Source organism: Lysinibacillus sp. NPDC093190 (genome assembly GCF_050280425.1).
Lineage (GTDB): Bacteria > Bacillota > Bacilli > Bacillales_A > Planococcaceae > Lysinibacillus.
In genome coordinates this window covers 1-57,671 of sequence record NZ_JBNNVG010000017.1, presented here as the reverse complement: position 1 = coordinate 57,671, position 57,671 = coordinate 1, and the positions used below count along the sequence as shown (strand labels likewise).

54 protein-coding genes, 1 tRNA gene, 1 riboswitch and 1 other annotated feature (1 of these 57 running past the window's edge) are annotated in these 57,671 nt (G+C 38.4%); of the genes, 42 read left to right on the top strand and 13 right to left on the bottom strand.

Translation table 11 applies throughout. From position 1 onward, the window contains the following. Nucleotides 1-29, bottom strand: the start of a protein-coding gene (locus tag ACQKOF_RS14475) for a hypothetical protein (protein ID WP_427558233.1). Its footprint begins 610 nt before the window's first position; only the first 29 of its 639 coding nucleotides appear in the window; it begins with the start codon at nucleotides 27-29; the stop codon falls past the left edge of the window. Next, complete coding sequence (locus tag ACQKOF_RS14470) at nucleotides 26-661, bottom strand: hypothetical protein (protein ID WP_427558231.1); 636 nt, start codon at nucleotides 659-661, stop codon at nucleotides 26-28. The genes ACQKOF_RS14475 and ACQKOF_RS14470 overlap by 4 nt, the downstream gene beginning before the upstream one ends. A 227-nt stretch (nucleotides 662-888) precedes the next feature. Between ACQKOF_RS14470 and ACQKOF_RS14465 the strand changes: the two genes are divergently transcribed. The 5 genes from ACQKOF_RS14465 to ACQKOF_RS14445 are packed head-to-tail and all read left to right on the top strand — an operon-like array spanning nucleotide 889 to nucleotide 5,108. Further along, on the top strand, nucleotides 889-1,518 hold the full coding sequence (locus tag ACQKOF_RS14465; protein WP_427558228.1) for a hypothetical protein: 630 nt from the start codon (nucleotides 889-891) through the stop codon (nucleotides 1,516-1,518). Next, entirely contained in the window at nucleotides 1,518-2,120 is a 603-nt protein-coding gene (locus ACQKOF_RS14460; protein ID WP_427558225.1) for a hypothetical protein, read from the top strand. The genes ACQKOF_RS14465 and ACQKOF_RS14460 overlap by 1 nt, the downstream gene beginning before the upstream one ends. Beyond that, the gene (locus ACQKOF_RS14455) at nucleotides 2,117-3,259 is read left to right on the top strand and encodes an ABC transporter substrate-binding protein (RefSeq protein ID WP_427558222.1); all 1,143 of its coding nucleotides are present in this window, start codon (nucleotides 2,117-2,119) and stop codon (nucleotides 3,257-3,259) included. The genes ACQKOF_RS14460 and ACQKOF_RS14455 overlap by 4 nt, the downstream gene beginning before the upstream one ends. A gap of 14 nt (nucleotides 3,260-3,273) precedes the next feature. Then, the gene (locus ACQKOF_RS14450; RefSeq protein ID WP_427558219.1) at nucleotides 3,274-4,275 is read left to right on the top strand and encodes a FecCD family ABC transporter permease; all 1,002 of its coding nucleotides are present in this window, start codon (nucleotides 3,274-3,276) and stop codon (nucleotides 4,273-4,275) included. Further along, entirely contained in the window at nucleotides 4,272-5,108 is an 837-nt protein-coding gene (locus tag ACQKOF_RS14445; RefSeq protein WP_427558216.1) for an ABC transporter ATP-binding protein, read from the top strand. Before ACQKOF_RS14450 ends, ACQKOF_RS14445 begins: the two co-directional genes overlap by 4 nt. A gap of 54 nt (nucleotides 5,109-5,162) precedes the next feature. Here the strand turns inward: ACQKOF_RS14445 and ACQKOF_RS14440 are convergent, their stop codons facing one another. Continuing rightward, a complete protein-coding gene (locus ACQKOF_RS14440; RefSeq protein WP_427558213.1) occupies nucleotides 5,163-6,542 on the bottom strand; it encodes an FAD-binding oxidoreductase in 1,380 nt (459 codons plus the stop codon). Nucleotides 6,543-6,620: 78 nt separating this feature from the next. Continuing rightward, nucleotides 6,621-6,830: a small acid-soluble spore protein SspI gene (sspI, locus tag ACQKOF_RS14435; RefSeq protein ID WP_132357157.1), complete on the bottom strand. Its 210-nt coding sequence runs from the start codon at nucleotides 6,828-6,830 to the stop codon at nucleotides 6,621-6,623. A 236-nt stretch (nucleotides 6,831-7,066) separates the two neighbouring features. Here sspI and ACQKOF_RS14430 point away from each other — a divergent pair, with 236 nt between their 5' ends. Both ACQKOF_RS14430 and ACQKOF_RS14425 read left to right on the top strand, forming a co-directional pair. Further along, complete coding sequence (locus ACQKOF_RS14430) at nucleotides 7,067-7,588, top strand: sigma-70 family RNA polymerase sigma factor (RefSeq protein ID WP_427558211.1); 522 nt, start codon at nucleotides 7,067-7,069, stop codon at nucleotides 7,586-7,588. 271 nt (nucleotides 7,589-7,859) lie between these two features. Then, entirely contained in the window at nucleotides 7,860-9,947 is a 2,088-nt protein-coding gene (locus ACQKOF_RS14425; RefSeq protein ID WP_427558347.1) for a bifunctional diguanylate cyclase/phosphodiesterase, read from the top strand. A gap of 450 nt (nucleotides 9,948-10,397) precedes the next feature. Here ACQKOF_RS14425 and ACQKOF_RS14420 read toward each other — a convergent pair whose 3' ends face one another. From ACQKOF_RS14420 to ACQKOF_RS14410, 3 genes are all read right to left on the bottom strand, one after another. Beyond that, nucleotides 10,398-10,589 carry an H-type small acid-soluble spore protein gene (locus ACQKOF_RS14420; protein WP_100544861.1) on the bottom strand — a complete coding sequence of 64 codons (192 nt, stop codon included), beginning with the start codon at nucleotides 10,587-10,589 and terminating at the stop codon, nucleotides 10,398-10,400. 12 nt (nucleotides 10,590-10,601) lie between these two features. After that, nucleotides 10,602-10,763 (bottom strand): YfhD family protein, encoded by a 162-nt coding sequence (locus tag ACQKOF_RS14415; RefSeq protein ID WP_427558208.1) that lies wholly within the window; start codon nucleotides 10,761-10,763, stop codon nucleotides 10,602-10,604. Between the two features lie 259 nt (nucleotides 10,764-11,022). Next, nucleotides 11,023-12,438: a LysM peptidoglycan-binding domain-containing protein gene (locus tag ACQKOF_RS14410; RefSeq protein ID WP_427558205.1), complete on the bottom strand. Its 1,416-nt coding sequence runs from the start codon at nucleotides 12,436-12,438 to the stop codon at nucleotides 11,023-11,025. A 168-nt stretch (nucleotides 12,439-12,606) separates the two neighbouring features. On the opposite strand from ACQKOF_RS14410, the gene ACQKOF_RS14405 reads away from it, so the two are divergent. Continuing rightward, on the top strand, nucleotides 12,607-13,956 hold the full coding sequence (locus tag ACQKOF_RS14405; RefSeq protein ID WP_427558203.1) for an FAD-binding oxidoreductase: 1,350 nt from the start codon (nucleotides 12,607-12,609) through the stop codon (nucleotides 13,954-13,956). 498 nt (nucleotides 13,957-14,454) lie between these two features. Here the strand turns inward: ACQKOF_RS14405 and ACQKOF_RS14400 are convergent, their stop codons facing one another. Continuing rightward, complete coding sequence (locus ACQKOF_RS14400; RefSeq protein ID WP_427558201.1) at nucleotides 14,455-14,850, bottom strand: (deoxy)nucleoside triphosphate pyrophosphohydrolase; 396 nt, start codon at nucleotides 14,848-14,850, stop codon at nucleotides 14,455-14,457. Between the two features lie 269 nt (nucleotides 14,851-15,119). Here ACQKOF_RS14400 and ACQKOF_RS14395 point away from each other — a divergent pair, with 269 nt between their 5' ends. From ACQKOF_RS14395 to ACQKOF_RS14380, 4 genes are all read left to right on the top strand, one after another. Beyond that, nucleotides 15,120-15,884 carry a TrmH family RNA methyltransferase gene (locus tag ACQKOF_RS14395; RefSeq protein WP_427558199.1) on the top strand — a complete coding sequence of 255 codons (765 nt, stop codon included), beginning with the start codon at nucleotides 15,120-15,122 and terminating at the stop codon, nucleotides 15,882-15,884. Between the two features lie 781 nt (nucleotides 15,885-16,665). Then, on the top strand, nucleotides 16,666-17,703 hold the full coding sequence (gene pheS, locus ACQKOF_RS14390) for a phenylalanine--tRNA ligase subunit alpha (RefSeq protein ID WP_427558196.1): 1,038 nt from the start codon (nucleotides 16,666-16,668) through the stop codon (nucleotides 17,701-17,703). A gap of 12 nt (nucleotides 17,704-17,715) precedes the next feature. Beyond that, nucleotides 17,716-20,133: a phenylalanine--tRNA ligase subunit beta gene (gene pheT / locus ACQKOF_RS14385; RefSeq protein ID WP_427558194.1), complete on the top strand. Its 2,418-nt coding sequence runs from the start codon at nucleotides 17,716-17,718 to the stop codon at nucleotides 20,131-20,133. A gap of 250 nt (nucleotides 20,134-20,383) precedes the next feature. Next, the gene (locus ACQKOF_RS14380) at nucleotides 20,384-22,351 is read left to right on the top strand and encodes a methyl-accepting chemotaxis protein (RefSeq protein WP_427558192.1); all 1,968 of its coding nucleotides are present in this window, start codon (nucleotides 20,384-20,386) and stop codon (nucleotides 22,349-22,351) included. 128 nt (nucleotides 22,352-22,479) lie between these two features. Here ACQKOF_RS14380 and rnhC read toward each other — a convergent pair whose 3' ends face one another. Next, nucleotides 22,480-23,406, bottom strand: a complete 927-nt coding sequence (gene rnhC, locus ACQKOF_RS14375) for a ribonuclease HIII (RefSeq protein ID WP_427558190.1) — start codon at nucleotides 23,404-23,406, stop codon at nucleotides 22,480-22,482. Nucleotides 23,407-23,539: 133 nt separating this feature from the next. Here rnhC and zapA point away from each other — a divergent pair, with 133 nt between their 5' ends. From zapA to ACQKOF_RS14350, 5 genes are read left to right on the top strand one after another with little or no spacing between them, the layout of a single operon-like run. Then, nucleotides 23,540-23,800 (top strand): cell division protein ZapA, encoded by a 261-nt coding sequence (gene zapA / locus ACQKOF_RS14370; RefSeq protein WP_427558187.1) that lies wholly within the window; start codon nucleotides 23,540-23,542, stop codon nucleotides 23,798-23,800. 5 nt (nucleotides 23,801-23,805) lie between these two features. Beyond that, nucleotides 23,806-24,345 (top strand): CvpA family protein, encoded by a 540-nt coding sequence (locus ACQKOF_RS14365; protein ID WP_370075579.1) that lies wholly within the window; start codon nucleotides 23,806-23,808, stop codon nucleotides 24,343-24,345. Nucleotides 24,346-24,404: 59 nt separating this feature from the next. Further along, nucleotides 24,405-26,114: a DNA polymerase/3'-5' exonuclease PolX gene (polX, locus tag ACQKOF_RS14360; RefSeq protein WP_427558185.1), complete on the top strand. Its 1,710-nt coding sequence runs from the start codon at nucleotides 24,405-24,407 to the stop codon at nucleotides 26,112-26,114. Nucleotides 26,115-26,132: 18 nt separating this feature from the next. Continuing rightward, nucleotides 26,133-28,499: an endonuclease MutS2 gene (locus ACQKOF_RS14355; RefSeq protein ID WP_427558182.1), complete on the top strand. Its 2,367-nt coding sequence runs from the start codon at nucleotides 26,133-26,135 to the stop codon at nucleotides 28,497-28,499. A 21-nt stretch (nucleotides 28,500-28,520) separates the two neighbouring features. Next, a complete protein-coding gene (locus ACQKOF_RS14350; RefSeq protein ID WP_249072865.1) occupies nucleotides 28,521-28,934 on the top strand; it encodes a DUF350 domain-containing protein in 414 nt (137 codons plus the stop codon). 33 nt (nucleotides 28,935-28,967) lie between these two features. On the opposite strand, the gene ACQKOF_RS14345 is transcribed toward ACQKOF_RS14350, so the two are convergent. Beyond that, nucleotides 28,968-30,140 carry a hypothetical protein gene (locus tag ACQKOF_RS14345; RefSeq protein WP_427558180.1) on the bottom strand — a complete coding sequence of 391 codons (1,173 nt, stop codon included), beginning with the start codon at nucleotides 30,138-30,140 and terminating at the stop codon, nucleotides 28,968-28,970. Nucleotides 30,141-30,493: 353 nt separating this feature from the next. Between ACQKOF_RS14345 and ACQKOF_RS14340 the strand changes: the two genes are divergently transcribed. The 11 genes from ACQKOF_RS14340 to ACQKOF_RS14290 all read left to right on the top strand — a co-directional run bounded on the left by ACQKOF_RS14340 (nucleotide 30,494) and on the right by ACQKOF_RS14290 (nucleotide 43,932). After that, complete coding sequence (locus tag ACQKOF_RS14340; RefSeq protein WP_427558177.1) at nucleotides 30,494-32,185, top strand: AMP-binding protein; 1,692 nt, start codon at nucleotides 30,494-30,496, stop codon at nucleotides 32,183-32,185. Between the two features lie 207 nt (nucleotides 32,186-32,392). Continuing rightward, nucleotides 32,393-32,974, top strand: a complete 582-nt coding sequence (locus ACQKOF_RS14335; protein ID WP_049667778.1) for a TetR/AcrR family transcriptional regulator — start codon at nucleotides 32,393-32,395, stop codon at nucleotides 32,972-32,974. A 14-nt stretch (nucleotides 32,975-32,988) separates the two neighbouring features. Next, nucleotides 32,989-33,762 (top strand): enoyl-CoA hydratase, encoded by a 774-nt coding sequence (locus ACQKOF_RS14330; RefSeq protein ID WP_370041575.1) that lies wholly within the window; start codon nucleotides 32,989-32,991, stop codon nucleotides 33,760-33,762. Nucleotides 33,763-33,879: 117 nt separating this feature from the next. Further along, complete coding sequence (locus ACQKOF_RS14325) at nucleotides 33,880-34,653, top strand: electron transfer flavoprotein subunit beta/FixA family protein (RefSeq protein ID WP_427558174.1); 774 nt, start codon at nucleotides 33,880-33,882, stop codon at nucleotides 34,651-34,653. Nucleotides 34,654-34,704: 51 nt separating this feature from the next. Continuing rightward, the gene (locus ACQKOF_RS14320) at nucleotides 34,705-35,682 is read left to right on the top strand and encodes an electron transfer flavoprotein subunit alpha/FixB family protein (RefSeq protein WP_427558171.1); all 978 of its coding nucleotides are present in this window, start codon (nucleotides 34,705-34,707) and stop codon (nucleotides 35,680-35,682) included. Nucleotides 35,683-35,822: 140 nt separating this feature from the next. After that, nucleotides 35,823-36,056 (top strand) — a binding site (T-box leader). Nucleotides 36,057-36,245: 189 nt separating this feature from the next. Then, nucleotides 36,246-37,604 carry an amino acid permease gene (locus ACQKOF_RS14315; RefSeq protein WP_427558168.1) on the top strand — a complete coding sequence of 453 codons (1,359 nt, stop codon included), beginning with the start codon at nucleotides 36,246-36,248 and terminating at the stop codon, nucleotides 37,602-37,604. Nucleotides 37,605-37,728: 124 nt separating this feature from the next. After that, complete coding sequence (gene trxA, locus ACQKOF_RS14310) at nucleotides 37,729-38,040, top strand: thioredoxin (RefSeq protein ID WP_427558165.1); 312 nt, start codon at nucleotides 37,729-37,731, stop codon at nucleotides 38,038-38,040. Between the two features lie 149 nt (nucleotides 38,041-38,189). Beyond that, nucleotides 38,190-39,980, top strand: coding sequence for an excinuclease ABC subunit UvrC (gene uvrC, locus ACQKOF_RS14305; protein ID WP_427558162.1), 1,791 nt, complete (start codon nucleotides 38,190-38,192; stop codon nucleotides 39,978-39,980). Nucleotides 39,981-40,319: 339 nt separating this feature from the next. Continuing rightward, nucleotides 40,320-40,498: riboswitch (Lysine riboswitch) on the top strand. Between the two features lie 232 nt (nucleotides 40,499-40,730). Then, nucleotides 40,731-41,957: an aspartate kinase gene (locus tag ACQKOF_RS14300; RefSeq protein ID WP_427558160.1), complete on the top strand. Its 1,227-nt coding sequence runs from the start codon at nucleotides 40,731-40,733 to the stop codon at nucleotides 41,955-41,957. A gap of 34 nt (nucleotides 41,958-41,991) precedes the next feature. Continuing rightward, a complete protein-coding gene (locus ACQKOF_RS14295; protein ID WP_427558157.1) occupies nucleotides 41,992-42,429 on the top strand; it encodes a hypothetical protein in 438 nt (145 codons plus the stop codon). 243 nt (nucleotides 42,430-42,672) lie between these two features. Beyond that, a complete protein-coding gene (locus ACQKOF_RS14290; protein ID WP_427558154.1) occupies nucleotides 42,673-43,932 on the top strand; it encodes a methyl-accepting chemotaxis protein in 1,260 nt (419 codons plus the stop codon). A gap of 156 nt (nucleotides 43,933-44,088) precedes the next feature. Here the strand turns inward: ACQKOF_RS14290 and ACQKOF_RS14285 are convergent, their stop codons facing one another. Further along, a complete protein-coding gene (locus ACQKOF_RS14285; RefSeq protein WP_427558151.1) occupies nucleotides 44,089-44,523 on the bottom strand; it encodes a YslB family protein in 435 nt (144 codons plus the stop codon). Between the two features lie 271 nt (nucleotides 44,524-44,794). On the opposite strand from ACQKOF_RS14285, the gene ACQKOF_RS14280 reads away from it, so the two are divergent. The 13 genes from ACQKOF_RS14280 to ACQKOF_RS14220 all read left to right on the top strand — a co-directional run bounded on the left by ACQKOF_RS14280 (nucleotide 44,795) and on the right by ACQKOF_RS14220 (nucleotide 55,558). Then, on the top strand, nucleotides 44,795-45,403 hold the full coding sequence (locus ACQKOF_RS14280; protein ID WP_427558148.1) for a succinate dehydrogenase cytochrome b558 subunit: 609 nt from the start codon (nucleotides 44,795-44,797) through the stop codon (nucleotides 45,401-45,403). A 66-nt stretch (nucleotides 45,404-45,469) separates the two neighbouring features. Further along, complete coding sequence (gene sdhA, locus ACQKOF_RS14275) at nucleotides 45,470-47,224, top strand: succinate dehydrogenase flavoprotein subunit (RefSeq protein WP_427558145.1); 1,755 nt, start codon at nucleotides 45,470-45,472, stop codon at nucleotides 47,222-47,224. Between the two features lie 5 nt (nucleotides 47,225-47,229). Continuing rightward, complete coding sequence (gene sdhB, locus ACQKOF_RS14270; protein ID WP_427558142.1) at nucleotides 47,230-48,009, top strand: succinate dehydrogenase iron-sulfur subunit; 780 nt, start codon at nucleotides 47,230-47,232, stop codon at nucleotides 48,007-48,009. 503 nt (nucleotides 48,010-48,512) lie between these two features. Then, nucleotides 48,513-48,971, top strand: a complete 459-nt coding sequence (locus ACQKOF_RS14265) for an acyl-CoA thioesterase (protein ID WP_427558139.1) — start codon at nucleotides 48,513-48,515, stop codon at nucleotides 48,969-48,971. A 256-nt stretch (nucleotides 48,972-49,227) separates the two neighbouring features. Then, nucleotides 49,228-49,449 (top strand): helix-turn-helix domain-containing protein, encoded by a 222-nt coding sequence (locus tag ACQKOF_RS14260; RefSeq protein WP_004226437.1) that lies wholly within the window; start codon nucleotides 49,228-49,230, stop codon nucleotides 49,447-49,449. A gap of 75 nt (nucleotides 49,450-49,524) precedes the next feature. After that, on the top strand, nucleotides 49,525-49,977 hold the full coding sequence (locus tag ACQKOF_RS14255; protein ID WP_323653188.1) for a MarR family winged helix-turn-helix transcriptional regulator: 453 nt from the start codon (nucleotides 49,525-49,527) through the stop codon (nucleotides 49,975-49,977). A 10-nt stretch (nucleotides 49,978-49,987) separates the two neighbouring features. Continuing rightward, the gene (racE, locus tag ACQKOF_RS14250) at nucleotides 49,988-50,785 is read left to right on the top strand and encodes a glutamate racemase (protein WP_427558136.1); all 798 of its coding nucleotides are present in this window, start codon (nucleotides 49,988-49,990) and stop codon (nucleotides 50,783-50,785) included. A 132-nt stretch (nucleotides 50,786-50,917) separates the two neighbouring features. Further along, nucleotides 50,918-51,667 (top strand): ribonuclease PH, encoded by a 750-nt coding sequence (gene rph, locus ACQKOF_RS14245; protein ID WP_427558133.1) that lies wholly within the window; start codon nucleotides 50,918-50,920, stop codon nucleotides 51,665-51,667. Between the two features lies 1 nt (nucleotide 51,668). Beyond that, nucleotides 51,669-52,262: an XTP/dITP diphosphatase gene (locus ACQKOF_RS14240; protein ID WP_427558130.1), complete on the top strand. Its 594-nt coding sequence runs from the start codon at nucleotides 51,669-51,671 to the stop codon at nucleotides 52,260-52,262. Between the two features lie 12 nt (nucleotides 52,263-52,274). After that, nucleotides 52,275-52,778, top strand: a complete 504-nt coding sequence (locus tag ACQKOF_RS14235) for a metallophosphoesterase (RefSeq protein ID WP_427558127.1) — start codon at nucleotides 52,275-52,277, stop codon at nucleotides 52,776-52,778. A 146-nt stretch (nucleotides 52,779-52,924) separates the two neighbouring features. Further along, nucleotides 52,925-54,385 (top strand): protein adenylyltransferase SelO, encoded by a 1,461-nt coding sequence (locus ACQKOF_RS14230; RefSeq protein ID WP_427558124.1) that lies wholly within the window; start codon nucleotides 52,925-52,927, stop codon nucleotides 54,383-54,385. A gap of 236 nt (nucleotides 54,386-54,621) precedes the next feature. Beyond that, nucleotides 54,622-54,795, top strand: coding sequence for a DUF2639 domain-containing protein (locus ACQKOF_RS14225; RefSeq protein WP_328009103.1), 174 nt, complete (start codon nucleotides 54,622-54,624; stop codon nucleotides 54,793-54,795). Between the two features lie 61 nt (nucleotides 54,796-54,856). After that, complete coding sequence (locus ACQKOF_RS14220; protein WP_427558122.1) at nucleotides 54,857-55,558, top strand: YqjF family protein; 702 nt, start codon at nucleotides 54,857-54,859, stop codon at nucleotides 55,556-55,558. A 44-nt stretch (nucleotides 55,559-55,602) separates the two neighbouring features. On the opposite strand, the gene ACQKOF_RS14215 is transcribed toward ACQKOF_RS14220, so the two are convergent. Both ACQKOF_RS14215 and ACQKOF_RS14210 read right to left on the bottom strand, forming a co-directional pair. Further along, nucleotides 55,603-55,896: an SDR family oxidoreductase gene (locus tag ACQKOF_RS14215; protein WP_427558119.1), complete on the bottom strand. Its 294-nt coding sequence runs from the start codon at nucleotides 55,894-55,896 to the stop codon at nucleotides 55,603-55,605. A gap of 64 nt (nucleotides 55,897-55,960) precedes the next feature. Beyond that, on the bottom strand, nucleotides 55,961-56,161 hold the full coding sequence (locus ACQKOF_RS14210) for an SDR family NAD(P)-dependent oxidoreductase (RefSeq protein WP_427558116.1): 201 nt from the start codon (nucleotides 56,159-56,161) through the stop codon (nucleotides 55,961-55,963). A gap of 341 nt (nucleotides 56,162-56,502) precedes the next feature. Between ACQKOF_RS14210 and ACQKOF_RS14205 the strand changes: the two genes are divergently transcribed. Next, a tRNA-Arg gene (locus ACQKOF_RS14205) sits at nucleotides 56,503-56,576 on the top strand. Nucleotides 56,577-57,671: the final 1,095 nt, after the last annotated feature.

Here is a 57,671-nt window from a genome sequence, read left to right as displayed (position 1 = left end):
CCACTATATATAACACCGATTCTTCTCATAGTTCTGTGCTCTCCTTTAATGATTGTACTTCTTCTTCAAGCCATGTTAAAAATTGTGGGCGAATACGGTCAGTTGATTTGTTTTCATTAGCATAGCCTAGTAAATCACGTCCTGCATGGACTAAAATAGTACCTTTTGTTGTTGTACGATCTACATATGTAACGGCTTTACCGTTTGAAAAAGTAAGTAATTTTTCTGCATCGTCTGGTGCATGATGAAAACCACGTGCAAAAAAGCCAGCAACTCCTTTTTTAAATGTCATATCTTCAGTAGTTACATCTTGAAAAATAGCTGAATCTGCAGTTGGAAAAACCTCATAGTCTTTATAATTACGAATAAGCTGTGGCATGAATGGACTACAACCTGGTAGCCATTCACGGAATAGATGGCCACAATACACTACGATTTTCTTCTCTTCCAAAAACGCAGCAATCTTCTCACGTTGACTGTACAAAAATTCTTGATCAATAAAATTAGGTATTAGGATAACATCCACTTCTTCTAGATTTGCGTATGCAAAATCATATTGATCAATTATTTTTGCTTCATTACCTGTATCTTTTTGCATACGACCATTCACACCGAAAGCATGTCCAGGGTCTAGTTTTAGTATCGAAATTGGGACACTCATATTGATTCCTCCAAAAGAAAAGTTAAGTACTAAATTATATTGAAAAAATATTTTATGCTCTTTGAATAATGTTCAATGGTGATATTATTCTACAAATGTCTTGGAAACAAAAGGAAGTACATAAAACTTATTTGACAATGATAATCATTATCAATATACTGTAAGATGTATTTAGATGCAAATGATAATCATTATCAATTAAAACGAAATAGAAAGAAGGGTTCTCTTTGAAACCAATTGCTTATGTTGGTATTGATATACAATTTTCGAGACTGACAGATGAGGATCGAAGGCGAGGATTAACGTTTTTATATTTATATGATTTACCGTATACCGATTTACGTGCCTATGCAGGCTTAATTATTACTAATTTAGTAGAAGAGCAATTTTTATTAGAGCATAAAAATGTTTTGGATCAATATTTGTCTCAGGGTGGCGTTATTTTTTCACTTACAGAGACATCATTACCTTGGTTAGCGGGAGTTCCTAACTGGAAACGTTCTCCGATTCCATTAAAGGATCGTGAAATAATTATAAAAGAGCCTATACATCCATTGTTTGTAGGTATTGATGCATATGACATTAACTACCGTAAAGGAGTTAGAGGATTTTTTTCTCGTGGTTATTTTGAAAAAACTCCATTACATGCTGAGGTACTTGTGACGGATCAAAGTGGTGCAACTATCATTTATGTAGATCGTGATTCGACCAATGGCACAATTTTTGCGGGTGCAGGGACGGATATTTACCGAGTATTTATTAATGAAGAAAATTCCTCGCGTTATTTAAGTTTGCAAATGCTTTCTTGCATCCGAGAAGAGTACGAGCACAATCAATTGAATGGAGTGAAGGAATAATGATTGGAATCGTAACAAATGGATTACCCTTTCAAAAGCGATTTTTTGCAGAGCAGGAATTTCATTATTTATATGACGATATTTTACATATTCGTGAATTACATCGATATAATTTAGAAAATTATGACACTTTGATTTTATCATGTCGTCTAGATATTTCTCATTTGAAGCGTTATCAATCTCAACTTCTCATATTTATTGAATCAGGTAAGCGACTCATTATTTTTGGTGAGATTTTAGATAATTGGTTTCCTACAATCGATTGGGAGGATTCGGAAGTTAATTTTAGCTGGTGGGTACGCGACGGTGGTGATTTACCAATGAGTGAGCAAAATATAACACATCCATTATTTAAATTTATAACGCTTGGTGATATGAAGTGGCATTATCATGGTTCATTTTTACCACCAGCTGGTGCCCAATCATTACTCGATATTCCAGGCGGTCGCTCTCTATTTTATATCGACAATGTAAGTTTTAAAGGCGAATTAGTTGTCACAACGCTTGATCCAATGTTTCATATTGGGCTTGGTTTTATCGATCAGTCGAAGCCCTTTTTACATGGAATAGCAAAATGGTTAAGAGAGGAAGAAAATCAATGAAAAAATATGGTTATTTAGCTACTTTAGCATTAACTGCAATGCTTGCAGCCTGTGGCAATCAAGATGGAGGATCAGCATCTAATCAATCTGCTGAAACTTCAAAATCGGAGGTTCAGACAACAGCGGAGGAAAAAATTGTGACCGATCAGCTTGGGCGTGAAGTAACAGTACCAAGCACAATTGAGCGTGTCGTGACAGGGGGTATTTTACCTTATTTCTCCACATGGTATGTCGCTACGAACTCAACGAAAGAAATTGTTGGAATGCACCCAAATTCGTATAATGCCGCGAAAAATTCAATTTTAGCAAAAATCTCACCAGATGTTTTAAAAGCAGAAACATCCTTTGTACAAAACGGGGAAGTAAATGTAGAAGAATTAATGAAAATAAATCCTCAGCTCTACGTAGAAATTGCAACAGATGAGAATTCAATTAACAAAATCTCTGAAGCTGGAATTCCTGTTGTTGCTGTAAAAGCTATTGATGCAGCAGCAGCTGAGCCTCTAGCAACATTCAATAGTTGGTTGACTTTAACGAGTCAAATAACAGGAACAACTGATCGTGCTGACCGCTTCTTGGATGAAGGTAAAAAAGTACAGTCAGAACTTAATACTAAATTGAAAGATGTTGTCACACAGGACAAGCCACGAGCAATGATTTTACATATGCATAATGATAAATCAATTACTGTCGGTGGTAGAAATTTCTTTGGTAACCAATGGCTTAATGCAACTGGAGCTATAGATGTAGCTGAAAATGATGTGGACGGAAGAAAAGAAGTAAATATGGAGCAAATCTATGCTTGGAATCCAGATATCATTTATATCACCAACTTTACTGAAACGCAGCCAGAGGACTTACTTGAAAACAAGGTGAGTGGACAGGATTGGAGTCAGGTGAAGGCTGTTCAAGAGGGTAAAGTTTATAAAATTCCACTAGGTATTTATCGCTGGTTCCCACCAAGTGGCGATGCGCCATTAATGCTAAAATGGATGGCACAAAAAAATCATCCAACATTATTTGATTATAAAATAGAAGATGAGATTAAAGCGTATTACAAGGACTTCTACGAATTCGATATTTCGGATGATGAAATCCATTCTATCTTAAATCCTTCTTCAGATGCAGCAAAATATTAAGGGTGATTGTAATTATGAAGAAATGGAAAATTGCACTTTTATGGTTGCTACCGATTTTGGTAGCAATCGTTTCTCTTGGGATTGGTCGATTTGAAGTAGGTTTAGAGCAGATCATTAAAATACTGGCTTCTAAAGTAATTACTGTAGAGCAGACATGGACGCAGATGGAAGAAACTGTAGTTCTGAATATTCGTTTGCCAAGAATTTTACTAGCTTTACTAATTGGTGGTGGTTTATCTATTGCAGGTGCGGGATTCCAAGGGATGTTTGGAAACCCATTAGTATCCCCTGATATTTTAGGGGTTTCTGCAGGTGCGGGATTCGGAGCTTCACTAGGGATATTATTATTTGGTCAAAATATTTATGCGCAAATGTTGGCACTTCTCTTTGGATTAGGAGCGATTGGTTTTACGTATTTAATTGCTGGTGCAAAAAAGAATGCCCCTATTTTTATGTTTGTGTTAGCTGGTGTTGTGACTTCCGCACTTTTTAATGCATTAATATCGTTAACAAAATTTGTGGCCGATCCGGAGGAAAAATTACCGGCAATTACTTACTGGTTAATGGGGAGTCTTAGCACGGCAACCTACAAGGATTTATTTATTGGTGGTCCGCTAATTTTAATTGGAATCATATTACTGTATTTACTACGATGGAGGTTAAATATTTTAACATTGCCTGAGGATGAAGCAAAGTCAATGGGAATTCCAGTTACACGTTTAAAATGGTTAGTCATTTTCGGAGCAACTTTAATTACAGCTGCATCCGTAGCTGTTGCTGGTATTGTTGGTTGGGTTGGTTTAATTATTCCACATGTTGCACGTATACTTGTCGGAAATAATAATCAATTTGTATTACCGGTATCTGTGGCAATTGGTAGTGTTTATCTATTAATAATTGATGATTTAGCTCGTTCATTAACAGCAACGGAAATACCTTTATCTATTCTAACAGCAATTATTGGAGCGCCTTTCTTTGCTTATTTATTACGCCGTTCAGGAGGTGGCTGGGCATGAAAATTGAAGTTATAAACGGTAATTATCATTATGAAAGAAGAAGAAAAAAATTACCTGATTTATATGCACAAGACATCAATTTCTCATTGGATCCTGGTGAAATAATGGCGATTCTAGGTCCGAACGGAGCAGGGAAAACGACGTTGTTAAAATGTATAACAGGGTTACTTGAATGGAAAAAAGGAAAGACTTTAATCGACGACAAACCACTTGCAACATTAAATCGTAAAGAACTATGGAAACGTGTTGGTTATGTACCTCAAGCACATAAAATGGTATTTGGATTTTCAGTAGAAGAGCTTGTTGTAATGGGAAGGGCTCCGTATATTAGCACGCTAGCTCAGCCTTCTGCGAAGGATTTGGAAGCTGCTCATCAAGCACTGAAGACGATTGATATTTTACATCTTGCTAAAAAATCATGCAATGAAATTAGCGGTGGTGAGTTGCAGTTAGCTTTAATCGCAAGAACTCTTGTTTCGGAGCCAGAAGTTTTGATTTTAGATGAACCAGAGTCGCATTTGGATATTCAAAAACAAATAGTTATTTTACAAACTATTAAGCGTTTATCAAAGGAACGTGGTATTTCATGTATCATCAATACCCATTACCCAAATCATGCATTTTATCTAGCAGATCGAGTCTTAATGACAGCAAAAGAAAAAGGGGTCGTTTACGGTAACGTCCAGGAAGTAATGACAGAAGCAAGGATGAAGGAATTTTTTAATATTGAATTGAAAAAAATTATCTTTGAAGAAGAAGATTATCTGGTCGAAACGATGATACCACGTGCACTTGGTACGGAGCGTAACAGTCGTTATGATAAACTACAATAATAAACACGGTCTCTCCGTTCATGGTGAGATCGTGTTTATATTTAAGTATCTACATTACATGCTGAAAATTTTCCCTGGATTCATAATGTTATGTGGATCAAGTGCGGCCTTTATGCTCTTCATCACTAATAGAGATGTACCGTGCTCTGTAGACTGATATTTCATTTTTCCAATACCAACACCATGTTCACCAGTACAAGTACCACCACGCAGCAAAGCATATTGGACAATATGTTCATTGAAGCGATCTGCTTTTGCCTGCTCCTCAGCATCGTTTGGATCTAACATTAACAAGGCATGGAAGTTACCGTCTCCAACATGACCTACAATTCCGCCTGCAAGACCAACATCCTCAAGCTGTTCACGAGCATATAAAACGGATTCAGCAAGCATAGATATCGGCACACAAACATCAGTCGACATAAGCTTTTTCCCTGGATAGGCATGGATATATGCATAGGCCAATGAATGACGCGCCTCCCAGAGCTTATTCCGTGCAGCATTATCTTGTTCAAATTCAACAGTATGACAGCCAAAGTCCTCAAAAATTTCTCTAGCAAATTCTATATCAGCATGCATACCTGCTTCATTTCCGTGAAATTCTAAAAATAGTGTTGGTTTTTCATCATAGAATGTTTCATTATAAATATTTGCTTGTTTGATAGAGGCTTCATCGACCAGTTCAACACGGCCAATTGAAATGCCCGCTTGCAACAAAGCGGTTACTGCACCGACAGCATCGCCAACTGTCGCAAAAACTGCACGTCCCGCCGTTACAAATTCGGGTATACCATAGACTTGTAAAGTCAATTCTGTAAAGCAACCTAGCGTACCCTCAGAGCCAATGAAAAGGCCATTCAAGTGATAACCAGAAGAAGATTTTGCTGCTAAGCTACCGGTATGAATGACTGAACCGTCTGCGAGTACAACCTCTAAATCTCGTACTTGATCGCGCATAACACCATAACGCACTGCTGTTGTTCCGCTGGCATTAGTTGCGGCCATTCCACCAAGTGTAGCATCAGCACCAGGGTCAACTGTGAATTGAAGTCCATGTTTTTTTAATACTTTATTCAATTGGGCACGTGTTACACCCGGTTGTACTTTCACAAGCAGATCATCTGGTCGAATTTCTAAAATAGCATTCATTTCAGAGAAATCGATAGAAATGCCATTTGCAATGGGAATTGCATTTCCTTCCAAGCTTGAGCCAACACCAAAAGGTACGACTGGTACACGTTCCGCATGCGCAATTTTCAAGATGGCACTGACATCGGCCGTGGAACGAGGAAAGACAACGATATCTGGTAAGCTCATTGTATGATGAGATTCATCCCTTCCATGTAGCTGTCGCACCGTTTCGTTTGTTGACACCTGTTCTTCAGATAAAACCTTTTTTAGTTGATTTACTATTAATTCTACAGCAACAGTCATTCCAATCCCTCCTAATTTTCTGATAAGTTAAACTTTATCATGCATTTATTGGAAATGGAATGAACCGTCTATAAAAAATTAGTGAGCAAAGGCTTTTTCAAGTTTTTGAACAAATGCATCCTGCTCAGTAGGACTAGATTGCTGCCACCATTTTTCGAAAAACACACCAAGCCCTGGAAGTAAATGCTCTTCACCACGGCTAATTGCATCTTCGACAATATCCTTAAATTCGGCCGCTGATTGACCATGTACGTTTGTCGTAATCGCATCTCTTATTTGAAAATTCATCTATTTCGCCTCCTTAGTAGTAATTTGTCCAACCTTTTAAGAAATATGTATAGAATTACAGTTAAAAGGTATGATTTTTGAAATATCATATTGTTGTTATGTATAAATATTAAAAAGGACTTTTAAAAACTTTCTCATCATATTGACAAAAGGGTTGTTCGACATCCTCGTAGTATAATAACTAAGATAGAGGCACCTAGGAATAATGGATTGTGCACAGTCGATAGGACAATAGGATGACAACACAGCATAATAAACAGTTATCACCTGACCAACCATTTGATGAAGTATTAGAATTAGTCCAGCCGATGATAACGTCGATTTTGTTAAGGTGCCACATTTATAAGGATTTTGAGTATTATCGTCATATAGCATCCATAGCCGTGTGGGAGGCTTGGCGTAAAGCAGATCAATCAAAAGGACTGTTTTCTGCTTATATTTATACAACCGTTAAAGGAGAAATTTTAAAAGAGCTTTCAAAGGAAAAGAGCTTTGAAAATATGAACACACCTATGGATAATGAAATGATAAATTATATTCGAGATCATGAAATAAGTGAAAGAAGTCCAGTTCTTATAGAATGTATTATGTCTCATTTGAAATTTGAAGAAAGAAAAATTTTACTACTTTTTTATGTAGAAGGTTATAGTTATTTGGAAATAGCTAAAGAACTAGGTTTATCTGTGGACGCTGTTAAAAAAAGACGCACACGAATAATGATTAAACTTCGCGAGTTGTTATATTCTACAGACGAATAGAGCGTTAAAGCATTAAAGGTATGCTAATTTCAAAAAAATGAATATTGGCATACTTTTTATATTTGCACACAAATTCCAATAAAAATGCTATGATTTGTAATAAGTCAAAAAAAAATACAATTTTTAATTTTATTTTTCCTTTGGATAGATCATATTGCCTATCTAATTTGATATATATCGGTATGGAGGGTTTCTGTTGGAGAAAAGGTTGAATCAATTAGAGATAGAAAAGAAAGAGATTTGGTATATAGTATTGCCACTATTGCTAGTTATGCCACTATTAGGTTTAAGTAATCAGGTATTTGGATCTTTTAAGGAAGAAAGTTACATTTGTTTGAATTTGATTATACAAGTACTAATTATTGTTTTTACAATGGCAATCGCTATTCAATCTTGGCTCGTTTTTTCACACTTATTATCGAATCAAACATTATACATAGGTAATTTATTTTTTATCATCGCCTTGTTTGAATTCGTGAACTTGGCTATCGCTCAAAATCCAATGGCTGAAACACTATATTTGGAAATATGGTTGGATTTAATAAAGCGTTTATGTTTATCAATCGGTTTTCTTTTTATTATTTTAAAGCCAAAAAAACGCTTAACGATGAATGATCGTAATTATACATATAGCAGTTCCTTATTATTTGTACTACTGAGCCTTTTTCTAGTGTATTTCTCTTCGAAATATTTTTTACTTGAAGAACAATTGTTGCTAAAAGCAAACGCTATTGTTCATTTATTGTCTGCTGTCTTACAAGGTGTAACGATAGTGATTTTAAGTAAATATAAAGAAAAGTTGCCTAAACGAGTTATGTGGCTTATTAGCGCAGCATTTTATTTAATTATTAGTGATGTTTTCTTTGCATTCATCAAAGATTTGAAATCAATTTGGGGCTTTTCAGCATTAATTTATCAATTTTTAGCCTTCTACTTTTTCCTAAAAGCAATCTACTATACAACTGTTGAAAGACCATATCAGCAACTTTTAAAAACAAAGCGAGATCTTGAGCATTCACAGCAGGAGCTTCATTTTCAAGCTTATCATGATGATATTACTAAGCTTCCAAATGAACATTTATTATTGAAAACCTTAAAAGAGGATTTACATGATAACAGTCGTCAAAAAGCAATCATTGCAATAGAGATTGATCGCCTTGCTGGTATCCGCTCATCTATAGGTATTAGCTATTCTAATACAATGATGAAGCTCGTGGCTGCGAGAATTCAAGCCATATTACCTCCTCATTATTTTGCTACAAAGCTTCGTGAGGGGCAGTTTATTATTTATATAAATCATGTGAAGACAAGAGAAGAGTTGCTACAATTTTGCTTGAACTTGAAGAGTGCTATGGAAAAACCATTACAAGTACAACTATTTTCACTCAATGGGAATCTTAATATTGGAATTGCGATGCATGAAGAAGATTGCTCAGGTGAAGAGCTTTTAATGCATGCTCAATTAGCGATGCGGGAAGCGAGTCAAATACCTCAAAGATTTCTTTTTTATAAGCCATATATGTCAAATGGCCTTGCTGATCGTTTATTGATTGAGCAAGAACTCCATAAAGCATTAGCTAATGAAGAATTTTACTTGGATTTTCAGCCTCAAGTAAATTTAAAAACGGGTAAAATTGAATCGGTGGAAGCGCTAGTACGTTGGCGTCATCCAACTCGTGGTTTTGTTTCACCTGAGTTGTTTATCCCAATTGCAGAAGAATCTGGCCTTATTATTCCATTAGGAAAATGGATTTTAGAGACGGCATGCTTTCAAGCGAATGCATGGAAAGAGCAAGGATTGCCACCAATGAAGGTTGCCGTAAATTTGTCACTTGGACAATTATTCCAGCAAGATTTAGTGCAAATGGTGCAAGAGATTTTACAGAGAACAAATTTAGAACCAAAATATTTACAATTAGAAATTACGGAAAGTATGACGATGAATATCGATCAGATGACACAGCTACTTCATGAATTAAAGGCAATTGGAATTCAAATTGCTGTTGATGACTTTGGGACAGGGTATTCGTCGCTTTCATATTTAAAAGATTTTCCGATAGATTGCTTAAAAATTGACCGGGCATTCGTTCGAAATATTCAGCATAACCCAAATGATGAGGCGCTCGTTTCCATGATTTTATCAATGGCGAAGCATTTGAGATTAAAGGTTGTCGCTGAAGGAATAGAAGAAGTGGAGCAGCTTGCTTTCCTTATTAAAGGTGATTGCGATTATATACAGGGCTATTTATTTAGTAAGCCGATTTCTGCTGAACAGATTACCAATACCTTTAACGAGTTACACATTCGAGCAAGCGATATTTTAACAGAGTTTAAATATGAAGAGGATTACGTCATTTAAAGTTGGGATTATCAGAGGTGAAAAATTGAAAAAAATAATAACGGTATAAGGGTGTTATGAAGAGTAACTATTCCATTCACTTTTGGGATGCATTAATTTTATAAAAGTTCTATGTTGTTGTTAATTGGAGTGGAAGGCTACTCGACTCCCGTGGGAAAGCGAGAAAGACGAGACCCTGCACGGAGCGAATGTTTTCCGTGCGAAAGTGAAGCGACAGCAACGTAAGCGGAGGAAGTGGCTCGGCGCTCGCCCACAGGAAGCTCTGCGCGAAAGCGAAGCGTCAGCGACAAAGCGAGTAGCCTGGAACGGAAATCATCCCCTCGATTTGCCTGAGAGCTAAAGTTTATTTAATATGACTCCCTTAATTTCATTGCCGTAATAGTTTTCAACAACATGAAAACTGCTTACTTCGCCACAGGAAGTAAGCAGTTTTTTATTTGATGATAAAGTTTAATGTACGAGGTACTCTTCTTTTAATTCTCCTATGTCCACTTCGGATCGTTCCTCTAAAGAACGCCGTAAATGGACAGTTGCAGTTTTACCATCATCATGAAGTTTGTCAATCCAAATAGATACGCCATTATAGCTTACTTCATATTCTTTTGGTGAGGCGACAATTTCTTGTGCACGTGTATAATCCACTTGAAGGCCTCCTTATTTTTTTGTCTTGCCTTCTTTAGTGACTGAATTAATCATGTTCATAAACTCTTTAGAAAATTCTTCGCTAGCTTTGTCTGGCGCTATTTTTTGGTTTTTTGGCGTTTGAGGCAATGACCCTTTGTTGGCGCTTTTACCTTGCTTATTGTCTCTTCCCATGTTTAGTTTCTCCTTTCGTTTTGATATTTCTTAATATGGCTTTGAATTGATTTTTTATCATGGGAAAAACTAGGGAAGGTAAGAATTTATTGTAGAAATGTTTAGAACTTTTTGGGTTAATAGCTCATCTGTAAATGTGCATACTAATCTAAAAAGGTGTTACTTTTTAGATTAATTGCCAAAACCATCATATCAACATTCTTTTGTCATAAGTGGCGTCGGAACGGAATTCACCCTCGTGTTAATGCTGAGACTTTATTTATAATGAAACCTTTTTGATGGAAAAATCATTATTTAATAACGCCCAGTTTTGTGGGAAAGGAAAACCTAATGCCCAATAGCTAATACCTCGAAGGTTATATTCCTTCGTCATGTCAAACTTAGCTTGTGCACTTCTAGCGTCTTCAAACCATACCTCATGATTTTTACCTTGTTCATCAACATAACGGAAATACGGTGACTGTGCGGTCCTATCATATTGAATGGTTGCGCCATATTTTATTGCTCTGTTAAGGGCTTCTTGAGAGCTGAATGTTTCTGCCTCCTGACCTTTAACATGCGGTAGAAGCCAATCGCGAGCATAAATTTGAAAGCCTAAAAATATTTTGTTAGCAGGCATAACTGATAAAGCATATTCCACAACTTTTCTCATCTCGTTAATGGGTGAAATGGCTTGTGGTGGACCAAGTCGGTATCCCCACTCATATGTCATTAAAATTACAAAGTCTGCAATTCTTCCGTGTGCTTCATAATCATGTGCCTCATATAAAGTTCCTGCCTGCGTTGCGCTTGTTTTTGGCGCAAGTGCTGTTGATACTAGGAATCCCTTTGGATGAAGACGATCAACAGCTAATTGGAGGAAAGTATTGTAATTCTCTCGATCTGCTGGAAGAACGTTTTCAAAATCAACGTTTAGAACTTTATAGCCCTTTTCCTGCATCACTTGCAAAGTATTGTTGATAACCTTCTCCCGTAATTCTGCACTAGATAAAATAACATGTGATAAGTTGGAACCGGCTTCTGTGGAAGAGAAATTCGTAAGTGTCAGCATAGGTGTAATGTTTTTTGCAATAGCTGCATCGATCATTTCTTTATCCTTTATAGACTGTAGTGTTCCATCCTCCTTCATCATATAAGCAAAGGGGCTAAAATAAGTTAGTAAATGACCAATCGCGTTAATCGACTGCACAGCTTCTTTAGGCTCTTGATACGTATAAGCATTTACTTCAATGGAAGGCTTTGCTCTCGGAATAATCAAATGTGTACCAGTATAAATCATGTTTGGATTTGGAATTTCATTTTCTAAAACAATTGCTTGCACAGTCGATCCATGTTGCGTGGCAATTTGCGATAGAGTCTCTCCAGGTAGCACAATATGTGTAGTGGGTGGAATAATTAGTCTAGTTCCAGGTGTTAAAACATCTGGATTCGTTAAATGATTTTCTGTGATAATCGATTGCATAGTCACCCCATATTGTTGGGCGATCGACCATAAGGTGTCACCCTTTTTTACAATATGAGTTGTGTAAGGAGAAGGGATAACGAGTGATTGTCCGATTACTAATTGATTTGGATTAGATAAAGTGTTTAATTGGATAATGGAATTAATAGGCACAGAATAGCTGTTTGCAATCTGCCAAAGTGTTTCACCAGCGCTCACAACATGAATAATCATTAGGACACCTCCTTAGTGGTTTCAATATAGCATCATATGTATGAATAAAGAGAATGAGCATTTATCTTTCATTTTTAAGCGATAAAAATTTCAATTTTCATATTCTTTCCAAGTGATATGCATAGGATAAAACATATGCATGGCATCATTTGAGAGAGGAGTTGTATTTTGAAGAAAGTAAAGCTCACAGGAAGAATTGTTATCCCTGAAGATCCGGACTATGAGCAAGCAAGAACAAATAATAACTTAAATGATCCAAAATTTCCGAGTATCATTGTATTTTGTCGACATACGAAAGATGTTATCAATGCATTAAAGTGGGCGAGAGAAAATAATGAATCATTTCGAATTAGAAGTGGAAGACATAACTATGAAAATTATTCATTATTAAATGAAGGTCTTGTTATAGATGTTAGTGATATGAATGACATAACAATGAACCGGCAAGATATGACAGCGAGAATTGAAGCAGGCGCTAATTTAGGAAAAGTGTATCGGGTATTATGGGAAAATGGTTTTACAATCCCGGCAGGAACTGAAGGTAGTGTAGGGGTTGTTGGTTTGACGCTTGGTGGCGGTATTGGCATGCTATCGCGTCCATTTGGGCTAACATGTGACAATTTACTTGAACTTGAAATGGTTGTTGCAAGTGGTCATGAAGGGGCAGAAGTAATCCAAGCTAACAAGCAGAAAAATAGTGATTTATTTTGGGCAAGTTGTGGCGGGGGCGGAGGGAATTTTGGCATCGTTACAGCTCTTACATTTAAACTGCATCCTATTTCTAACGTATCGATTTTCTCCATTACATGGGAATGGGAGGATTTTGAACGAGCCTTTGATGCATGGCAAAAATGGGCACCTTATACAGATGAACGCTTGACCTCACAGATTGAGCTTAAATCTAAGGAAGTGGGTGAAATTGTTGCTCAAGGTGAGTTTTTAGGTACAGCATCTGAGTTAAAGAAACTACTCCGTCCTATAAGGAAAACAGGTTCACCAACGAATATATGGATAAAGGAAGTACCGTATATTAAAGCTGTAGAATTTTTTGACTTACCGAGCGGCAACAAACCAGCCCTTCGTAAAAGGTCAGGATCCTTTATTGAAAGGCCTTTCCCACATGCTGCCATTGTAAAAATGAAAGAATTTTTATCTAACGCTCCAAATAGAGATACGACCATTTGGCAGCAATCACTTAAAGGTGCGGTAAGTCAAATTGCGTCAAGTCGAACAGCTTATTATTATAGAAATGCTTTAATTGCCCAGGAGTATAATACTTCATGGAAAAAGGCTAAAGACGAAGAAAAAAATATTCAGTGGGTGGAGAATTTAAGAAGGGCTTTGTCACCTTTCACTACTGGTGATTATGTGAATTTCCCAGATCGTTTTATAAAAGATTGGCCAACTGCCTATTATGGTCGTAATCTTAGAATGCTTAGAGAAGTAAAGGGAAAATACGATCCGTTTAATGTATTTCATTTTCCTCAAAGTATTCCACCAAATAAAAAATGGCTTTAACTTCTTTCAGCAAATGTCTTGTGTAACGAAAGCGTAGCGACAGGTACAGAAATCTCCCATCTCTATAGGTGGTGAGATGAATGCGGTTTTAAGTCACTTTTCAGCGGGTGTCCAAACCTCTACTGAAATAGAGGAACTCAGTCTAAGAACGCCACGTCCTGTGGCAACGACTGAGTGACCAACATCGTGCTGCTGACGCTTCGCTTTCGCGCAAAAAACATCTGTTGGCCTAAAGCTTCCGGCGGATGTCACGGAATCGGAAAGGAATTCTTAAAGGATGCTAGCCTGAAATCATCGCATCCATGCGATAACGGCTAACTGACCTGCATCGGTGCCGCTGCCGCTACGCTTTCGCACAAAAAACATCTGCAGGCCTAAGCACAAAGCCGATTCCGGACGTAATTATGCCGAGGCATAATTGATATGAGGGACAATAGAAAGAAAGAGCAGACTGCAGTGGGGAATCTGCTCTTTTCTTCCGCATTAACTGGCCATAGACTATTTTTCTGCAAGTATTTTATTGATAGCGGGAATATCAGCGGGAGCAAAATTAAGATTTAAAAGTTCATTTCGTGGAACCCATCTAATTTCAGTATGTTCTAGCAGGACCGGCTCTCCCTTAGTAATCGACGCTTTAAATGTCTCTAAGCGTACAATAAATTTTTCGTATTCATAAATGGTATCCTCAACCTTTTCACCAACTTGTATTGAGCAATTAAATTCCTCTAATATTTCACGAGTTAAAGCTTGTTCAGGCGTTTCACCTTCTTCGATTTTACCACCAGGGAATTCCCAATAATTTGCTAGTACCATATTAGGATTTCTTAACGCACAAAAAATTTCATGCTTATCATTTTCAATAATGGCACCTACTACATGTACATTTCTTTTCATTATATTTTCACCCTCAAATTTATTTATGAATCTTAGCCATCCCAAAAATGGGAGATGTAATGAATTTCTAAAATATTGAAAATTATAACATGTATTTCTGAATTGCCCCATTTTCTAGTGGGTAATATTTTGTCTCATATCGTGGAGTTGATTAATTATTGGTCAACAGTAAAATAACAATAAAACTGTTTTTTGCATGACTATGTAATTTGTCGTTTTCTACTGTATAATAATGAACAGTAAATAGGAAAAAGGCGGTACGAGGTACGATGAAAAGAATTGAATCTACGCAAAATGCGTTAGTGAAATATTGGAAGAAGCTTGCGACAACACGTAAAGAGCGTGAAAGATCTGGAGAATTCATAGTAGAGGGATTCCATTTGGTGGAGGAAGCATTAAAAAATAGCGAGCAGGTACTACAGCTAATTGTACGTGAAGGTGTAGATTTACCAATGCTTTGGCCGATTGATAATGTAGCCGTCGTTGAAGTAACGGCGGCTGTTGCCAAGGAGTTTGCTGAAACGGAGACATCTCAAGGTGTATTTGCAGTTTGTAAACAACCTTTATTAAAAGAAGATGTAATGGCTTCGTGGCGCAAGGTGCTACTAATTGATGCCGTCCAAGATCCAGGAAATATTGGGACGATGATTCGTACTGCGGATGCAGCTGGTTTAGATGCAGTCATACTCGGAAAGGGTTGTGCGGATTTATATAATCCTAAAACGCTTCGCTCTGCACAAGGCTCACATTTCCATATTCCTGTCCTTCGTGGTGATTTAGAGGAATGGATTGAGCAGCTACAGGATAATGGTGTACCAGTATTTGGAACTGCTTTAGATGAGGATGCAGTTGTTTATAGTGATATTGAGCATACTGGTGCATTCGCTATCATGATGGGGAATGAAGGTAGTGGCATTCATCCACAACTACTTTCGATGACAGATCAAAATATTATCATTCCAATTTTGGGACAAGCGGAGTCTCTAAATGTAGCAGTGGCAACAGGAATAGTTTTATATGGATTTGTTAAGTAATTAATAAAAGTAATTTCAATTGTGGTTATAAGTATTTGATAAAATTGTTAAAAGTAGTCTTATTACCAAAATTTGCAGATGACATTTTTAAAAATATATACCCTGTGTATTAGTTGATTGGAGTGGAGACTGGGCGACTCCTTGGGAATTAGCACTAGAGGAACGAAGGCGTTATCACATCCTGTGATAACGCCTTCGTGACCAACATCGGTGCTGCTGCCGCTACGTTAGCACTACGCTTTCGCGCAAAAAACATTTGTTGGCCCGAGACGTCAGCGGCAAATGTTTTATCTGTGCGAAAGCGTAGCGTCAGCAACAAAGCGCCCAGTCGGAACGGAAATCAACCACACGTTTTGGTGATGAGCCTAAAATTGTCAATAGAACCATCATTATCGTTAGTAATAGGCACATGGCTCTTGATTTGACTTGGTATAGTATTGTATAATCACATGTAAAATGTATACATGAATACTTAAATGCTTTGACCGGGAAGTAGTAGAGATTGTGAATGGACGACAGGGAGCGCAGGCCGAAGATTGAGAGCCAGTGCCGTACCAATGCAGTTTTGAATTCATCCCGCGAGCAGCTACCGGGACCAGCGAAATGCTGTAAAGGTATGCCGGCTTTAATCTAGTCGTTATGTCAATGAAGTGATTGCTAGGAATTTTCCTTGCAATAACTAGGGTGGTACCGCGAATATGTCCTCGTCCCTTTTTTAGGGGCGAGTTTTTTTATGCCTTCAACAAAATTGGCATGGATTTGAACAAGGAGGGTTTATTACATGGAAGAGCAATTAAAGCAATTAGAGCAAGAAGCACTTGCTAAAATTGAAGCGGCAGCAAATTTAAAGGAATTAAATGATGTGCGAGTAGCATATCTAGGAAAAAAAGGACCTATCACTGATTTATTAAAAGGGATGGGGAAATTATCAGCTGAGGAACGCCCAAAAATGGGTGCCTTAGTCAATACAGTTCGTGAAAAGGTAACTGCTGTATTAGAGGAAAAGGTAACTGTACTAGAGGAAGCAGCAATTGCTGAAAAATTAGCAAGTGAGTCGATTGATGTCACTTTACCTGGCCGTGAAATTAAAGTTGGAAATCGTCATCCATTAACACGTGTTATTGAAGAAATTGAAGATTTATTTATCGGTATGGGCTATGAAATTGCCGAAGGTCCTGAAGTGGAAAAGGATTTCTATAACTTTGAAGCATTAAACTTGCCGAAGGGACACCCTGCTCGTGATATGCAGGATTCGTTCTATATTTCCGAGGAAATATTATTACGTACGCATACCTCTCCTGTGCAAGCTCGCACGATGGAAGAGAAAAAAGGTGAATCAATTCGCATTATTTGTCCAGGGAAAGTATTCCGCCGTGACAACGATGATGCTACACACTCACACCAATTCATGCAAATTGAAGGGTTAGTAATTGGCGAAAATATTCGTATGAGTGACCTTAAAGGAACGCTTGATACATTAGCGAAAAAAATGTTCGGTGCAGACCGCGAAATTCGACTTCGACCAAGCTTCTTCCCATTCACAGAGCCATCTGTTGAAATGGATATTTCTTGCTTCAAATGTGGTGGTTCTGGTTGTAACGTATGTAAAGGTACAGGCTGGATTGAAATTTTAGGTGCTGGAATGGTGCATCCAAATGTACTTGAAATGGCTGGCTATGATCCGAAGAAAGTGTCAGGCTTTGCATTCGGTATTGGTGCTGAACGTATCGCAATGTTGAAATATGGTGTCGACGATATTCGTCATTTCTATACAAGTGACACACGTTTCTTATCACAATTTGAGCGAACAGAGGCGTAAGGGGGATAAAAAATGTTAGTATCATTAGAATGGTTAAAAGATTATGTAAGTACACAGGATTTAACGCCTGAGGAGTTAGCTGAAAAAATTACGCGCTCTGGGATTGAAGTAGACGCAGTAATTGACCGTGCTAACGCAATGGATAAAGTTGTTGTCGGCTATGTCGTATCAAAAGAGAAACATCCTGAAGCAGATAAATTAAATATTTGCCAAGTGGATGTTGGTGAAGCTGAACCACAACAAATTATTTGTGGTGCTCCAAACGTTGATGCTGGTCAAAAAGTTATTGTCGCTCGTCCAGGTGCACATTTACTAGGCGGCATTAAAATAAAAAAAGCAAAACTTCGTGGACATGAATCAAACGGTATGATTTGTTCATTACAAGAGTTAGGAATCGAAGGGAAACTTGTTCCTAAAGCATATTCTGAAGGTATTTATGTGCTTCCTACCGAAGCTGAGGTCGGCTCGGATGCCCTTGCTATTTTAGGTCTACGTGACACAGTATTAGAGCTAGGTTTAACACCAAACCGCTCAGATGCGCTGTCAATGCTAGGCGTGGCGTACGAAGTTGGTGCAATTTTATCTGAAGAAGTGAAGTATCCAGAAATCGCCTACAGCACATCTTCTGAAAAAGCAGCAGACATGTTAAAGCTTCGAGTAGAAGATTCACAAGCAAACCCAATGTATGTAGCAAAAGTTGTGAAAAACGTAAAAATCGCGGAATCACCGATGTGGCTACAAAATCGCTTAATGGCAGCAGGCGTACGCCCACATAATAATGTTGTCGATGTAACAAACTACATTTTAATGGAATACGGTCAACCACTTCATGCCTTTGACTATGATAGCCTAGCAACAGGTGAAATCGTAGTGCGTAAAGCAACAGAGGGCGAAAAAATTACAACTTTAGATGACCAAGAGCGTACATTAAAAGCAACAGATTTAGTTATTACAAATGGCAAAGAGCCAGTAGCTATCGCAGGTGTAATGGGTGGTGCGAACTCTGAAGTAAATGATTCTACAACAACAGTTGTCATCGAATCTGCTTACTTCGACGGTTTAACTGTACGTCAAACATCGCGTCATCTTGGACTTCGTTCAGATGCTTCTGCTCGTTTTGAAAAGGGTGTTGACCCTAACCGTGTATTACCTGCTGCAGAACGTGCTGCAGCACTACTAGCTGAATTAGCTGGCGGTGAAGTGTTAGAGGGAACATGCATCGTGGATGAACTAGATAAATCACCAGCACGTGTTGTCGTTTCTCCAGATTTTATTAATGAACGTTTAGGTATGAAAATTTCGTTAGAAGAGATGCTGTCTATTTTAGAGCGTCTTAAATTTGGCGTAGAAGCAGCAAATGGTTTACTAATCGTTGATGCGCCAACACGTCGTCAAGATATTAAAATTGAAGAAGATATCGTAGAGGAAATTGCTCGTCTATACGGCTATGATGAAATCCCGATGACTTTACCAGAGGGAGCAAACCAAGTAGGCCGTCTAACGCCATATCAAGCAAATCGTCGTGTAGTTCGTAGTTACATGGAAGGGGCTGGCCTTTACCAAGCTGTCACTTACTCATTAACTTCAGATGCATTGTCACAACGCTTTGCATTGAAAGCTGAGCCGGTAACACGTTTACTAATGCCGATGAGTGAGGACCGTTCAACACTACGTCAAAGTCTTATCCCGCATTTAATTGAAGCTGCTGCTTATAATGTTGCACGTAAGGCTGACAATGTGGCATTGTATGAAATTGGTTCAGTATTCCTTGGTCAATCAGAAGAGGGGCTACCATATGAAGAAGAGCATGTGGCAGCAGTAGTAACAGGAAAATGGCTTGACCATGCTTGGCAGGGTGAGAAAAAAGCAGTAGATTTCTTCGTCTTAAAAGGCATTGTAGAAGGTGTTATCGGTAAGCTTGGTTTAGAGGACCGTATTTCATTTGTGAAAGCTGAAGTAGATGGATTACACCCAGGACGTACTGCAAGCATTCTTTTAGACGGTGAACAAGTCGGCATTATCGGTGGATTACATCCAGCAGAACAAAAAACATGGGGTGTAAAAGACACATATGTAATGGAAATGAATCTAGTATCATTATTAAATGCTACTGCAAAAGAAGCACCTCTAGGTTATACACCAGTGCCTCGCTTCCCAGCAATGTCTCGTGATATTGCGCTTATCATGGACCGTACAACAACAGCTGGAGAGGTTATTGCTGCGATTCGTTCAGCAAGCGTGAAATTATTGAAAGACGTTCGTGTATTCGACGTATATGAAGGTGAAAAAATGGAGGCTGGTAAAAAATCAGTAGCATTCTCCCTAACATACTTCGATCCAGAACGTACATTAACAGATGAAGAGGTTGTTGCAGCACATAACAAAGTGTTAAAAGCTATTGCAACAATTGAAGGCACAGAAGTACGCTAATTTAATAATTATTTTGTAAGCTGTCTCGTAGTGAGGCAGCTTTTTGTTTTGTTAACATCATACAACTGCTACAAGTAGTTTTTGCAGAAAATGTGAGAGAAGTAAGGCACTGGGAGAGAAGATACTCTAAGCTAATTCTCAATTTAAGTTTTTCATCAATATTTAGAAATAACAAAAAATAAATTTTTCATCTATATTATGTGTATAGTAAGTTTTGGATAGAAAAATTTACTATGGGGTGGTAGTTATTATGAAAAATCATCGAAAAAGAAGAGGCTTTTCCGTGCGAGCCCGATTAATATGGGCGTTTACTTTGACACTTTTAATCCCCAGCATTGCTATTGGTACGTTTTCGTATTTGAAGGCTTCTGATCAATATTACAAAGAATTAAGTAAAAGCTCACGCGAAAATGTCGATTTATTAAATACACTAATTTCAAATGAGATATCACCTATTCAAAGTGATGTGGAGTATTTAGCTGCTTCTTTTAATAAGAATGTGCAAGATGCAGATGCTTTAAAGGAATTAGAAAAATATAATGCTTTACATAGCAATGTCTCTGTTGTCAATTTGGCAATTGAGGGGCACAAATTTATGCGTGAACCACAAGCTGAATCCTCAACTGATTATGATCCATTTACGCGACCATGGTACTTAACGGCTATTGAATCACCTGGCAAAAACGTTATGATTGATCCATATAAATCAACGATTACAGGTGAATTAATATTAGCAGTATCAGCTGGTTTACAGGATCGTTCAGGAGTTATTTCTATTGGTCTAAATTTAGACGGAATTTCCGAGCTAGTGAATTCAGTGGAAATAGGTGATAATGGCTATGCTACATTAGTAAATGCCAATAATCTTATTATTGCTGATCCACAGTTAGAGGTAGGATCGGAGCTCAAAAAGTCATATATAGAAAAGATGCAAGGAAAAGAAGATGGTAGTTTTACCATTAAGGAAGATGGAAAAGAGTATCAAGTGTTTTTTACTACCAATAAACTAACAGGTTGGAAAATTGTTGGTACTATGGATTTAGCAGATGTAGCAACTGTCACAAAACCAATTTTAACAAACACTATGACAGTCATTGTTATTGCTCTTATCATATTTGGAATCATTGGTGCCTTCATTATAAGATCAATCATTCGCCCATTACAAAAGTTGTCAACAGTAGCTGAGCAGGTAGGAGACGGTGATTTACGTAATTTAATTGAAATTAAAAGACATGATGAGATAGGTAAATTGGCGGATATATTCAACAAAATGATTCTATCTTTACGTGGTGTAGTTGGTAACATTGGTGAGGAATCAAATCAGTTAGCTGCATCATCGGAGGAACTTACAGCCAGTACATCAGAAAATAAACGAGCTACATCGCAAATTGTTGATTCCATTCAAACATTTGCTGAAACGGTTGATTTGCAAGCCGAAACAATTAATGATAGCACTAACGCTGTACTTGAAATGTCTTCATCCATTCAGCAAATTGCAGTAAAGTCCGATACCGTTAATGAGATGTCGCATAAAGCAATGGAGGCTGTTGTGATAGGAGACAAAACTATTCAAACAGCAATTGGCCAAATGAAAATGATTCAAAGTACTGTCCAAGCACTTGAAAACACCGTACAAACACTAAGTGAACGTTCTAATGAAATCGGACGTATTGTAGAGGCAATTACGCAAATTGCTGATCAAACAAATCTTTTAGCTTTAAATGCTGCAATTGAAGCTGCTCGTGCAGGTGAGCATGGAAAAGGTTTTGCAGTTGTTGCTGATGAGGTGCGAAAACTTGCTGAGCAATCCGCACAATCAACAATGCAAATAAAAGATATCATTGATTATATTCAAGCTGATACAAAACTAGCGGTTGAATCAATGGCTGCTGGTTCAGCTGAGGTCGTAAAGGGAATTGATGTAACAAATATGGCAGGAAAGTCATTCAAAGAAATTAGTGATAATGTACAAAGCGTAACCTATGAAATAGGACAAATTTCAGAGACAGCAAAAGTTATTTCTGAACACTCCAATCAAGTGGCAATGGGAATTGAAAGTGTGCTTCAGCGAACAAATGAAAATACAGCAAGTGCACAAAATATTTCAGCCGCAACAGAGGAACAGCTTGCTTCTATGGAAGAAATCGCTGCATCGGCTGAAGCCCTTGCTAAAATGTCTGAAAATCTACAACAAACCATTAGACAGTTTAAATATTAAGCTAAACAAAATCTGATTATAATAAGTTTTGATATAAAGAATTTCGCTAACTATAGTAGAGAGCAAGTTGTATAACTTGTAATCTGCTGGAGTATAGCGAAATTTTTTTATTGTCTAGAAGACCAATTTTATTTCATCTTTTTAGCTTTCTCAGTATTCGCAAAATGCCATTTCGTAATGGAACGTAAAAATTCCTCACCTTGTTTTCGCCAAATGCGTGCTGCTAACGCATCTACTTTCGCTGAAGCCCCTTTCAACAACACTATCCCAGCAATCTCACTCAGTCGGTCCATTTCTTTTAAAAATGCCGCACGAGCTAATATCGATGCAGTTGCTACTGAAACATGTAATTGCTCGGCCTTCGTAGAAAATAGCACATCATCTCGAACGATTTCCCGTTCATTTTTTAAGTAATTGTAATACACACCACGTTCCGCAAACTGATCTATCAATATATGCTCTGGTTTTTCGGGTACCATTTTTGACAATGCATTTTTAAGTGCTCTATTGTGCATCATAGCTTTCATCTTACCTTGAGAGTAGCCTCGTGCTTGTAATTCGTTATATTTTTCGTTGCGTAGTACAAGCACACTATGGACGCAAGCTGCACGTAAATCTGGCGCTATTTTACGCATGTAATCATCCGTTAGCATCTTTGAATCCTTGACACCAAGTTCGTTTATAAGCGCAATTTTTGATGAAGGTACGTATACCGCTGCAACTGTTATTGGACCGAAATAATCACCAGTACCCGTTTCATCTGAGCCTAGCACCGACATCGTAGTAAAACCTTCTGGCAGAACGTCGCCCTTTGCTCCTATCGACGATGATTTTTGTGTATTTGTAACTTCTACGTTTCCCCAGCGTGCAGCTTCTCGCTCCGCTCCACCCCCTTGGAACATTAATTTACCTGATTTGTACATCGTAATTGCTGTATCTGGAAGCTTTGCGGCAAAGATTACACCAGGAGCTTTACGTTCTACAAAGTGGTTTGCATAGTAAGACATCACCTCTTTTTGTTTGTTTGTTGATATGGAAAGTACAATATTTGACATTTACTCGTTCCTTTCTGTCCTCGTTGTTCACAATTTTATACCTTTCATGGTATGATAATAAATAGCTTTTTTGTGTAAGCTGCTTACAATAAAAAAATTCGTGAGTACAAAAATTTTAAAGGAGGGTGCGACTATGGAAAATCAAGAAAAGAATAAAATTTCTGTGGAAATCTACGGTCATACATATAAAATGGTCGGCACTGAATCCATGGGACATATGCGACTTGTCGCTTCGATTGTTGATGACCGTATGCGCGAAATGAATGTACATAATCCCTCTCTTGATAGCACAAAGCTTGCCGTTCTTACAGCAGTAAATACCGTTCACGATTATTTACTATTAAAAGAACAAATGGAACAATTAGAAGAAGAATTGAAAAAATTAAAGGGTTGAAGTGAATGTTAGATTTAATCATATTAGCGGTGCTATTAGCCGGGCTCATCGTTGGTGCAAAACGTGGTTTCATTGTTCAGATGATGCATATCGTTAGCTTTATAGTTGCCCTAATAGTTGCGTATATCTATTATAAACCATTAGCACAAAAATTTGTGTTTTGGGTTCCGTATCCAGGTGTAACGGATTCAGGTAGTCTTGGAGTAGTTATTGATAGCCTGGATTTAGACCGCACTTTTTACCGTGTCATTGCATTTGCAGTTATTTTCTTTGCGGTGAAAATTACAATGCAAATTGTGGCATCGATTTTTGATTTTATAGCGTATTTACCTGTGTTAGGTACAGTGAATCGCTGGCTTGGAGCATTGTTTGGCATGATTGAAAACTATTTAATTATGTTTATTTTGCTGTACATTCTTGCTTTATTGCCAGTTGCTTCTATTCAAAGTTTAATGTCGAAGTCGTTGTTAAGTGGTCTCATTTTGGAACACACCCCAATTATTACAAGTATGTTCCAAAATTGGTGGTATATTTATATGCAATAGCAAACTGTGCACTTCTCTCGGTTTTGAGGGAAGTGTTTTTACGATAGGAGGAATTCCCAATGAACAAAAAAACAATTATTCGCACATTTGAAAAAATTGCATTGTATATGGAATTACAAGGGGAAAATCCATTCAAAGTGTCTGCCTTTCGAAAAGCAGCAGCCGCACTTGAGGGGGACGAACGCTCATTAAGTGAGATGGAGGATGTCACAAAGCTTAAGGGTATAGGTAAAGGTACAGCTGCTGTTATTGAGGATTTAATGACAAATGGTGAATCAAGCTTATTAAAAGAGTTAGAAGAAATTGTACCAAAAGGTTTGCTCCCGCTATTAAAACTTCCAGGCTTAGGTGGTAAAAAAATTGCAAAGCTTCATCAAGAGTTAGGGATTGATTGTGCGGAAAGTTTAAAGACTTCTTGTGAGGAAGGTAAAGTTCGTGAGCTAGCAGGCTTTGCAGCAAAAACTGAAGAGAAAATTTTAAAGGAACTTGCAAATTTAGCAAATCGATCAGAACGTTTGCCGATTTGGCAGCTGGAGCCAGTTGTTTTACAAATTGAAGCTCTTCTAGGTAGTATGGAAGAAGTGGAACGTTTTTCTGTTGCTGGAAGCTTCCGTCGTGCAGCTGAAACAAGTAAAGATATTGATTTTATTGTTGTAACCGAAGCAGTTGAAACTGTACGTGAAAAGCTACTGAATGAGCTTTCTGTACAAGAAGTCGTAGCAGCTGGTGATACAAAAATTTCAGTTATTTTAGATCTAGATGAGCCTGTAAGTGTAGATTTCCGATTAGTAAGAGATGTTGAATATGCAACGGCCTTGCATCATTTCACAGGCTCAAAAGATCACAATGTACGCATGCGTCAAATTGCTAAAGCCCGTGGTGAAAAAATTAGTGAATATGGTGTAGAGCAGGCTGATGGCACCGTATTAACGTTTAAGGATGAAGAAGAATTTTTTGCGCATTTTGATTTACCATTTATCCCGCCGAGTTTGCGTACAGGAACAACGGAATTTGACAAAACAGATGACATTAAAAGTCTAGTGAAAATAGAAGATATTAAAGCAGATTTGCATATGCATACGACTTGGTCTGATGGTGCATACTCTGTAGCTGAAATGGGCAAGGCATTGATAGCGCGAGGCTATCAGTATAGCGTTATTACGGACCATTCACAATTTTTAAAAGTAGCGAATGGTCTAACGCCGGAGCGCTTAACAAAGCAACGTGCTGAAATTGAGACATTTAATGAAGCACATCCAGATTTCCATTTATATGCGGGGACAGAAATGGATATTTTGCCGGATGGTTCCCTAGATTTTGAAGATGATGTGCTAAGAGAATTAGATTTCATAATTGCCTCTATTCACTCTAGCTTTACACAATCGCAGGACAAAATTATGGCACGTTTACTGACGGCGATGCAAAATTCGTACGTTCATATGATTGCACATCCAACTGGTCGCATTATTGAGGACCGTAATGGCTATAATCCTGATATGGGGCAATTAATTTCGTGGGCAAAGGAATATGGTAAAATTTTAGAGTTAAATGCGAATCCATATCGTCTTGATTTATGTGTTGAGCATTTAGAAATGGCTTTGGCAGCTGGTGTGCCCGTAGCAATAAATACGGATGCCCATGATATTGCTCATTTACGCTTTATGGATATTGGGGTGCGCTACGCAAACAGAGCATGGTTGAAAAAGGATATGATTGTGAATACATGGACGCGAGAACAGTTTGAAGCGTTTATTCGACGAAATAAATAGGTTGAGGAGGTGTTCTCAGTGATCGCAGAACGCGCATTGAAAACACTAGAATATGATAAAGTACGTCAGCAAGTGGCTACATACTGTACTTCTTCAATCGGCAAATCAGCGGTTGATGAGCTTGTACCACAGACAGACTATGAAAAAGTTGTACAATTATTAGAAGAAATGGATGAAGGACTATCCATTTTACGTGTAAAAGGCAATGTACCGATGGGTGGGATTTTTGATGTACGACCAGCTGCAAGGCGTGCACAAATCGGTGGCATGCTTTCAGCAATGGAATTAATGGAAGTTTCAAGTACAATTCGAGCGAGTAGAATTCTTCGCAATTTTATTGAAGATATAGAATCTGAAGAAGTGATTGAGATTCCTCATTTCATCGCCAAAAAGGAGGCAATGCCTGTTTTGACAGGCTTGCAGCATGAAATTAATAACTGTATTGATGACAATGGTTCAGTGCTAGACTCTGCAAGCCAAACTTTGCGTTCAATTCGCCAATCTTTACGCGCAGAGGAGGCTAAAGTACGTTCTAAGCTAGAAAGCCTTATACGTGGGAGCAATGCTTCAAAAATGCTCTCAGATACACTTGTAACGATTCGTAATGATCGCTTTGTTATTCCCGTTAAGCAAGAGTATCGTCATCATTATGGTGGAATTGTGCATGACCAATCATCTTCTGGCCAAACATTATTTATCGAGCCAGATTCGATTGTACAAGCAAATAATGAAATTCATCGATTAAAAATGAAAGAGCAAGCTGAAATTGAACGTATCTTACTTGCCTTAAGTGCAATGGTTGAGGAAGTAGCTCCTGATTTATTTTACTTAGTAAAAGTACTAGGTGAGATTGACGTCATTTTAGCTAAAGGCAAATACGGTCAAGCGAACAAATGTACAATGCCTAAAATGAATAACGAAGGCTATATTCGACTTGTGCGTGCACGTCATCCACTTTTACCAATTGAAACGGCGGTTCCTAACGATATTGAATTTGGGAAAGACATTACGGCGATTGTTATTACAGGACCAAACACTGGTGGTAAAACTGTCACTTTAAAAACGGTTGGACTGTGTACTTTAATGGCACAGGCGGGGTTACCGGTGCCTGCACTTGATGGTTCAGAGCTTGCTGTTTTTAAGCAGCTTTTTGCGGATATTGGGGATGAACAGTCAATTGAGCAATCACTGTCGACGTTCTCCTCTCATATGGTCAACATAGTAGATATTTTACAAAAGTTTGATGACGAGTCACTCGTTTTATTTGATGAATTAGGTGCTGGGACAGATCCTCAGGAAGGGGCGGCTCTGGCCATCTCCATTTTAGATGAAGTACATGATCGTGGCGCCCGCGTTATGGCAACGACGCACTATCCTGAGCTAAAAGCATACGGCTATAATCGTCCAGGAGTTGCCAATGCAAGTGTAGAGTTTGATATTGAGACATTGAGTCCAACATATCGTCTGCTTATCGGTGTACCTGGCCGCTCCAATGCATTTGAAATTTCAAGCCGCCTTGGCTTACCAGAATCGATTATTGACCGTGCGAAAAGCTTTACAGGTACAGATCGCCATGAGGTAGAGTCAATGATTGCATCACTAGAAGAGACTCGTCGCCAATCCGAAGATGATGCAGAACGCTCTCATGAATTACTATTGGAGTCTGAAGAACTTCGTAAAGAGTTACAAGGAAAACTACAAGCTTACGAGGAACGCAAAGAAGCACTCGATAAAAAAGCGAAAGAAAAGGCTCGTAAAATTGTTGATGAAGCAAAAAGAGAAGCAGAAACAATTATTGCGGAGCTTCGAGAAATGCGCAAAAATGCAGACCAAGTTGTCAAGGAGCATGAGCTTATCGAAGCTCGTAAACGACTGGAAGAAGCTACACCGCTTGAAAACAATAAAGTGCTGAAAAAAGCGGCACAAGTAAAGGCCCGTGCACAAAACTTAGTTGTCGGAGACGAGGTAAAGGTGTTAAGCTATGGACAGCGGGGTACATTGCTCGAAAAAGTATCGAATTCCGAATGGGTTGTCCAAATGGGTATTTTGAAAATGAAAATCTCGGATAGTGATCTGGAGTACATTAAACCAGAAAAAGAACCTGTGCAACGTATTGCTGGTGTGCAAAATCGCAATAGCCATGTAAAATTAGAGTTAGATTTACGCGGCGAGCGATACGAAGATGCCATTATACGTACGGAGAAATATATTGATGATGCCTTGCTTGCCAACTATGGGCGTGTATCAATTATTCATGGTGTCGGTACAGGCGCATTACGTCAAGGAATTCAAACCTATTTGAAAAAACATAAGCGTGTAAAATCATTCCGTTTTGGTGAAGCCGGCGAGGGTGGCTTAGGCGTCACGGTTGTGGAATTGAAATAAGCAGTAAAGGGGACGGAGAAAATGCTGAATTCTAGCTTTTGGCGATATCCAATTATCGAAACGGCAGGATATTTTAGCGTTGTTGTGTTATGTTTAGTCGTCTCGATGGCATTGTTCGAAGTCGTAACGAAATATAAAAACTGGGAAGAAATTAAAAATGGTAATATCGCTGTGGCACTCGCAACAGGCGGGAAAATACTAGGAATCTGTAATATTTTTCGCTTTTCCATCGCGCGCCATAGCACTTTAAGCGAAATGATTGGCTGGGGCCTTTTTGGTTTTACATTACTAATTGTGGCGTATTTCTTATTTGAATTTATGACACCACGTTTTAATGTCGATCAGGAAATCGCAAATGATAACCGCTCAGTCGGCTTCATATCCTTCACTATTTCAGTCGGTCTATCGTTTGTTATTGGGGCAAGTATTGCATAGGAGTGTAATGACATGGAAAAATTAGCGAAAATACTAATCGTTGTCTGCATCGCATTTTTGGCAGTCGGTGTCTATTATATGATGACCGTTTAAACTTAGAAACGCATCCTTTTGTGAGGGTGCGTTTTTTATATTAAGGGGTAAAGAGAAGAAGGATAGAAAAGGTAAAGTGACGGAAAAAAGCCAGGGCGGCGGAAAGAAGCCGGGGTGACGGAAAGAAAAGCCAAAGCGACAGAAAGAAGCCAGGGCGACGGAAAGAAGAGCCGAAGCGACGGAAAGAAGAGCCGAAGCGACGGAAAGAAGCCAGGGCGACGGAAAGAAAAGCCGAAGCGACGGAAAGAAGCCAGGGCGACGGAAAGAAAAGCCGAAGCGACGGAAAGAAGCCAGGACGACGGAAAGAAGAGCTGAAACGACGGAAAGAAAAGTCGAAGCGACGGAAAGAAGCCAGGGCGACGGAAAGAAGAGCCGAAGCGACGGAAAGAAGAGCCGAAGTGACGGAAAGAAGCCAGGACGACGGAAAGAAGAGCTGAAACGACGGAAAGAAAAGTCGAAGCGATGGAAAGAAGCCAGGGCGACGGAAAGAAGAGCCGAAGCGACGGAAAGAAAAGCCGAAGCGACGGAAAGAAGCCAGGGCGACGGAAAGAAAAGCCGAAGCGACGGAAAGAAGAGCCAAAGCGACGGAAAGAAGAGCCGAAGCGACGGAAAGAAAAGTCGAAGCAACGGAAAGAAGCCAGGGCGACGGAAAGAAGAGCCGAAGCGACGGAAAGAAAAGCCGAAGCGACGGAAAGAAGAGCCGAAGTGACGGAAAGAAGCCAGGGCGACGGAAAGAAGAGCTGAAACGACGGAAAGAAGAGCCGAAGCGACGGAAAGAAAAGTCGAAGCGACGGAAAGAAGCCAGGGCGACGGAAAGAAGAGCTGAAGCGACGGAAAGAAGCCAGGGCGACGGAAAGAAGAGCTGAAGCGACGGAAAGAAGAGCTGAAGCGACGGAAAGAAGAGCCGAAGCGACGGAAAGAAAAGTCGAAGCAACGGAAAGAAGAGCTGAAGCGACGGAAAGAAGCCAGGGCGACGGAAAGAAAAGCCGAAGCGACAGAAAGAAAAGCCGAAGCGACGGAAAGAAGAGCTGAAGCGACGGAAAGAAAAGTCGAAGCGACGGAAAGAAGAGCTGAAACGACAGAAAGAAAAACTAAAGCGACGGAAAAAATCAAAGCGTAACCTGATAAAAAATCATAAGTTCCACCATCCTAACATCAACCCCATCATAAAATACTACTAAAACCTATTAATATTCCTTCATCTATCTAAAAAGTTAGCATTAAAAATTATTTTTTGAATATAGAAATATTAACGCAGTCCTGTACATAAAAAAAGAAAGAATGAATTAGTATTCATAAGGCGCGTCGATCCAAACTCTAAGAAATACAGTTATATAAATGTTGTGAAATGCATAATAATTAATCGTAAATGCATTTATTTTCTATTTTGTGTTTGAAAGAGTATTTCTTTTTCATTATAATTAAAATAAGAGTTTACAAAGTTTGGGACAAAGGGGAGAGGACGTATGACAACAAAACCATGGCTAAAAAATTATCCTGAAGAAATACCATCGTCTTTAACGTTTGAGGAAATTCCTGTGCAAGAGTTTTTGACACGCGCCTATAAAAAGAATCCATCCAAAGTTGCGATTCATTTTATGGGAAAGGATTTGACGTACACCGAGCTATATGAGTCAGCGCTAAAGTTCGCAAACTATTTACAAGCCCTTGGGGTGGAAAAGGGAGATCGAGTAGCGATTATGCTGCCAAACTCACCACAAAGTGTAATCGCTTACTACGGGGCAATGTATGCTGGAGCGATTGTTGTACAAACAAATCCACTTTATACTGAGCGTGAACTTCAATATCAAATGGCTGATTCAGGTGCGAAAGTTATTTTATTGATGGATATTTTGTATCCACGTGTTATGAAAGTCATAAAAGAAACTGCACTTGAAAATGTAATTGTCACAGCTATTAAAGATTATTTACCATTTCCCAAAAATTTAGTTTATCCCTATATTCAAAAAAAGCAGTATGGTTTTAGCGTAAAGGTTGAACATAGTGGTCAAAATCATTTATTTACAGAAATTATGCGCTCTGCGCCCATCAAAACGATTGATATTCCATTTGATTTTGAAGAGGACATAGCACTGCTTCAATATACAGGTGGAACGACTGGCTTCCCTAAGGGTGTGATGCTGACCCATAAAAACTTAATTGCGAATACAACAATGTGTGATGCATGGATGTATAAATGTGTACATGGTGAGGAAACCATTATGGGGATACTGCCATTCTTCCATGTTTATGGTATGACGGCAGTTATCTTATTATCCGTATTCATGCAAAATAAAATGGTGTTATTACCAAAGTTCGATGCAGAGACAGCGTTGAAAACGATTGATAAGCAAAAACCAACACTATTCCCAGGTGCACCGACTTTATATATTGGTTTATTAAATCACCCGGATATTGCAAAGTACGACTTATCGTCCATCAAAGCATGCATAAGTGGATCCGCTTCATTGCCAGTAGAGGTGCAGGAGAAATTTGAAGCGGTAACAGGTGGAAAACTTGTAGAAGGATATGGATTAACAGAAACTTCTCCTGTCACACATTCAACACCTATTTGGGGTAAGCGTGTCATGGGCTCGATTGGTTTACCTTGGCCAAATACGGATTCAATAATTTTACGTACAGGGGATGCTGAGGCGCTTCCGGTCGGTGAGGTTGGTGAAATAGCTGTAAAGGGCCCACAGATTATGAAAGGCTATTGGAATCGCCCTGAGGATACAGCAGCAGCATTCGTAGATGGCTGGTTTTTAACAGGCGATCTTGGCTATATGGACGAGGAAGGCTATTTCTATGTAGTTGACCGTAAAAAAGATATTATTATTGCAGGTGGTTTTAATATTTACCCTCGTGAGGTAGAGGAAGTACTATATGAGCGCGAGGAAATCCAAGAATGTGTAGTTGCGGGCATACCAGATCCGTATCGAGGAGAAACAGTAAAAGCTTATATTGTTTTAAAAGAAGGATATTCGATTACAGAAGACGAATTAAATAAATATTGCCGTCAAAACTTGGCCGCTTTCAAAGTTCCCCGCTATTATGAGTTTAGAGATGAACTACCGAAAACAGCTGTTGGAAAAATTTTGCGTCGAGCATTAGTTGATGAAGAAAAAACAAAATTGGTGAATAAAGAAGCAAAATAAATACGTGATAAAGTATTGACAAGCAAAGATGTAAATTATAATATGAAAATATGAATGAATGACCATTCATATTTTCATATTTTTTTAGGTTACCACGTCATATCCTTAACAATATATCAGTTTGAGATGGCTGGCCATTCAAGGATGACATCATGTATTGAGCATGAATTTAGACGTGTGCAAGTTTTTTTAGGTGGTGATATAAAAGTGAAACGTGATAAGCCAAAATATAAGCAAATTATTGATGCAGCTGTCATCGTTATTGCAGAAAATGGGTATCACCAAGCACAGGTATCGAAGATTGCTAAACAGGCAGGGGTGGCCGATGGAACAATCTATTTATATTTTAAAAATAAAGAAGATATATTAATTTCTGTCTTTAATGAAAAAATGGCTGTTTTTGTGGAGTCATTACAAGATATAATAGAAAATGGAAGTACGTCTAAGGACAAACTTTCACGAATGATAGAAAATCATTTTAATGTTCTAGCGACAGATCGATACCTAGCAACCGTCACACAATTAGAACTACGACAATCGAACAAAGATTTACGACTGAAGATCAATTCGGTGTTAAGAGAGTATTTACAATTACTTGATCAAATTTTAATTGAAGGTATGCTATCAGGTGAGTTCAATCAAACGATGGATGTACGCTTGGCACGTCAAATGGTATTTGGAACAATTGACGAAACCATTACGTCGTGGGTCATGAATGAATATCGATATGATTTGATAGAACAGGTACCAAAAGTTCAGGCGTTAATCCTGAACGGCATTAAAGCTTAAAAGGATGTGGAGAAATGGAATTTCTAAGTTGGAAAGCAGAGGATGGAGTAGCGATTATTACAATTGCACGCCCGCCAGCAAACGCATTATCTCGTGGAATCATTGCCGAAGTAAATGCTGTGCTAGATGCCGTAGAAAATGATGACACAGTACGTGTCCTCGTACTTCATGGTGAAGGTCGTTTCTTCTCAGCTGGTGCAGACATTAAAGAATTTACAGAGGTTACATCTGGTGATGAATTTTCAAAACTAGCAAACAATGGTCAACAAGTTTTTGAGCGAGTTGAATCGTTCTCTAAACCTATTATTGCTGCAATTCATGGTGCTGCATTAGGTGGGGGCCTTGAACTAGCGATGAGCTGTCATCTGCGCTTTGTAACAGAATCTGCGAAATTAGGACTACCTGAATTACAATTAGGTCTTATTCCAGGTTTCGGAGGTACACAACGTCTACCACGATATGTAGGGGTTGCAAAAGCTGCAGAAATGATGTTTACAAGTGAGCCGATTTCTGGTACAGAAGCTGTACAATGGGGTTTAGCGAATCGTGCATTTACAGATGAAGCATTATTGGAAGAAACGCTAAAGGTAGCGAAGAAAATTGCGAAGAAGAGCCCGGTTGCTTTAAAAGCAGCTATTCAAACATTGCAATATGCTAAGCATGCTTCATTCTATGAAGGTATTGAGGCAGAAGCACAATCCTTTGGCACAGTATTCGTTTCGGAAGATGCAAAAGAGGGAATTCAAGCATTTATTGAAAAACGTGAGCCTGTGTTTACTGGTAAATAATATTCCATCAGTGTCGATAGCGACTTGAAAAAGTGTTATCGACGTTATCGACACTGAAAATATATAATATTTATAAGTTTACTTAGAAATAAAAAACGTTGCAGGAGGTATGGATATATGAATATTTTTGCATTAATTAAACGTACGTTTGATACAGAAGAAAAAATTGTTGTGTCGGGTGGTAAAATCCAAGAGGATGGCGCAGAGTTCATCATCAATCCTTACGATGAATATGCCATTGAAGAGGCAATCCAAGTACGTGACGCTGCTGGTGGTAAAGTAACAGTTGTTTCAATTGGTGGCGAAGATACAGAGAAGCAATTACGCACAGCTCTTGCAATGGGAGCAGATGAAGCGGTTCTTATTAATACAGAAGACGATCTAGATGAATTGGATCAAAATGCAGCAGCATTTATTTTAGCTGAATATTTAAAAGATAAAGACGCTGATTTAATTTTAACAGGAAACGTTGCAATTGACGGAGGCTCTGGTCAAGTAGGACCTCGTGTTGCAGATTTACTAGGTATTAACTATGTAACAACAATTACAAAACTTGAAATTGACGGCACATCTGCAAAAATTGTACGCGATATTGAAGGTGACTCAGAAGTTATCGAGACATCTTTACCACTTTTAGTAACAGCTCAGCAAGGTTTAAACGAGCCACGTTATCCATCTTTACCAGGTATCATGAAAGCGAAGAAGAAACCGCTTGCAGAACTTGAGTTAGATGATCTAGATATCGATGAAGATGATGTAGAGGTTAAGGTAGAAACAGTTGATATTTTCTTACCAGCTCAAAAGGCAGCAGGGCGTGTTCTTGAAGGCGAACTTTCTGCTCAAGTAAAAGAGCTAGTAAACCTACTTCATACAGAGGCGAAAGTAGTCTAAGTCATCTGATGACACAAATCGAATCTTAAAGGGTAATGGAGGGAATATACTATGACAAAAAAAGTATTAGTATTAGGTGAAGTTCGTGAAGGAAGCTTACGTAATGTTTCTTTCGAAGCAATTGCAGCTGCAAAGCAAATCGCAGATGGTGGTGAGGTTGTTGGTGTTCTTTTAGGGGATGCCGTAGCAAACTTAACAGGCCCATTATTTGAATATGGTGCTGATCGTGTTGTAACGGTGGAGCATCCACATTTAAAACAATATACGTCAGATGGCTATGGTCAAGCTTTATTAGCAGTAATTGAGGAAGAAAAACCAACTGGTATCGTATTTGGTCATACTGCAAACGGTAAAGATTTATCACCAAAAATTGCAAGTAAGTTACAAGCAGGTCTTGTATCTGATGTAACGTCTATTGAAGGTGCTGGCGATGATGTTGTATTCATCCGTCCAATTTACTCAGGTAAGGCTTTTGAAAAAGTTAAAGTAAAAGACGGTTTGGTTTTAGCCTCAGTTCGTCCGAATAATATTGCACCATTAGAAAAAGTAGCCGGTAAATCAGGTGACATCACTTCTATTGCTGTTGATATTACAAACCTTCGTACAATCATTAAAGAGGTTGTACGTAAATCTTCAGAGGGTGTCGATCTTTCAGAGGCAAAAGTAGTTGTAGCAGGTGGTCGTGGCGTGAAATCTGAGGAAGGCTTTGAACCATTAAAAGAGCTAGCGGATTTACTTGGTGGAGCAGTTGGTGCTTCACGTGGTGCATGTGATGCTGAATATTGTGACTACTCACTTCAAATCGGTCAAACAGGTAAGGTAGTAACACCAGACCTTTACATCGCAGCAGGTATTTCTGGAGCAATTCAACACTTAGCTGGTATGTCAAACTCAAAAGTAATCGTTGCGATTAATAAAGATCCAGAAGCAAATATTTTCAAAGTTGCGGACTACGGTATCGTAGGTGATTTATTTGAGGTAGTGCCTCTTCTAATCGAAGAATTTAAAGCGTTAAAAGTGAATGCCTAATTAATGATATTTGTCGCAGGGAGGATTTATCTTTCCTGCTTTTTTTGTTGAATTTTAAAGTTATTGCAAAATAAAATGTTGACATAATTAATTTTAGAACGTATAGTGATGAATATTAATTTAACTTTTCAATAATGTTTTGAAACGCAAAGATTAGGAGTAGTAAAAGCTCATTATTTGGTGAAGAGAGCTGCGGGTTGGTGCAACGCAGTCCAATAAGACTTTGAACTTGCCTAGGAGCGGTAAGATAAATGGAATTTGCAGAATATTCTATTTGTTGGACGGTTAACCTTCGTTATTAGGTTTTTAAGCAGGGTTCTTAAAGAACCAATTAGAGTGGTACCGCGGTTTGCTTATGGCATATCGTCTCTTCTTTCATTTGATAATGAAGGAACAGATGATATGCCTTTTTTGCTTTTGCTAGGCTCAAGCGCTACATCCTCGAGGTCGTTCGATCCCTCGGGCAAAAGTGGAGGAGCACTTACTTTTGCTTCGGGCTCTCTAGCGCTTTTCGGATGTAAACGAGCGCTTTAGCGCATTTGTTGATTTTAGGAGGTAAGGAAATGGAAAATGACAATCAGAAATTAAAGAGAACGATGACCTCACGGCATATTACGATGATGGCTTTAGGTGGTGCCATTGGTGCAGGGTTGTTTAAAGGAAGCAGTACTGCCATTGATATGGCAGGGCCATCAGTACTTATTGCGTACTTAATTGGTGGGATTATTCTGCTATTTGTTATGCAAGGTTTAGCAGAAATGGCAGTCCGCAATAGCGAAGCGAGAACATTTAGAGATTTAGTGCAAGCCGTTTTAGGAAAGTATCCAGCTTATTTTCTAGATTGGATCTATTGGAAAATGTGGGTGTTAAATATTGCAGCGGAAGCTGTAGTTGCGGCAATTTTTATTCAATATTGGTTGCCGGATTACCCAATTTGGATACTTGCATTATCTGTTTCGGTGTTAGTTACAGCCATTAACTTGTTATCAGTGAAAGTGTTTGCGGAAACTGAATATTGGCTGGCGTTAATAAAAATTACCGTTATTGTGGTGTTCATCATAGCGGGATTAATTTTATTGCTTGTTACTTTTGGTAATCATACAGCTGTTGGTTTTTCTAATTTAACGGAGCATGGCGGTTTCTTCCCGAATGGATCGATGGGATTGATTGCTGCAATGCTTGTAGTTATTTATTCTTATGGTGGTACTGAAATTATTGGTATTACATTAGCTGAAACGAAAAATCCTGAGAAAGTAGTTCCTAAAGCTGTTCGCAGTACATTAGTACGTATTGTGACTTTTTATTTAATTCCTTTCTTTATTATCGTTAGCTTGATTCCTTGGAATGAAGTAAACGGGGTGCCAGAAAGTCCGTTTGTGATGGTCTTTAAAATGATTGGGATTCCTGGTGCTGACCATATTATGAACGCTGTTGTTTTACTTGCAATTATCTCATCAATGAACTCGGGACTTTATGGTTCATCACGTGTTCTGTATACACAAGCTGTAGACGGGCGTGTTCCTAAAATCTTTGCCCATTTATCAAAAAGAAAAGTTCCTGTATATGCCATATTAATGTGTACGTTAGCTTTATATATGGCCGTAATATTTTCTTTATTTGCGGGAAGCAAAACTTTTGATTTCCTAATGGGTTCACTTGGATATACCGTGTTATTTATTTGGCTAATTATTGCGATTGCGCATTTGAAATCGCGTAAAAAACAGCCGGAAAAAACAAGTACCTATGCAGTAAAATGGTTCCCGTATACAACTTGGATAGCTATTATTGCGTTAAGTGCAATCCTAATTGGTATTATTTTTACAACATCTATTATCGTAACAGGTATTACATTAGCTATTTATCTCTTTATTACATTAACGTATGTCTTTAAAGGTCGTTTTCAAGAAAATGAGGCTAAATAACAAATCAACTTAATGCCATTTTCGACCTTGTTTTTCATAAATTATGCATACTAGGCAGATTGTTCGCTCAAGAGAATTTATCCATGCTATACTACAAACATAGTAAGTTTAAGGAGGATTTCAAATGGCAATTGTACATGCAACAGATGCAACTTTCCAAGACGATATTAAAGAAGGGTTAGTACTAGTAGACTTTTGGGCTGCTTGGTGCGGACCTTGTAAAATGATTGGACCAGTTCTTGAAGAAATGGTCGCTGCAGGTAGTGCGGCTAAAATTGTAAAAGTAGATGTAGATAACAACCAAGGTACTGCAGCGCAATACCAAATTATGTCTATTCCATCATTACTATTATTCAAAGACGGTGAATTAGTAGATAAAACTGTTGGTTTCCAACCAAAAGAAGCGTTAGAAGCATTTATCGCAAAACATGCTTAATCTGTAAGAAAAAAAGAGTCAAGCCATCAATAAGATGTGCTTGGCTTTTTTTCGTTATATAATATAGAGATAAAGCGAACGTTATCCTTAGGAATAGGAGACAATAAAGGAACGAACGCTGTTTTAAGAAAAAGGGGAGCAGGTAGGCGATGAATGATTTAATTAAACGAAAGCTTGAAATTTTACCAGATCAGCCTGGCTGCTATTTGATGAAAGATCGACAAGGAACCATTATTTATGTCGGGAAAGCAAAAGTGCTGAAAAATCGAGTACGCTCGTATTTTACTGGTACGCATGAAGGGAAAACACAGAGACTTGTAAGCGAAATAGAAGACTTTGAGTACATTGTGACATCCTCCAATATTGAAGCTTTAATTTTAGAGCTTAATCTTATAAAACTACATGACCCGAAGTACAATATTATGCTGACGGATGATAAAACGTATCCGTATCTAAAAATTACAAATGAAAAACACCCACGTCTTATTACAACACGAAAAGTGAAAAAGGATAAGGCAAAATATTTTGGTCCATATCCGAATGCGTATGCAGCAAGTGAGACGAAAAAGCTGCTAGATCGTTTATATCCTCTGCGAAAATGTGTACAACTCCCTACCAAGGTTTGTTTGTATTATCACATGGGACAATGTCTAGCCCCTTGTGTGAAGGATATTGATGCTGAACTTTACCACGATATGATTGAGGATATGACAAAATTTTTAAATGGTGGGGTTGAGGAAGTCAAAAAAGAGCTAGAGGTAAAAATGCTAGCGGCCGCTGAAAATTTAGAGTTTGAGCGTGCAAAGGAATTTCGTGATCAAATTGCACATATCGATACAGTCATGCAAAAGCAAAAAATCGTCTCAAGTGATACAACTAACCGCGATGTATTTGGCTATGCAGTCGATAAGGGCTGGATGTGTGTTCAAGTTTTCTTTGTCCGTCAAGGAAAACTCATTGAGCGAGATGTCTCGATTTTCCCAATTTATCAAGAGGCAGAAGAGGAATTTTTAACGTTCGTTGGGCGATTTTACGAAAAGTTAGAGCACATTAAGCCTAAGGAGATCTTTATCCCACAATCTATTGATGCAGATATTTTAACGGAATTATTAGAAGTTAAGGTACTGACACCAAAACGTGGGCAAAAAAAAGAGCTAGTTGAATTAGCGACGAAAAATGCTGAAATTGCTGTAGCAGCGAAGTTCCAGCTTATTGAACGTCAGGAAGAACGCACTATAGGAGCATGTGAGGCGCTTGGTGAAGCTATGGGCATCTCTACGCCTTTACGGATTGAAGCTTTCGATAATAGTCATATGCATGGGACAGATGCTGTATCTGCAATGGTTGTATTTATTGATGGAAAACCTGCGAAGAAGGATTATCGAAAATACAAAACACGTACTGCTGCCAAGCACGATGATTACGGGGCGATGCAGGAAGTAATTCGTCGTCGATACACACGCGTATTAAAAGATGGTCTACCTTTACCGGATTTAGTACTAATAGATGGTGGGAAGGGTCAAATGGAAGTCGCACGAGAAGTGTTAGAAGATGAGCTTGGCCTTGTCATTCCAATTGCCGGATTAGCAAAAGATGAAAAGCATAATACGTCACAGCTTCTATTTGGTGATCCACCTGAAGTAATTGCGTTAAAGCGAACAAGCGATGGATTCTACTTATTGCAACGAATTCAGGACGAAGTACACCGCTTTGCTATTACCTTCTTACGACAGCAGCACGAGAAGCATGCTATACAATCTGTCCTCGATCATATAGAGGGCATTGGTCCAAAGCGAAAACAGCAATTACTTAAGCATTTTGGCTCTGTCAAAAAAATTCGTGAGGCAAGTATGCAGGCATTACAGGAAGCAGGGATGCCATCTAATCTAGCTAACAATATCTATGCTTATTTTCATTCAGTAGAAGACTCCCACCTCTGAAGGTGGTGAGAAAAATGCAGATGGAGTTCCTTTTCAGTGGGTGTACAAACACCTACTGAATGAAAATAAAGCCTCCGGACGCATTGTTTATCTGTGCGAAAGCGAAGCGACAGCAACAAATGTTTTCTGTAGCGAAAGCAAAGCGTCAGCTACAATTACGCCAAGGCGAAATTGATTTTTAACAAGAGACATTGTCAAAGGATTAGACATATGCTAAGTTTGTATATAACATTGCCCTTCAATATAGCAATGTTGTATACCGTGCCTTAGTTTTTCAGTAGTTTCTACTATTAAACTGGAAATTTCTTCACTAAGGTTAATTAAATATTTTCACTATTTAGTGATGATAGAGGTGCAAGGTTCAAGAGTAGTACGTTCGAGGACGAACAAGTCCAGTGAAAATGTATGAAAGGGAAGCTTGCCGAAGTGGAGCATCGTTGTTTCCGATGCTGTGCTGGTTTTACATTTAAGAGATGTAAGATTGTCGATACTAATCGTTTCGGAGAGCTATCACACATGCGCAAGTTACTTTTATTGTACATGTTATAGGCAGCTTTCACGTTATGTGAGAACTGCCTTTTTTGCTTTCTAGAGACAAACTTTTTTCAAGGCAATTACCCCCTACCTGAGAGGTGGTGTTAAAAAAATGGAGCGGAGGAAAGTGAGTGCTCGTGTCACTTTGATTTTGCTGCAAAAGTATAGCTACTTTATAATCAGCGAAATGATTGAATACGAAGGAGAATGATAAAGATGGCGAGAATTGTGATGAAATTTGGTGGTGCTACATTAGCATCAACAGAGCACATTCAAAATGTTGCGAAAAAGGCGATTGCAGAAAAGGAAAGAGGTTTTGATGTTGTCGTTGTCACTACAGCTATGAGGGGTATGGCTAAAGAATTAGCAAAGATGGCTCGTGATCTATCAGACAACGCATCTAAGCGTGAACTAGACGCACTATTTTCAACAAGCTCACAACTTACAAGTACATTAGTGGCAATTGCTTTACAGGAGGAAGGATACGATGCAGTGTCATTAACAGGCTGGCAGGTAGGCATTGAAACCGATGCTATGTATAGCAATGCCCGTATTGATGAAATGGATGCTAGTCGAATAGAAGAGCATTTTGTACAGGGGAAAATCGTAATTGTTGCTGGGGGACAGGGTATCGATAATTCACGGAATATTACGACGTTAGGTAAAGGTGGGGTGGAAAGGTCGGCTATAGCTATTGCAGCAAAATTGAAGGCGGAGCGGGTAGATATTTACACTAATGTGGATGGAGTCTATACAGCTGATCCAAGTCATGTTGCTAGGGCACGTAAGCTAACAGAAATTTCCTACGATGAGATGCTAGAGCTATCAAACTTAGGATCACAAATTTTACACCCACGAGCTGTAGAGTTAGCAAAGAAGTTTCAAATCCCAGTTATCATTCGGTCGAGCGAAATAGATACAGTAGGTACTTTATTGAAGGAGGAAGTTGAAATGGAGAAAAATTTAATTGTACGTGGTGTTGCCTATGAGTCAGACGTTATTCGCTTAACAGTTGGTTATGATGCTTATTCCAATGCTTCATTAGCAGATATGTTCACAATACTTGCAGAGAATCGCATAAACGTCGATATAATCGTACAAGCAATAATTGATGGCTTAAAGCCAACTGTATCATTTACTATTTTAAAAGAGGAGTTCGCTGAAGCATTACGTGTCCTAGAAGATAGTAAATTATCATTAGGGTTTAGTTTTGCTGATTTTGAAATCGGCTTAGCAAAAGTCTCTATTATTGGCTCAGGAATGGCATCTAATCCAGGAGTGGCTGCCCGAATGTTTGATCGTCTACGTCGTGAAGGTATCCCTGTAAAAATGGTTAGTACTTCTGAAATAAAAGTTTCTGTCGTTGTTCCTCAGGACGAAATGATTCATGCAGCAAATGCATTACATGATGAATTTAACTTAGAACAAGCGCTCTATATTTAATATTGAATAGGATGGGTCAGCAAAAGGCACATTGTTGTTGAAAAATGGCTCTATGGCAAAACGAGGGGTTGATTTCTGTTCCGGCTGGGCGCTTTCTTGGGGGCGTCGGGCTAACACGATGTTAATCACGAAGGCGTTATCACAGGATGTGATGGTTTTAGCCTTCGTTCCTCTATTGCTGATCCCCAAGGAGTCGCTCAGTCTCCACTCCAATCAACTACTTCGCTTAAAATGTATCTTCTGGTATGTCTCTCTAATTTATAGTGATAAAACGGAATTTCAGCAACAAATGTTTTATGTGCGAAAGCGCAGCGTCAGCAACAAATGTTTTATGTGCGAAAGCGCAGCGTCAGCAACAGATGTTTTATGTGCGAAAGCGCAGCGTCAGCAACAGATGTTTTATGTGCGAAAGCGCAGCGTCAGCAACAAATGTTTTATGTGCGAAAGCGTAGCGTCAGCAACAACAACATAAGCAGGAAGCGACTCGACGCTCGCTCACAGTAAAGAGAAAAGTCTGAGACGAAAATCACCCTCATTTAAAGCTGCACAACATTACTAAAATCTCCTCGACCATTTTGTATTTCAACACTATGAATGAGATGTGTCAGTAATGGACGCATCTTTTATTTGTTCACATCAATTTAATATTTTATCCAATTTTATTGTTATATAATAAAATATGACATGTTTTACCAAGGGGAAGGTGGGGGTTTGTATGGTATTATTCGGTTTATTTCAAAAGCCAATGGATGAAAGCGTTGATAGAGACAACGATTTAGAAATACAAATATTAAAAAAACGAATTCTGGAATTGGAACTTGAGCAGGAAAGCATTGATGTGAAAAATGCGATTTTAGACTTTGTACTAGCGCATATGGAGTTAATTAATTTTCAAACGGCATTAAAGGTTCAAAATGTCTCAACGAGTGTAGGAGATATTTCCGCAATGAGTGAAGAAATGTCGTCAAATACAGAAGAGATGCTTGCGGTTGAGCAAAATGTTAATGCAAACATTCAAGAGATAAAACAGCATTCCATATTACTTGTAGAAGAGATGGAATCGTCCATTACAAAAGGTGAAATGGTTCAGGAGTTGTTGGCTAAAGGAGCTAATTCAACAGAGCAATTGAATGATGAAATGACTAAAATGGATGATATCGGTAAAGGTGTAACCGGGATTGCTGATCAAACACAACTACTATCCTTAAATACCTCAATTGAAGCCGCACGTGCTGGTGAGCATGGAAAGGGCTTTAATGTTGTCGCGATGGAGGTAGGAAAGTTAGCCAACAGCTCGAAAGGTTCATTGCAAGAAATGACGAAGATTCGATCAGTCATTGATAAGAAATTACACAATACAATAACAAATATTAAACAAGTCGAACATTATTTAACTGATTTTTTAAGTATCATGAAGGATAATATTGCTAACCTGACTGTAACAAGTAAAAATATTGAAGAAGCAGCACATGGCATTCATCAAATAACAGCTGCATCAGAAGAAAATGTAATAGCAGTAGGTCGTTTAGCGGAAACAACGACGGAACTATCACATACTAGTGACTTCTCGGATATAATACAAAATCAAGTATCTGAAATTTTAAAAGCTATTGTACCGACAATCAGAAAGCCCTCAGAACAAACGGTAGTTGGCCAACTGGCGGCAAGGTTAATGGATCATGCTAGCTTTTTGCGAAATGCTATTCAAAAGGCTGGCCATAAAGAAACTTTAAAGACGCATCATCAATGTATGTTTGGGAAATGGTATTATGGACATTTTGAGGAATATCAGAAATTACCAGAATATCGTCATATAGAACAACCTCATGAATTAGTACATATGGCTGCACAAAAATTAGTGAATGAACTGTCAATTAGTAACTTAGAGGAAATGATTCAACACTCACTTAATATTTTAGAAGCATTTATTTCGTTAATAGATGTGCTCTTAAAAGAAAGACATGCACAACTATAAATATAAAAATGATTCGTGATCATAACGAGGGGGTGATGTCTGTTCCGTCAGGACGCTTTCCTGGAGGCGTCCAGTCTTCACTCCATTAATCTTATATATTTAGCCTACATAAAAAGGATTGTCATCCATAAATTTTGGATGACAATCCTTTTCGTTTTATTCTGTAGGAACGGTGTTCATGATTCTTTCTTTGACGTCCCATTTTACTGTAAATGTAACATTCTGTTGCTTTTCATGTTTTTCATCGTAGCATTCTGTTAAATAACCTTTTGCTTGCTGGATTTGTTCAGCTATAAATCCTGCTTCAAGTCTAAAGCTACGAAGACCGATTTGTAACAGTTCTGGATCATTTGTCAACTGGAAAATACGTCCATCCTTCGTTTCTTTGATAAGCTCTAAATTACCCCAACAGGCATCTGCGAAAAATGCGATAAGTTCATCTTGACTTTTACATGGGAACTTCCGTGCTAGGTCTTTTCCTGCCCAGTAAAGGACATCACCTTCATGTTTACCAAGAATAGAAGATAAAATATAGTCGCGAATTATCTCATAGCCAAATGCTGAGATTGTAGGTGATGAAGTGTTTAACATTTAAATCCTTCTTTCTTAGAATTTTCTTAAAATTTGACACTGATAAAGTAAAGATAGACTTTTCGAGAAAAAACGATGCATCACGTACTAGATTGTTTCTTTAATAAGGATTGTGAAAAACTCTTAGTTGCCTTGACGCTCGTAGCTCTTGAGAGTACAATAAACATGTCATAATATTGTACCATGATGAAATACACAGTCAATGAAGTATCAGTTACAAAATGATGACTTCTTTGTTGTGATATTTTAAGTACTAAGGGGGGTAACAGTCTTGTCGAAAGATCGAGAGTTTTTATGGCGTCGCTTACATTCTCTACTTGGTATCATTCCAGTAGGTCTGTTTTTAACGATGCACCTGTTAATTAACTTTACAGCAACAGGCGGAGCAGAAAGTTACAACGCAGCTACCGCAAATATGGAAAAGATTCCATTCCTTATCCTAGTTGAATGGATTGTCATCTATATTCCATTAATGTTCCACGCATTTTATGGTGTCTACATTGCATTCACTGCTACACCAAATACAGGACGTTTCAGCACATACCGTAACTGGATGTACTCATTACAACGTTTCACTGGTGTGTTCTTAGTGATCTTCATTGCATGGCATATTTTCCAAACTCGTATTCAAAAAGCGCTTGGTACAGAAGTTGATTACGACATGATGGCGAATGTTGTTTCTAATCCATTCATGCTTGGATTCTACATTGTTGGTATTATATCAGCAACTTTCCACTTATCTAACGGTTTATGGGCATTCCTAGTAAGCTGGGGTATTACACAATCTCCGCAGTCTCAAAAGATTGCTACTTATGTAACAAACATTATTTTCGTAATTCTAAGTGTAGTTGGTGTGGCTGCTATTTTAGCTTTCGTTTAATTTAATAGAAGCTACTATAGAGTACATGCAATCATTGCAATTTTTTAAGAGGAGTGAGAAATAATCATGGCGAAAAGCAAAATAATTGTTGTCGGCGGCGGTCTAGCTGGTCTGATGGCAACGATTAAAGCAGCTGAAGTTGGTACTGAAGTTGATTTATTCTCATTAGTTCCTGTAAAACGCTCACACTCTGTATGTGCGCAGGGCGGAATTAATGGTGCGGTAAATACAAAAGGTGAAGGGGATTCTCCTTGGATCCACTTTGATGATACAGTTTATGGTGGGGACTTCTTAGCGAACCAACCACCTGTTAAGGGTATGTGTGATGCAGCCCCTGGTATTATTCACTTAATGGACCGTATGGGTGTAATGTTCAACCGTACACCAGAAGGTCTTCTTGACTTCCGTCGTTTCGGTGGTACTTTAATGCACCGTACAGCCTTCTCTGGTGCAACAACTGGTCAACAATTACTATACGCACTAGACGAGCAAGTTCGCTCTCACGAAGTAGCTGGTTTAGTGAACAAATATGAGCACTGGGAATTCCTTGGTGCAGTAGTCGATCCTGACGGCGTTTGTCGTGGTATCGTAGCGCAAGATATGCGTACAGAAGAAATCAAATCATTCCGTGCAGACGCTGTTATTATGGCGACTGGTGGCCCTGGTATTATCTTCGGTAAAACAACAAACTCTGTTATTAATACAGGTTCTGCTGCTTCTATCGTTTACCAACAAGGTGCCTCATACGCGAATGGTGAGTTCATCCAAATTCACCCAACAGCGATTCCTGGAGATGACAAAAACCGTCTAATGTCAGAATCAGCTCGTGGTGAAGGTGGCCGTATTTGGACTTATAAAGACGGTAAGCCTTGGTACTTCTTAGAAGAGAAATACCCTGCATATGGTAACTTAGTACCACGTGATATTGCAACACGTGAAATTTTCGACGTTTGTGTAAACCAAAAGCTTGGTATCAACGGCGAAAACATGGTATACCTAGATCTTTCTCATAAAGATCCACATGAATTAGATGTTAAACTAGGTGGTATCATCGAGATTTACGAAAAATTCGTAGGGGATGACCCACGTAAATTACCAATGAAAATCTTCCCAGCAGTTCACTACTCAATGGGTGGATTATGGGTTGACTACAACCAAATGACTGAAATTCCTGGTCTATTTGCAGCAGGTGAATGTGATTATTCTCAACATGGTGCAAACCGTCTTGGTGCGAACTCATTATTATCTGCTATCTATGGCGGTATGGTTGCTGGACCAAACGCAGTAGATTATGTTAAACATCTTAAAAAGCATGCTGAAGATATTCCTCAAGAAGTATTCGATGCTCGCGTTAAAGAAGAGCAAGCTAAGTGGGATGCTGTCATGAAAATGGACGGCACAGAAAACGCTTACTTGCTTCATAAAGAGCTTGGTGAAATGATGACAGCTACTATGACAGTAGTACGTTACAACGACCAACTTGAAGATACATTGAATAAACTTGATGAATTCCAAAAACGTTGGGAAAACATTAACATCAACGATACTCAAAAATGGAGTAACCAAGGTGCTCACTTTACGCGTCAGTTGAAAAATATGATTTACCTAGCGAAAGTAATGACAAAAGGTGCATTACTACGTAACGAATCTCGCGGTGCTCACTATAAGCCAGATTTCCCGAACCGTGATGATGAGAACTTCTTAAAAACAACAATGGCGAAGTTTGACCCAACTACTGGTAATCCAATCATCACGTACCAAGAAGTCGACGTTTCTTTAATTCCACCACGTAAACGTGACTACTCTGCGAAAGGAGACTAAAAGTTATGCAAATCGCAGCAAATACTGGAAGAATGGTCAAAGTGGAAATTTTACGTCAAGATACAAAAGGCGGCAATGGCTACTGGCAAAAATTCCAAGTGCCTTACCGTCATGGTATGAACGTAATTTCTATTTTAATGGAAATTCAAAAAAATCCTGTTACTGAAAATGGTGAAAACACTTCTCCAGTAGCATGGGATATGAACTGTCTTGAAGAAGTTTGTGGTGCATGTTCAATGGTTATCAATGGCCGCCCACGTCAATCATGTTCAACTCTTGTTGACCAATTGACTGAGCCAATTAAACTTGAGCCTATGAAAACTTTCCCAGTTATTCGTGACTTACAAGTTGACCGTGAACGTATGTTCAATGCACTTAAAAAAGTTAAAGCATGGGTTCCAATCGATGGTACTTATGATTTAGGTGAAGGTCCACGTATGCCAGAAGGTAAACGTCAATGGGCTTATGAATTATCTAAATGTATGACTTGTGGTGTATGTATGGAAGCTTGTCCAAACGTGTCTGAAAAAGCTTCATTCATCGGACCAGCACCATTATCACAAGTACGTCTATTCAACACTCACCCAACTGGTGCAATGATTAAAGACGAACGTTTAAATGCAATCATGGGTGATGGAGGCCTTGCAAACTGCGGTAACTCACAAAACTGTGTAGCTGCTTGTCCAAAAGGTATTCCTTTAACAACATCTATCGCATCATTAAACCGTGCAACTTCAGTGCAAATGTTCCGTAACTTCTTCGGTTCTGACCACTACGTTGACTAATAAATAGTACAAGCTTTACTCTTAAACTCCCTTACACTCAATGTGTGAGGGGGTTTTTTTATGTAAATAATCAATTATGCCTCGGCATAATTGCGTTTGGAATCGGCTTTGTACTTAGGCCTGAAGATGTTTTTTTCGCGAAAGTGCAGTGCTAACGTATTAAATAATTTTGTAGATTAACTGCTTGTAAATGCCCGGACTATTAGTTAGTGAAGAAAGAACACCACTGATTAAAGTTTCATATGATAGGGAGTTTTGAATGGGGTCATTTTCAAGAAAGAGTAATAGACTAAATATGATGATTTCAATACAGCATAAAAAAATAGAACGGGGAATGTCGAGTTTTTGTGAAAAAAGGAGATTTTGGATAAATCGAGGAAAAATCTGAATTTTCTATGATAATATAGTATTTTCCTTTATAATGAATATATATTCATTTAAGATTCGCTAATTCCATCTGTTGTTTCGGGAAGAAGCGAGTGAAAATTAGGGGGATGGTTAAGATGAAAGCAAATTATATCGGAGATTTTCAGGAATGGGCAAAGGATTTTGCATTTTTTATCGAAGTCCGTGTACGTTTTTCAGAAACGGATATGTATGGTCATATGAACAATACCGTTAGCTTTACATTTTTTGAACAAGCACGAATCGATTATTTCCGTCATTTAGGTGTTCTAATGCCATCAGCAATTGATGAAAATGTAGAGGGGATTCCGATTGTAGCCGACTTACAGTGTGATTACGTGAAGCAGGTTTTCTTTGATGATGTGCTAAGAATTTATGCGAAGATAGCGAAAGTAGGAAACTCATCAATGGATATTCATTACTTAGCGAAAAACCAACATGATGAGGTTTGCTTTACGGGGCGTGGTACGGTAGTGCAAATGGACCCTCGAACTGGGAAGAGTGTACCTCTATCTGAAGAAGCAAAAACTCAGTTAGCAAATTTAGTGTTCATATAGGATAGGAAATGGATCGCGAAAGTTGTCTGTAGAAAGATTTAGTGACAGTATAATTTGCGAAAAGTCCCTCGGGAAAAGAAGTATAAACAATGATTTCGATGGTTGAAATTGCATTTTTACATAAAATTCATTAATGTATGGAAGCAATTTCCGATTTTTTTAAAGAAACACGAGATATTCATGAAAATAGCCGTCACCGCTCCCCATTCCTTAACATAAGTTACAATACGTGCGGGGGAGGAGGGTGTAACTGAAAATGAATGGCTCTCATCATCGTTCTCTTTTAACGAACCGAGAACGTGAAATATTTGCGCTTTTATTAGCTGAAAAAACAACGAGGGATATTGCAGAGCAACTTGGTATTAGTGAAAAAACAGTGCGAAATCACATTTCCAATACAATTCAAAAGTTAGGTGTAACGAATCGATCTCAGGCGTTAATTGAGCTGTTACGCTTAGAAGAATTCAAATTAGACTAATTGGACACTTGCTATTTCAGAAAAAAAACGACAAAATAGAACTATTCAACGTATTTTTAGGAGTGAAATAGTTATATGTCGGATGAAGTAACAAAGCACTCACCTGAAACCGTTGCAACGGTTGAAAAGGAATTACGCTATATAGCGGCGATTGTGAAGCAAAAAGGAAGAGAGATTGTTTCACAATATGCGATTACGCCGCCACAATTTGTTGCATTACAGTGGTTAGAAGAGCTTGGAGATATAACAATTGGCGACCTGTCAAATCGATTATACTTAGCTTTTAGTACAACAACAGATCTAGTGGACCGAATGGAGAAAAATGAATTAGTCAAGCGAATGCGTGACGAAAATGATCGTCGTGTCGTTGTTGTTCATCTTCTCGAGAAGGGCGAACGTATTATTCAAGAGGTTATTGAAAAAAGACAGCAATATTTGCAAGAGAAACTTGTTGGTTTTAATGAACAAGAAGTCGCGCAATTATCAAGCTATTTAGAAAAACTACATGTACACATGAAACAGGATTGAGGCGGAAAGTATGAATGCCCCGATAGGCGTTATTGACTCAGGAGTAGGCGGTTTAACCGTAGCAAAAGAAATAATGAAGCTATTACCAAATGAAACAATCTATTATATTGGTGATACAGCAAGATGTCCGTATGGTCCAAGAACTCGTCAGGAAGTAAGGAATTTTACTTGGCAAATGGCAAAAGCACTAGAGAAAATGAATATCAAAATGCTCGTCATTGCTTGTAATACAGCGACTGCAGTAGCACTCGAAAGTTTACAAAGAAATATGCCTTTTCCGGTACTAGGCGTTATTAATGCTGGCGCACGTGCAGCTGTAAAGAAAACGAAGCGACATGAAGTCGTTGTGCTTGCAACAGAAGGAACAATTAAAAGTGGGGCGTATGAGGAAGCCTTACTTTCACTGAATACGTCAACTCATATTATTCCACTTGCTTGTCCTACATTCGTACCACTTGTAGAAAGTGGCGAATATAAAGGTGAATTTGCAAATAAATTAATTGCGGAAGGCTTAAAACCGTTAAAAAATGAACAATTTGATACGGTCATACTAGGATGTACGCACTATCCAATTTTGCAAAAACAAATTGAAGCTGTTGTAGGAGAAGAAGTTTTTGTGCTATCTTCCGCTGAGGAAACAGCAAAGGATGTTCAAGAAATGCTTGCGTATAATGGTACTTTGGCTGACCCAGACGCTGTGCCTGCTCATAAATTTTATGCAACTGGTTCTGTTCCAATTTTCCGTTCGATTGCTGAAAGTTGGCTTGAGCAAGGTACTCTTCATATAAAACGTATTACATTAAAATAAAAAATCAGCTTAGCTAGGGGCTAGGCTGATTTTTGCCGTTTTTAGCATTGTACATAAGGGACTGAGCACTTTTTTGAATGTGAAAATTATGTTAAGATGAGTGCGCGAAAGATTTTAGGAGGAACGAAAAATATGACAAGATTTGATGGAAGAAATATAGATGCACTGCGTCCTGTGAAAATAGATAGTGAGTATCTATTGCACCCAGAAGGCTCAGTGTTAATTCAAGTAGGCAATACGAAAGTAATTTGTACAGCAACGATTGAGGATAAAGTTCCTGGGTTTTTACGTGGACAAGGCAAAGGGTGGATCACTGCAGAATACTCAATGCTACCTCGTGCAACAGCACAGCGTACAGCACGTGAATCATCTCGTGGCAAAGTCAATGGCCGTACAATGGAAATTCAACGATTAATCGGTCGTGCATTACGTGCTGTCGTTGATTTAGAAGCACTTGGTGAGCGTACTGTGTGGATTGACTGTGATGTGATTCAAGCAGACGGAGGGACACGTACAGCCTCAATAACAGGAGCATTTGTAGCGATGACACAGGCAATTGCTAAGCTTGCAGAAGAAAAACAATTAGCAAAATTCCCGGTGACAGACTATTTAGCTGCAACGAGTGTTGGTATTGTAGAGGATCATGGGGCAATTTTAGACTTAAACTACGTTGAAGATGTCGCTGCTGCTGTAGATATGAATATCGTCATGACAGGAGCAGGACGATTTGTTGAGCTACAAGGGACAGGTGAAGAAGCAACCTTTTCTCGTGAAGAGTTAAATGAACTACTGGCGTTAGGTGAAAAGGGCATTCAACAATTGATTGCAATTCAAAAAGAAACACTAGGTGAATTGGCTAACAAAGTGGGAGGAAATGAATAACATGAAACAAGTAGTCATTGCAACGAAAAATAAAGGGAAAGCAAAAGATTTCGAAGCATTATTTGGTCCACTTGGTTATGAAGTAGTAACGATGTTTGATGTTGCCCCAGAGATGGAAATAGAAGAAACAGGCACTACTTTTGAGGAAAATGCAATCTTAAAGGCAGAAGCATTAGCAAAAGAGCTTGGCACAATTGTTATTGCTGATGATAGTGGCTTAGCTGTTGATGCATTAAATGGTGAACCTGGTGTTTATTCCGCACGTTATGCTGGTGATCATGATGATGAAGCAAACATGGTTAAGTTGTTAGAAAAACTAAAAAATGTCGAAGAAGAAAAGCGTACAGCACGCTTCTGCTGTTGCATCGCTATTGCAGGACCTGGTTTTGAAACGACAACAGTTTTTGGTACTTGTGAAGGTGTCATTGCACACGAAAAACGTGGTACAAACGGATTTGGTTATGATCCAGTCTTCTTTGTCCCAAGCTTAAACCGGATGATGGCAGAGCTAACAGCCGATGAAAAGGGAGCAATTTCCCACCGCGGGAATGCGATTCGTAAGTTGAAGGAACAATTGCCAAGTCTTATAAAATAAGAGGTGATATCCATGCAAATACTGGTCATGAGTGATACACATGGCGATAGTGATGTGATTGAAAAAGTTCGTAGCTTTTACCCAAATGTTGATACTTTGATTCACTGTGGAGATAGTGAGCTTCCTTTCTCACATAAAGTACTGGATGGCATGAAGAAAGTACGAGGAAATTGTGACATCGATAAAGCCTTTCCTGATGAAGCAGTATTCGATTTAGAGGACGTAACAGTCTTTGCAACACATGGCCATTTATTCAATGTTAAAACTTCAATCTTATCATTATCATATCGTGCCAAAGAGGTAGACGCACAAATTGCGTGCTTTGGTCACTCTCATATTCTTGGGGCGGAAATGATTGATGATGTGTTATTTTTAAATCCGGGGAGCTTATTAAAACCACGTGGTCGTAAAGAAAAAAGCTTTGCCCTTGTAGAGGCTGAAGACACGTGTTTTGAAGTAAAGTTCTTTACGGATGATAATGACTGTATTTCCACCCACAAGTTTATGCGGAAATGATGTAACAAAAACGCTTAGGTTTTAGAAACTCTAAGCGTTTTTTGTTTTATCTTGGCTTGATTGGTGAAGATTAAATGGAAAAAATGGCTATGAATTGTTTATGATGAAGTAGAAAAAATAAATATAAACGGAACAAAGGAGAAAACATGGACAATACAATAGGATGGAATTTTGATAATAGCTATACCTGCTTACCAAGCATTTTTTATACATCAATCAATTTAAATCCAGTTCGTTCACCAAAGTTAATAATGTTAAATGAATCAGTTGCCAATTCACTTGGATTAAATGTCGATGCTTTGCAAAGCGAGGAAGCGGTAGCAATTTTTGCAGGTAACAACAATCCGACTGGTGGCATGCCCATTGCTCAAGCTTATGCAGGGCATCAATTTGGTCACTTTAATATGCTTGGAGACGGAAGAGCACTGTTATTAGGTGAACAACTAACATCAACTCATGAACGCTGGGATATCGCACTAAAAGGCTCAGGAAGAACGCCTTATTCCCGTGGCGGAGATGGTAGAGCAACACTTGGTCCAATGCTACGTGAATATATTATTAGTGAAGCCATGTATGCACTTGGTATTCCAACCTCTCGAAGTTTAGCTGTCGTAACTACAGGCGAAATTGTCCTCCGCGAAACCGAGCTTCCTGGCGCAGTTTTAACGCGTATTGCAAGCAGTCATTTGCGAGTTGGGACTTTCCAATTTGCAGCGAACTTTGGATCAGAGGAGGAGCTAAAAGCTTTGGCGGATTATGCTTTGGAACGTCACTTTCCTAATGCTGATGTAGCTCAAAATCGTTATCTGACCCTTCTTCAGGAAGTTATTAAGAAACAAGCATCTCTCATTGCAAAATGGCAGCTAGTTGGTTTTATTCATGGCGTCATGAATACAGATAATATGACCATTAGTGGTGAGACGATTGATTATGGTCCTTGCGCTTTCATGGATACGTATGATCCAGCGACAATATTTAGCTCTATTGATAGACAAGGTAGATATGCTTATGGTAACCAGCCTAATATTGGAGGATGGAATTTAACACGACTGGCTGAATCATTAATACCGTTAATCCATGAAAATCAGGAAGATGCTATAAACTTAGCTCAAGACACACTACAGCAATATCCGCAGTTGTATTATGCAAATTGGCTAGCAGGTATGCAGGCAAAGCTTGGGATATTTAACGAAGAAGATCAGGACGGTGCACTAATTGAAGAGCTTCTGAAGTTAATGCAACATCATCAAGCAGACTATACGAATACATTTATCGCATTAACCTTCGATAAATTTGCTGACTCAACGTTATTTAGTACAAATGAGTTTAAAGAATGGCATAAGAATTGGCTCGCAAGGCTAGAAAGACAACAAGAAACAAAAGACATGTCTCAACAATTAATGCGCGATTATAATCCAGCAGTTATTCCGCGAAATCACCGTGTAGAAGAAGCATTAGAGGCTGCTGTTGAACAGGGAGACTATAGCGTAATGGAGCGCTTACTAAATGCTCTTGCTCATCCTTTTGCACACACTAAGGAGCAGCAGGAATACGCGACATTACCAACACCATCTAACCAGCCATATCGAACTTTTTGTGGCACATAAGTTGAAAAGGGGGAGAATTTCTTCGTTTTCATAGTGTAGAAAAACACATTATCCAAGGAAATCAACCTCTCGTTTTGCAAAAGGGCTATACTTAAATAGGACACTATAATTTCATTGACGTAATAGTTTTCAACAACATGAAAACGAAGGATAAATTCTTCGTTTTTTTTATTTTGAAAAAATTGTCACTACATAAATTCCTGAGCATACGCTATGTATGAATAGTAGTGAAGGGAATGTGTAAAGTGCATAAGTATTCAAAAGGTTGGTTTGTGAAGCAACTTCGAGATCATGGTATTTTGGTGCATCCACAATATAAAAGTCATTTAGGCAATTATAAAGAATCCGAATTGCGCAATTTATATTACCAATATGTTGAAAAAGAAACGTTAGATTCAGAACAAAAATAGTCATTTTCGTTTGAATAACTCCTTTGTAGGAAAGAATTTAACTACAGAAAGGAGTTATTTTATGTGGAGTAAATCGTGGATGTTAACGCAAATATGGCAAGACGTGTTGTTTCTACATTGGCCAGTATCACCTAAGGATTTAGAGCAGTACATTCCGCAAGAGTTGCAACTGGATCTCTATGAAAATAACGCTTGGCTTAGTGTTGTCCTTTTTAAAGTAAAAGGACAACGACTGAGATTTCTACCACCATTACCAGGAGTAGGTTCCCATTTGCAGCTTAATGTCCGGACATATGTTACATATAATGGAATGAAAGGTATCTATTTCTTCAACTTAGATGTTACGAATCATTTTATTGTACAAATAGCTACAAAGGGCGGTTTATCATATCGCTATTCAAAAATATCTTTAAAACAAACAGGGAACAATTTTTCGTTTACAAGTTTATATCATGGTGCACTAGATGAGAGGTTGAAAATGTCATATCAACCGACTGCCAGTGAAATAACTAGTACGACCCTTGATAAATGGTTAGTGGAACGTTATCATTCTTGGTCAAAGTGGAAGAGTTCTCTATTTCGCATAGATATAGATCATATGCCATGGCAGCTACAACGAGTTCATATTAACATTGAAAGCAATACACTAGCTCCATTTGTGAAGGAATCTATACAAGGCATTCAACCTATTGCTCATTATTCGAAGAGTAAACAGGCTAGAATTTATTCGCCAAAAGTAGAAACCAGATTCAAAAAAGTTTAGTGAATCTGGTTTGCTTTTGTTCGTTGATTGAGTAGTAGTTTGACTTATTCTTCATACATCATTTTCTTTGTCATCCCACCATCCACTGTTAGATTAGTGCCTGTCCCTTTAAGGGTGGGAGTCTCAAGGAGCTGTTCATAATCACCTGTTTCAATCCAACCAGGCGAAATACAATTAACCGTAATATTATCTGGACACCTAAAGAACGCGCTAAAGCATGTGTTACTGCGACGATACCGCCTTTTGTTGCTGCATAGGCTTCTTGTATGGGGCTCAGACATCTCAGCGCGTGTAGAGGCTATAGAAACGATTGAGCCGCCATTGACAATAGCTCGCATAACTTTTGCAGCCTCCCTTGAACACAAAAAGACACGCGATTAATTATGCCACGGCATAATTGTGTCAGGAAGTTAAATTTGTTTGAATCGTATCGTTCCATTCATCCAATGTTACGTCATAAAGGGATTTATGTTGAAATTTACCCACATTATTCATTAAAATATGGATAGTACCAAAATGATCAACCGCTTTTTGCATTAAAGAAACGATTCCCTGTTCTTTCGTAACATCTGTTTGAACAAAAAGAACAGAATAACCTTGCACAAGTAAATCTTTTTCTAATTACTGCCCTAATTCTTTATTTACATCGGCAATACATTGGAACCATTTCGTGCATACGCAAGTACAATACCTTTGCCATCCCTTGCGCACCGCCAGTTACAACGACTACTAAATCTTTAAACATATTGATTCCTCCAGTTTTATTGCTTTTCATTATTTTAGCAAAAGTGGAGATTAGGAGGGCATAATGGGGTACAGGAAATCATATAATATTAATATTGAGGCAAACCTTGCCTTCATAGTTAAATTAATGTTGACATTATGATATAAAGAACATATAATAAATATTGTCCTTGATATGGACTGCATAAGAATAACATCATGTCTCAGTAGCTCAGCAGGATAGAGCAACGGCCTTCTAAGCCGTCGGTCGGGGGTTCGAATCCCTCCTGGGACGTCTCAAGGTTCAGATAGAATAGGCTTGAACCAATTGAAAAGCGCTTCAAATCCTTTATTATCAAGGATTTGAAGCGCTTTTCTTTTTGAGAATAAGTTAGAAAAGGATGGAGAATGAAAAGTTTCTACACATTTTCTACATAAGAAAATGTTCATAAAAACGCTAGTTTATGTTCTAAATCGAATCCCTTTTTCTTATACCGATTCCATCACCACTCGAATATGATGAAAGGTTCGTTTAATGTTTAACATTGAAATGAAAACAAAAAAAGTTTGGCCAAACATATTCCGTGGTGTCAGATAAACCTCTTTAAAAAAAATGTGTTTTGTTGCATTTAACCTATGCACTTAGTCATTCCTCGCAACTTACGAGGGGGAGTGCAATGAGAAAATATCTATTTTTTTCACAGAAGTAGCAACGTCAAGTAAAAGACTAAGCTGGGATATGCTACTTGATAAAGTATTGGTTTAGTTTAAGGGTTAAATTAACTTGACCAACATTTTGGTCAAGCAAGAATATTTCAAATTGAGCTGATTTATGATTTAGCGATTATTTGCGACCTGCAATACAGGTATTTAGCAGATACGTATACAAAGTACGAAATGATATATACATTTGCAGAATATAATACTCCCAAAATTAAAGTAAAGAATTTGAATGAAAAATAATTCAATATACTCGTGTGGATATCAGGGGGGATTTCTTACAATTGAAATACACCTTGAAAATCAAGCTAACATCAATTCTTTAGAACTTTTAAAGTTAGAGAATTCAATAGAAATGAATAGTGAGATTTATATTCGTGATGTTTTTTTAATAAAAAGCTTAATATATATTTTTTTAGATGACTCTGTAAAGTCGAATATTACTTATCTTCAAGAAGATTTTTTATGGAGAAATGTATCATATCATCTAAAGAAGGAAACTTGACGGATTGTAATATTAAGTGCAACACCCAGAAGTCAATATAAAGGAAGCCCATAACGACCTCGTGTAGAACGTAGTTACCACACCAAATTCAAACGGAGGAATCGTTATGAGCTATACCCATCTTACCATATCAGAACGTGTAAAAATAGAAACATACCTGGAACT

Excerpts from the sequence above, each read along its gene's own strand:
- ACQKOF_RS14470 (WP_427558231.1), bottom strand. The coding sequence starts at position 661 with ATGAGTGTCCCAATTTCGATACTAAAACTAGACCCTGGACATGCTTTC.
- ACQKOF_RS14460 (WP_427558225.1), top strand. The coding sequence starts at position 1,518 with ATGATTGGAATCGTAACAAATGGATTACCCTTTCAAAAGCGATTTTTT.
- ACQKOF_RS14455 (WP_427558222.1), top strand. The coding sequence starts at position 2,117 with ATGAAAAAATATGGTTATTTAGCTACTTTAGCATTAACTGCAATGCTT.
- ACQKOF_RS14450 (WP_427558219.1), top strand. The coding sequence starts at position 3,274 with ATGAAGAAATGGAAAATTGCACTTTTATGGTTGCTACCGATTTTGGTA.
- ACQKOF_RS14445 (WP_427558216.1), top strand. The coding sequence starts at position 4,272 with ATGAAAATTGAAGTTATAAACGGTAATTATCATTATGAAAGAAGAAGA.
- ACQKOF_RS14440 (WP_427558213.1), bottom strand. The coding sequence starts at position 6,542 with ATGACTGTTGCTGTAGAATTAATAGTAAATCAACTAAAAAAGGTTTTA.
- sspI (WP_132357157.1), bottom strand. The coding sequence starts at position 6,830 with ATGAATTTTCAAATAAGAGATGCGATTACGACAAACGTACATGGTCAA.
- ACQKOF_RS14430 (WP_427558211.1), top strand. The coding sequence starts at position 7,067 with ATGACAACACAGCATAATAAACAGTTATCACCTGACCAACCATTTGAT.
- ACQKOF_RS14425 (WP_427558347.1), top strand. The coding sequence starts at position 7,860 with ATGCCACTATTAGGTTTAAGTAATCAGGTATTTGGATCTTTTAAGGAA.
- ACQKOF_RS14415 (WP_427558208.1), bottom strand. The coding sequence starts at position 10,763 with ATGGGAAGAGACAATAAGCAAGGTAAAAGCGCCAACAAAGGGTCATTG.
- ACQKOF_RS14410 (WP_427558205.1), bottom strand. The coding sequence starts at position 12,438 with ATGATTATTCATGTTGTGAGCGCTGGTGAAACACTTTGGCAGATTGCA.
- ACQKOF_RS14400 (WP_427558201.1), bottom strand. The coding sequence starts at position 14,850 with ATGAAAAGAAATGTACATGTAGTAGGTGCCATTATTGAAAATGATAAG.
- ACQKOF_RS14395 (WP_427558199.1), top strand. The coding sequence starts at position 15,120 with ATGAAAAGAATTGAATCTACGCAAAATGCGTTAGTGAAATATTGGAAG.
- pheS (WP_427558196.1), top strand. The coding sequence starts at position 16,666 with ATGGAAGAGCAATTAAAGCAATTAGAGCAAGAAGCACTTGCTAAAATT.
- pheT (WP_427558194.1), top strand. The coding sequence starts at position 17,716 with ATGTTAGTATCATTAGAATGGTTAAAAGATTATGTAAGTACACAGGAT.
- ACQKOF_RS14380 (WP_427558192.1), top strand. The coding sequence starts at position 20,384 with ATGAAAAATCATCGAAAAAGAAGAGGCTTTTCCGTGCGAGCCCGATTA.
- rnhC (WP_427558190.1), bottom strand. The coding sequence starts at position 23,406 with ATGTCAAATATTGTACTTTCCATATCAACAAACAAACAAAAAGAGGTG.
- zapA (WP_427558187.1), top strand. The coding sequence starts at position 23,540 with ATGGAAAATCAAGAAAAGAATAAAATTTCTGTGGAAATCTACGGTCAT.
- ACQKOF_RS14365 (WP_370075579.1), top strand. The coding sequence starts at position 23,806 with ATGTTAGATTTAATCATATTAGCGGTGCTATTAGCCGGGCTCATCGTT.
- polX (WP_427558185.1), top strand. The coding sequence starts at position 24,405 with ATGAACAAAAAAACAATTATTCGCACATTTGAAAAAATTGCATTGTAT.
- ACQKOF_RS14350 (WP_249072865.1), top strand. The coding sequence starts at position 28,521 with ATGCTGAATTCTAGCTTTTGGCGATATCCAATTATCGAAACGGCAGGA.
- ACQKOF_RS14340 (WP_427558177.1), top strand. The coding sequence starts at position 30,494 with ATGACAACAAAACCATGGCTAAAAAATTATCCTGAAGAAATACCATCG.
- ACQKOF_RS14330 (WP_370041575.1), top strand. The coding sequence starts at position 32,989 with ATGGAATTTCTAAGTTGGAAAGCAGAGGATGGAGTAGCGATTATTACA.
- ACQKOF_RS14325 (WP_427558174.1), top strand. The coding sequence starts at position 33,880 with ATGAATATTTTTGCATTAATTAAACGTACGTTTGATACAGAAGAAAAA.
- ACQKOF_RS14320 (WP_427558171.1), top strand. The coding sequence starts at position 34,705 with ATGACAAAAAAAGTATTAGTATTAGGTGAAGTTCGTGAAGGAAGCTTA.
- ACQKOF_RS14315 (WP_427558168.1), top strand. The coding sequence starts at position 36,246 with ATGGAAAATGACAATCAGAAATTAAAGAGAACGATGACCTCACGGCAT.
- trxA (WP_427558165.1), top strand. The coding sequence starts at position 37,729 with ATGGCAATTGTACATGCAACAGATGCAACTTTCCAAGACGATATTAAA.
- uvrC (WP_427558162.1), top strand. The coding sequence starts at position 38,190 with ATGAATGATTTAATTAAACGAAAGCTTGAAATTTTACCAGATCAGCCT.
- ACQKOF_RS14300 (WP_427558160.1), top strand. The coding sequence starts at position 40,731 with ATGGCGAGAATTGTGATGAAATTTGGTGGTGCTACATTAGCATCAACA.
- ACQKOF_RS14290 (WP_427558154.1), top strand. The coding sequence starts at position 42,673 with ATGGTATTATTCGGTTTATTTCAAAAGCCAATGGATGAAAGCGTTGAT.
- ACQKOF_RS14285 (WP_427558151.1), bottom strand. The coding sequence starts at position 44,523 with ATGTTAAACACTTCATCACCTACAATCTCAGCATTTGGCTATGAGATA.
- sdhA (WP_427558145.1), top strand. The coding sequence starts at position 45,470 with ATGGCGAAAAGCAAAATAATTGTTGTCGGCGGCGGTCTAGCTGGTCTG.
- sdhB (WP_427558142.1), top strand. The coding sequence starts at position 47,230 with ATGCAAATCGCAGCAAATACTGGAAGAATGGTCAAAGTGGAAATTTTA.
- ACQKOF_RS14265 (WP_427558139.1), top strand. The coding sequence starts at position 48,513 with ATGAAAGCAAATTATATCGGAGATTTTCAGGAATGGGCAAAGGATTTT.
- ACQKOF_RS14260 (WP_004226437.1), top strand. The coding sequence starts at position 49,228 with ATGAATGGCTCTCATCATCGTTCTCTTTTAACGAACCGAGAACGTGAA.
- ACQKOF_RS14255 (WP_323653188.1), top strand. The coding sequence starts at position 49,525 with ATGTCGGATGAAGTAACAAAGCACTCACCTGAAACCGTTGCAACGGTT.
- racE (WP_427558136.1), top strand. The coding sequence starts at position 49,988 with ATGAATGCCCCGATAGGCGTTATTGACTCAGGAGTAGGCGGTTTAACC.
- rph (WP_427558133.1), top strand. The coding sequence starts at position 50,918 with ATGACAAGATTTGATGGAAGAAATATAGATGCACTGCGTCCTGTGAAA.
- ACQKOF_RS14240 (WP_427558130.1), top strand. The coding sequence starts at position 51,669 with ATGAAACAAGTAGTCATTGCAACGAAAAATAAAGGGAAAGCAAAAGAT.
- ACQKOF_RS14235 (WP_427558127.1), top strand. The coding sequence starts at position 52,275 with ATGCAAATACTGGTCATGAGTGATACACATGGCGATAGTGATGTGATT.
- ACQKOF_RS14230 (WP_427558124.1), top strand. The coding sequence starts at position 52,925 with ATGGACAATACAATAGGATGGAATTTTGATAATAGCTATACCTGCTTA.
- ACQKOF_RS14225 (WP_328009103.1), top strand. The coding sequence starts at position 54,622 with ATGTGTAAAGTGCATAAGTATTCAAAAGGTTGGTTTGTGAAGCAACTT.
- ACQKOF_RS14220 (WP_427558122.1), top strand. The coding sequence starts at position 54,857 with ATGTGGAGTAAATCGTGGATGTTAACGCAAATATGGCAAGACGTGTTG.
- ACQKOF_RS14215 (WP_427558119.1), bottom strand. The coding sequence starts at position 55,896 with ATGCGAGCTATTGTCAATGGCGGCTCAATCGTTTCTATAGCCTCTACA.